At 47.6% G+C, this 57,671-nt stretch carries 56 protein-coding genes; 19 read left to right on the top strand and 37 right to left on the bottom strand.

Going from position 1 to position 57,671, the window contains the following annotated elements; genetic code table 11:
- Positions 1-190: 190 nt before the first annotated feature.
- Entirely contained in the window at positions 191-1,381 is a 1,191-nt protein-coding gene (tyrS, locus tag ACXAGQ_RS28140; protein WP_475258465.1) for a tyrosine--tRNA ligase, read from the top strand.
- 43 nt (positions 1,382-1,424) lie between these two features.
- On the opposite strand, the gene ACXAGQ_RS28135 is transcribed toward tyrS, so the two are convergent.
- Positions 1,425-2,120, bottom strand: a complete 696-nt coding sequence (locus ACXAGQ_RS28135; RefSeq protein ID WP_475258463.1) for an aspartate/glutamate racemase family protein — start codon at positions 2,118-2,120, stop codon at positions 1,425-1,427.
- 111 nt (positions 2,121-2,231) lie between these two features.
- On the opposite strand from ACXAGQ_RS28135, the gene ACXAGQ_RS28130 reads away from it, so the two are divergent.
- Positions 2,232-2,690 carry a GNAT family N-acetyltransferase gene (locus tag ACXAGQ_RS28130; RefSeq protein ID WP_475258462.1) on the top strand — a complete coding sequence of 153 codons (459 nt, stop codon included), beginning with the start codon at positions 2,232-2,234 and terminating at the stop codon, positions 2,688-2,690.
- On the opposite strand, the gene ACXAGQ_RS28125 is transcribed toward ACXAGQ_RS28130, so the two are convergent.
- Positions 2,678-3,085 (bottom strand): DoxX family protein, encoded by a 408-nt coding sequence (locus tag ACXAGQ_RS28125; protein WP_475258460.1) that lies wholly within the window; start codon positions 3,083-3,085, stop codon positions 2,678-2,680. The genes ACXAGQ_RS28130 and ACXAGQ_RS28125 overlap by 13 nt on opposite strands.
- Positions 3,086-3,151: 66 nt before the next feature.
- Between ACXAGQ_RS28125 and ACXAGQ_RS28120 the strand changes: the two genes are divergently transcribed.
- Both ACXAGQ_RS28120 and ACXAGQ_RS28115 read left to right on the top strand, forming a co-directional pair.
- Positions 3,152-4,036 (top strand): LysR family transcriptional regulator, encoded by an 885-nt coding sequence (locus ACXAGQ_RS28120; protein ID WP_475258458.1) that lies wholly within the window; start codon positions 3,152-3,154, stop codon positions 4,034-4,036.
- Between the two features lie 72 nt (positions 4,037-4,108).
- On the top strand, positions 4,109-4,453 hold the full coding sequence (locus tag ACXAGQ_RS28115; protein ID WP_475258456.1) for a DUF6559 family protein: 345 nt from the start codon (positions 4,109-4,111) through the stop codon (positions 4,451-4,453).
- Positions 4,454-4,601: 148 nt separating this feature from the next.
- On the opposite strand, the gene ACXAGQ_RS28110 is transcribed toward ACXAGQ_RS28115, so the two are convergent.
- Positions 4,602-5,186, bottom strand: a complete 585-nt coding sequence (locus ACXAGQ_RS28110; RefSeq protein ID WP_475258454.1) for a porin family protein — start codon at positions 5,184-5,186, stop codon at positions 4,602-4,604.
- Positions 5,187-5,428: 242 nt separating this feature from the next.
- Between ACXAGQ_RS28110 and ACXAGQ_RS28105 the strand changes: the two genes are divergently transcribed.
- From ACXAGQ_RS28105 to melB, 4 genes are all read left to right on the top strand, one after another.
- Positions 5,429-6,028 carry a cyclase family protein gene (locus tag ACXAGQ_RS28105; protein ID WP_475258453.1) on the top strand — a complete coding sequence of 200 codons (600 nt, stop codon included), beginning with the start codon at positions 5,429-5,431 and terminating at the stop codon, positions 6,026-6,028.
- 5 nt (positions 6,029-6,033) lie between these two features.
- Complete coding sequence (locus tag ACXAGQ_RS28100) at positions 6,034-6,624, top strand: hypothetical protein (RefSeq protein WP_475258451.1); 591 nt, start codon at positions 6,034-6,036, stop codon at positions 6,622-6,624.
- Positions 6,625-7,057: 433 nt separating this feature from the next.
- Positions 7,058-8,404, top strand: coding sequence for an alpha-galactosidase (melA, locus tag ACXAGQ_RS28095; protein WP_475258449.1), 1,347 nt, complete (start codon positions 7,058-7,060; stop codon positions 8,402-8,404).
- A gap of 228 nt (positions 8,405-8,632) precedes the next feature.
- Entirely contained in the window at positions 8,633-10,063 is a 1,431-nt protein-coding gene (gene melB / locus ACXAGQ_RS28090; protein ID WP_475258447.1) for a melibiose:sodium transporter MelB, read from the top strand.
- A 104-nt stretch (positions 10,064-10,167) separates the two neighbouring features.
- On the opposite strand, the gene ACXAGQ_RS28085 is transcribed toward melB, so the two are convergent.
- From ACXAGQ_RS28085 to ACXAGQ_RS28075, 3 genes are all read right to left on the bottom strand, one after another.
- On the bottom strand, positions 10,168-10,419 hold the full coding sequence (locus ACXAGQ_RS28085; protein WP_475258446.1) for an HPr family phosphocarrier protein: 252 nt from the start codon (positions 10,417-10,419) through the stop codon (positions 10,168-10,170).
- 152 nt (positions 10,420-10,571) lie between these two features.
- The gene (gene dbpA, locus ACXAGQ_RS28080) at positions 10,572-11,960 is read right to left on the bottom strand and encodes an ATP-dependent RNA helicase DbpA (protein ID WP_475258444.1); all 1,389 of its coding nucleotides are present in this window, start codon (positions 11,958-11,960) and stop codon (positions 10,572-10,574) included.
- 225 nt (positions 11,961-12,185) lie between these two features.
- Positions 12,186-12,599 (bottom strand): OsmC family protein, encoded by a 414-nt coding sequence (locus ACXAGQ_RS28075; protein ID WP_475244743.1) that lies wholly within the window; start codon positions 12,597-12,599, stop codon positions 12,186-12,188.
- Positions 12,600-12,705: 106 nt separating this feature from the next.
- On the opposite strand from ACXAGQ_RS28075, the gene ACXAGQ_RS28070 reads away from it, so the two are divergent.
- Positions 12,706-13,863, top strand: coding sequence for a DUF819 family protein (locus tag ACXAGQ_RS28070; RefSeq protein WP_475258442.1), 1,158 nt, complete (start codon positions 12,706-12,708; stop codon positions 13,861-13,863).
- Positions 13,864-13,928: 65 nt separating this feature from the next.
- Here the strand turns inward: ACXAGQ_RS28070 and ACXAGQ_RS28065 are convergent, their stop codons facing one another.
- The 18 genes from ACXAGQ_RS28065 to pstS form a co-directional block, all read right to left on the bottom strand.
- Positions 13,929-14,465: a hypothetical protein gene (locus ACXAGQ_RS28065; RefSeq protein WP_475258440.1), complete on the bottom strand. Its 537-nt coding sequence runs from the start codon at positions 14,463-14,465 to the stop codon at positions 13,929-13,931.
- Positions 14,466-14,567: 102 nt separating this feature from the next.
- Positions 14,568-15,191 (bottom strand): urease accessory protein UreG, encoded by a 624-nt coding sequence (gene ureG, locus ACXAGQ_RS28060; protein WP_475258438.1) that lies wholly within the window; start codon positions 15,189-15,191, stop codon positions 14,568-14,570.
- A gap of 38 nt (positions 15,192-15,229) precedes the next feature.
- Entirely contained in the window at positions 15,230-15,943 is a 714-nt protein-coding gene (locus ACXAGQ_RS28055; protein WP_475258436.1) for an urease accessory protein UreF, read from the bottom strand.
- A 1-nt stretch (position 15,944) separates the two neighbouring features.
- The gene (locus tag ACXAGQ_RS28050) at positions 15,945-16,541 is read right to left on the bottom strand and encodes a HupE/UreJ family protein (protein WP_475258434.1); all 597 of its coding nucleotides are present in this window, start codon (positions 16,539-16,541) and stop codon (positions 15,945-15,947) included.
- Between the two features lie 35 nt (positions 16,542-16,576).
- Complete coding sequence (ureE, locus tag ACXAGQ_RS28045) at positions 16,577-17,026, bottom strand: urease accessory protein UreE (RefSeq protein WP_317520746.1); 450 nt, start codon at positions 17,024-17,026, stop codon at positions 16,577-16,579.
- 78 nt (positions 17,027-17,104) lie between these two features.
- Entirely contained in the window at positions 17,105-18,808 is a 1,704-nt protein-coding gene (gene ureC / locus ACXAGQ_RS28040; protein ID WP_475258432.1) for an urease subunit alpha, read from the bottom strand.
- Positions 18,809-18,848: 40 nt separating this feature from the next.
- The gene (locus ACXAGQ_RS28035) at positions 18,849-19,187 is read right to left on the bottom strand and encodes an urease subunit beta (protein ID WP_475258430.1); all 339 of its coding nucleotides are present in this window, start codon (positions 19,185-19,187) and stop codon (positions 18,849-18,851) included.
- A gap of 43 nt (positions 19,188-19,230) precedes the next feature.
- Entirely contained in the window at positions 19,231-19,533 is a 303-nt protein-coding gene (ureA, locus tag ACXAGQ_RS28030; RefSeq protein ID WP_317520749.1) for an urease subunit gamma, read from the bottom strand.
- Positions 19,534-19,594: 61 nt separating this feature from the next.
- Complete coding sequence (locus ACXAGQ_RS28025; RefSeq protein ID WP_475258428.1) at positions 19,595-20,488, bottom strand: urease accessory protein UreD; 894 nt, start codon at positions 20,486-20,488, stop codon at positions 19,595-19,597.
- Positions 20,485-21,180 carry an urea ABC transporter ATP-binding subunit UrtE gene (gene urtE / locus ACXAGQ_RS28020; RefSeq protein ID WP_475258427.1) on the bottom strand — a complete coding sequence of 232 codons (696 nt, stop codon included), beginning with the start codon at positions 21,178-21,180 and terminating at the stop codon, positions 20,485-20,487. Before urtE ends, ACXAGQ_RS28025 begins: the two co-directional genes overlap by 4 nt.
- A gap of 1 nt (position 21,181) precedes the next feature.
- Positions 21,182-22,033, bottom strand: coding sequence for an urea ABC transporter ATP-binding protein UrtD (gene urtD, locus ACXAGQ_RS28015; protein ID WP_475258425.1), 852 nt, complete (start codon positions 22,031-22,033; stop codon positions 21,182-21,184).
- Positions 22,030-23,208, bottom strand: coding sequence for an urea ABC transporter permease subunit UrtC (urtC, locus tag ACXAGQ_RS28010; RefSeq protein ID WP_475258423.1), 1,179 nt, complete (start codon positions 23,206-23,208; stop codon positions 22,030-22,032). Before urtC ends, urtD begins: the two co-directional genes overlap by 4 nt.
- A 10-nt stretch (positions 23,209-23,218) precedes the next feature.
- Positions 23,219-24,844, bottom strand: a complete 1,626-nt coding sequence (gene urtB, locus ACXAGQ_RS28005) for an urea ABC transporter permease subunit UrtB (protein WP_475258421.1) — start codon at positions 24,842-24,844, stop codon at positions 23,219-23,221.
- Between the two features lie 125 nt (positions 24,845-24,969).
- Positions 24,970-26,253: an urea ABC transporter substrate-binding protein gene (gene urtA, locus ACXAGQ_RS28000; RefSeq protein WP_475258420.1), complete on the bottom strand. Its 1,284-nt coding sequence runs from the start codon at positions 26,251-26,253 to the stop codon at positions 24,970-24,972.
- Positions 26,254-26,671: 418 nt separating this feature from the next.
- Positions 26,672-27,475 carry a phosphate ABC transporter ATP-binding protein PstB gene (gene pstB, locus ACXAGQ_RS27995; RefSeq protein WP_475258481.1) on the bottom strand — a complete coding sequence of 268 codons (804 nt, stop codon included), beginning with the start codon at positions 27,473-27,475 and terminating at the stop codon, positions 26,672-26,674.
- 20 nt (positions 27,476-27,495) lie between these two features.
- Positions 27,496-28,332, bottom strand: a complete 837-nt coding sequence (gene pstA, locus ACXAGQ_RS27990) for a phosphate ABC transporter permease PstA (protein ID WP_475258480.1) — start codon at positions 28,330-28,332, stop codon at positions 27,496-27,498.
- A complete protein-coding gene (gene pstC / locus ACXAGQ_RS27985) occupies positions 28,323-29,252 on the bottom strand; it encodes a phosphate ABC transporter permease subunit PstC (RefSeq protein WP_475258418.1) in 930 nt (309 codons plus the stop codon). The genes pstA and pstC overlap by 10 nt, the downstream gene beginning before the upstream one ends.
- Before the next feature lie 55 nt (positions 29,253-29,307).
- A complete protein-coding gene (gene pstS, locus ACXAGQ_RS27980) occupies positions 29,308-30,354 on the bottom strand; it encodes a phosphate ABC transporter substrate-binding protein PstS (protein ID WP_475258417.1) in 1,047 nt (348 codons plus the stop codon).
- A gap of 1,046 nt (positions 30,355-31,400) precedes the next feature.
- Between pstS and ACXAGQ_RS27975 the strand changes: the two genes are divergently transcribed.
- On the top strand, positions 31,401-32,177 hold the full coding sequence (locus ACXAGQ_RS27975) for a sensor histidine kinase (protein WP_475258415.1): 777 nt from the start codon (positions 31,401-31,403) through the stop codon (positions 32,175-32,177).
- On the top strand, positions 32,174-32,806 hold the full coding sequence (locus tag ACXAGQ_RS27970; RefSeq protein ID WP_475258413.1) for a response regulator: 633 nt from the start codon (positions 32,174-32,176) through the stop codon (positions 32,804-32,806). The genes ACXAGQ_RS27975 and ACXAGQ_RS27970 overlap by 4 nt, the downstream gene beginning before the upstream one ends.
- Positions 32,807-32,886: 80 nt before the next feature.
- Here the strand turns inward: ACXAGQ_RS27970 and ACXAGQ_RS27965 are convergent, their stop codons facing one another.
- Complete coding sequence (locus tag ACXAGQ_RS27965; RefSeq protein WP_475258412.1) at positions 32,887-34,038, bottom strand: trans-sulfuration enzyme family protein; 1,152 nt, start codon at positions 34,036-34,038, stop codon at positions 32,887-32,889.
- Between the two features lie 146 nt (positions 34,039-34,184).
- Positions 34,185-34,826 (bottom strand): Crp/Fnr family transcriptional regulator, encoded by a 642-nt coding sequence (locus ACXAGQ_RS27960; RefSeq protein WP_475258410.1) that lies wholly within the window; start codon positions 34,824-34,826, stop codon positions 34,185-34,187.
- A 349-nt stretch (positions 34,827-35,175) separates the two neighbouring features.
- Between ACXAGQ_RS27960 and ACXAGQ_RS27955 the strand changes: the two genes are divergently transcribed.
- The 3 genes from ACXAGQ_RS27955 (at position 35,176) to ACXAGQ_RS27945 (ending at position 38,286) form a co-directional block, all read left to right on the top strand.
- Positions 35,176-35,937 carry a hypothetical protein gene (locus tag ACXAGQ_RS27955; protein WP_475258408.1) on the top strand — a complete coding sequence of 254 codons (762 nt, stop codon included), beginning with the start codon at positions 35,176-35,178 and terminating at the stop codon, positions 35,935-35,937.
- 185 nt (positions 35,938-36,122) lie between these two features.
- Positions 36,123-37,253, top strand: coding sequence for an OmpP1/FadL family transporter (locus ACXAGQ_RS27950; RefSeq protein ID WP_475258406.1), 1,131 nt, complete (start codon positions 36,123-36,125; stop codon positions 37,251-37,253).
- A gap of 226 nt (positions 37,254-37,479) precedes the next feature.
- Complete coding sequence (locus ACXAGQ_RS27945; protein WP_475258404.1) at positions 37,480-38,286, top strand: oligogalacturonate-specific porin KdgM family protein; 807 nt, start codon at positions 37,480-37,482, stop codon at positions 38,284-38,286.
- A gap of 81 nt (positions 38,287-38,367) precedes the next feature.
- On the opposite strand, the gene ACXAGQ_RS27940 is transcribed toward ACXAGQ_RS27945, so the two are convergent.
- Positions 38,368-39,006: a hypothetical protein gene (locus tag ACXAGQ_RS27940; protein WP_475258402.1), complete on the bottom strand. Its 639-nt coding sequence runs from the start codon at positions 39,004-39,006 to the stop codon at positions 38,368-38,370.
- A 403-nt stretch (positions 39,007-39,409) separates the two neighbouring features.
- Between ACXAGQ_RS27940 and ACXAGQ_RS27935 the strand changes: the two genes are divergently transcribed.
- Complete coding sequence (locus ACXAGQ_RS27935) at positions 39,410-39,694, top strand: hypothetical protein (RefSeq protein WP_475258401.1); 285 nt, start codon at positions 39,410-39,412, stop codon at positions 39,692-39,694.
- A 57-nt stretch (positions 39,695-39,751) separates the two neighbouring features.
- Here the strand turns inward: ACXAGQ_RS27935 and ACXAGQ_RS27930 are convergent, their stop codons facing one another.
- From ACXAGQ_RS27930 to ACXAGQ_RS27910, 5 genes are all read right to left on the bottom strand, one after another.
- A complete protein-coding gene (locus ACXAGQ_RS27930; protein ID WP_475258399.1) occupies positions 39,752-40,171 on the bottom strand; it encodes a GNAT family N-acetyltransferase in 420 nt (139 codons plus the stop codon).
- Between the two features lie 57 nt (positions 40,172-40,228).
- Entirely contained in the window at positions 40,229-40,834 is a 606-nt protein-coding gene (locus ACXAGQ_RS27925) for a glutathione S-transferase family protein (RefSeq protein WP_475258397.1), read from the bottom strand.
- A 93-nt stretch (positions 40,835-40,927) separates the two neighbouring features.
- Positions 40,928-41,863 (bottom strand): VirK/YbjX family protein, encoded by a 936-nt coding sequence (locus ACXAGQ_RS27920; protein ID WP_475258395.1) that lies wholly within the window; start codon positions 41,861-41,863, stop codon positions 40,928-40,930.
- 173 nt (positions 41,864-42,036) lie between these two features.
- The gene (locus ACXAGQ_RS27915; RefSeq protein WP_475258393.1) at positions 42,037-43,050 is read right to left on the bottom strand and encodes a Gfo/Idh/MocA family protein; all 1,014 of its coding nucleotides are present in this window, start codon (positions 43,048-43,050) and stop codon (positions 42,037-42,039) included.
- Positions 43,047-43,355 carry a putative quinol monooxygenase gene (locus tag ACXAGQ_RS27910; RefSeq protein ID WP_475258391.1) on the bottom strand — a complete coding sequence of 103 codons (309 nt, stop codon included), beginning with the start codon at positions 43,353-43,355 and terminating at the stop codon, positions 43,047-43,049. The genes ACXAGQ_RS27915 and ACXAGQ_RS27910 overlap by 4 nt, the downstream gene beginning before the upstream one ends.
- A 103-nt stretch (positions 43,356-43,458) precedes the next feature.
- On the opposite strand from ACXAGQ_RS27910, the gene ACXAGQ_RS27905 reads away from it, so the two are divergent.
- The 4 genes from ACXAGQ_RS27905 (at position 43,459) to ACXAGQ_RS27890 (ending at position 48,944) form a co-directional block, all read left to right on the top strand.
- Positions 43,459-44,337 (top strand): LysR substrate-binding domain-containing protein, encoded by an 879-nt coding sequence (locus tag ACXAGQ_RS27905; RefSeq protein ID WP_475258389.1) that lies wholly within the window; start codon positions 43,459-43,461, stop codon positions 44,335-44,337.
- Positions 44,338-44,493: 156 nt separating this feature from the next.
- Positions 44,494-45,300, top strand: coding sequence for a GGDEF domain-containing protein (locus ACXAGQ_RS27900; RefSeq protein ID WP_475258387.1), 807 nt, complete (start codon positions 44,494-44,496; stop codon positions 45,298-45,300).
- A gap of 378 nt (positions 45,301-45,678) precedes the next feature.
- Positions 45,679-47,631, top strand: a complete 1,953-nt coding sequence (locus ACXAGQ_RS27895) for a DUF1800 family protein (protein WP_475258385.1) — start codon at positions 45,679-45,681, stop codon at positions 47,629-47,631.
- A 5-nt stretch (positions 47,632-47,636) separates the two neighbouring features.
- Positions 47,637-48,944, top strand: a complete 1,308-nt coding sequence (locus ACXAGQ_RS27890; RefSeq protein WP_475258383.1) for a DUF1501 domain-containing protein — start codon at positions 47,637-47,639, stop codon at positions 48,942-48,944.
- An 84-nt stretch (positions 48,945-49,028) separates the two neighbouring features.
- Here the strand turns inward: ACXAGQ_RS27890 and ACXAGQ_RS27885 are convergent, their stop codons facing one another.
- The 5 genes from ACXAGQ_RS27885 to ACXAGQ_RS27865 form a co-directional block, all read right to left on the bottom strand.
- Complete coding sequence (locus tag ACXAGQ_RS27885; RefSeq protein WP_475258381.1) at positions 49,029-50,189, bottom strand: YibE/F family protein; 1,161 nt, start codon at positions 50,187-50,189, stop codon at positions 49,029-49,031.
- A gap of 62 nt (positions 50,190-50,251) precedes the next feature.
- Positions 50,252-52,495: a bifunctional metallophosphatase/5'-nucleotidase gene (locus ACXAGQ_RS27880; protein ID WP_475258379.1), complete on the bottom strand. Its 2,244-nt coding sequence runs from the start codon at positions 52,493-52,495 to the stop codon at positions 50,252-50,254.
- Positions 52,496-53,359: 864 nt separating this feature from the next.
- Complete coding sequence (locus tag ACXAGQ_RS27875; protein WP_475258377.1) at positions 53,360-54,115, bottom strand: SDR family NAD(P)-dependent oxidoreductase; 756 nt, start codon at positions 54,113-54,115, stop codon at positions 53,360-53,362.
- Between the two features lie 367 nt (positions 54,116-54,482).
- Positions 54,483-56,690, bottom strand: a complete 2,208-nt coding sequence (locus tag ACXAGQ_RS27870; protein WP_475258376.1) for a bifunctional metallophosphatase/5'-nucleotidase — start codon at positions 56,688-56,690, stop codon at positions 54,483-54,485.
- A 214-nt stretch (positions 56,691-56,904) separates the two neighbouring features.
- Positions 56,905-57,671 (bottom strand): LysR substrate-binding domain-containing protein (locus ACXAGQ_RS27865; protein ID WP_475258374.1); only part of this gene is annotated, 767 nt, incomplete at its 5' end.

Raw genomic sequence — 57,671 nt, 5'->3', positions numbered from 1 at the left:
ATCACCAGCCAACCTAGCTATCACGGGTCGTGATAGCTGCTAACTTTTCTCCCTGAAGAATTTTGCTACGCTGCTCTCAAAATGAAGCTGGATATTAGTCTATCTAGCCATGGATTAACACCTTCAACAAAATCAGAGTATCAGCATATATGATAGAAGAGCTCTGAACTAAAACATTACCGGAGCTGCTATGAATATTGACCAAGCCATTGCTCTCATCCACCGAGGCGCAGAGCAAATTACCCCAGAATCAGGGTTGATTGAAAAGTTAAAGAAAGGCCGGCCTTTGGTAGTCAAATTAGGGGCTGATCCCACCGCGCCAGATATCCACCTTGGCCATACTGTTATTCTGAACAAACTGAGGCAGTTTCAAGACTTGGGGCATAAGGTTGTTTTCTTGATCGGGGATTTTACCGGCAAAATTGGTGACCCAAGCGGAAAGAACACAACCCGGCCACCGTTGACGACAGAGCAGGTTCTCGCCAATGCAAAAACCTACCAGCAACAGGTGTTCAAGATCTTAGATCCGGGCAAAACCGAGATCGTTTTCAATTCGCACTGGCTATCCAAGCTGGGCGCGGAAGGTATGCTTAAGCTCACTGCCAACCAGACAGTAGCCCGAATGCTGGAGCGAGAGGACTTCAAAAAACGTTTTGCCAATCAACAGCCCATTGGTATCCATGAATTTATCTACCCGCTTTTACAAGGGTACGACTCAGTAGAGTTAAAGGCCGATATCGAACTAGGCGGCACGGATCAGACCTTTAACTTGCTGATGGGGCGTGAATTGCAAAAGCAGCACAACATGGAGCAGCAAGTCGTCATTACCATGCCGCTGCTGGTTGGCCTCGATGGGGTAAAGAAAATGTCCAAGTCTGCGGCTAATTACATTGGTATTACCGAATCACCAGAGGAGATGTTCGGCAAGCTGATGTCCATTTCAGACGATTTGATGTGGAATTACTTTGAGCTATTATCATTCCGTCATATGGACGAAATTGAGCGGTTCAAGCAGGAGCTTGGTTCAGGGCGTAACCCTAGAGAGGTCAAGGTGCTGCTAGCGAAAGAGATCGTCACCCGGTTCCATTCCGAGCCCGAGGCGGATAATGCAGAAGCCATGTTCAACCAGCGCTTTTCAGCAAAAATTATGCCTGACAACCTAAAGACGATGGAAGTGGAGCACGGTTTAAGCATCAGTCAGTTGCTCAAGCAATCAGGTTTAACAGCTTCAACCTCAGAGGCGATTCGTTTAATCAAGCAGGGTGCAGTGAAGATTAACGGGATTAAAATTGAAGACCCAGCCTTGATGCCTGCACTAGGTGAAGAAATTTACCAAGTCGGCAAACGACGCGCGGCCAAAATACGTGTCATCCCGCAATAGCATCTGATAGGTTTTCAAAAGGCCACCTTGCGGTGGCCTCAATTTACTCTGACACGGCGAGTTTCACCGCCACTTCAGCATGAATGTTGGTCGTGTCATATAACGGCACGTCGGTATCTTTCGATGAAATTAACAAGGTTATTTCCGTACAGCCCAAGATCACCGCGTCTGCCCCTTGTTCAGCCAACGCTTCAGTGATCCGAACATACTCGGCGCGGGATTCATCTTTGATAACTCCCTTGCACAATTCATCGTAAATCACCCGGTGAATGATCTCCCTATCAGGCAAGTCTGGCACAATCACCTCAATACCAAACTTCTCTGTAAGGCGATTGATGTAGAAATCTTGCTCCATCGTGAAGCGTGTACCGAGCAAGCCAACCTTTTTAATACCATCAGCCTGCAATTCTTTGGCTGTGGCATCAGCAAGGTGCAACAAGGGGATAGATACCGCCTGTTCAATTTCACTGGCGACTTTATGCATAGTGTTAGTGCAGATTAGTAAAAAGTCTGCCCCTGCTGCCTCGACAGATTTTGCTGCCTTTGACAAAATCTCAGCGGTAGCAGCCCAATCACCCGCATGCTGTAGCTTTTCAATTTCATCGAAGTTTACACTGTAAAGTGCCACCTTCGCTGAATGTAAGCCACCAAGCTCTCGCTTAACCCCTTCATTGATGGCTTTATAATAAATCGCTGTGGACTCCCAGCTCATTCCCCCAAGCAGGCCAATTGTTTTCATGTTTTGTCTATCCGTAATGATTTGCCAAACATCTTTTCACTATTAGCATTGATAGATATAGAAAAACAGATAAAGATAGAACTATTGACACAGCGACATGGAAAAGTGCGAGTGATACAACATGCCTGCTTCAGGGAGATTTCAGACATTATTGCCCTCACTGGGCGGTCGATCAGATCGTGTATTGACGAGCCTGCTGATGTTCAGGACGGGCTTATCGCCAGTTGCGCCGACAGTGTGATGTGGTGGCGGACGCATCCCGATCACTCAGTACATTATGTCTACCGTGTCGGTGACGCTGTAGTAGGCGCTATTCTGGTCAAAGAATATTGGAACCTGTCCAACTTGTTTGTCGACCCTGACTATCATCATCAGGGGATAGCCCGCCAACTGATCGCAAGAGCCCTCGAAGAATGTAAAACACGCTCACCTAAGCAAGCTGTACATCTCAACGCATCTCGATATGCCGTTAATTTCTATCAGAAACTCGGCTTTACCCCGAATGGCGAGCCGAGGGACTTGCCCGGCGGTTGTTATCCTTTTATTTATAAGTTCGATCAAAGCCCCTGAAGCAATAACACAACAGACAGCATAAAGGTCACCATTGCCGGCACCCCGTCGCGCCAGGTATCGAACCACAGGTGGCAGGCAATCGCTCCAAATGATACTGCAGCAAGAAGTGCCGCTCCAATCAAAGCGACTGACGTTGCTATTGAAGCCCCCACCAGCATCGGTGCCATGATCATCACTGCGGATATAAACTCTATGGCACCAACTGCAAACATCCACTTGCGGTTAAGGCCATATTTCGCAAAAAAAGCCAGCTGGGTCGTAAATATCATCTTCTGCCAACCGACCAATTTTATTGAGCTGGCAAACATAAAGAAGGCAGCAAGAAGAACAGTAATCGTAGTTTGAATCGTAGTCATGATATCGGCCTCGAAATGTAAATATAGGGTAATCATAAACATTCCAATGTACCTAGATATATAGCTACAATTAACTACCATCCATTCTCAAATAGAATAGATATGGACAAACTTGACTGTATCCGAACCTTTGTCAAAGTCGTGCAACTGGGCAGCTTCACCGCCGTTGCCAATGCGAACAACATAACCCAAGGCAGCGTAAGTAAAAAAGTCGCTTGGTTAGAACAGCTGTTGTCTCTTTCACTGCTGCACCGCACAAGCCGCCAGCTATCACTGACCGATGCGGGAGATGCCTATTATCAGCATGCCCTGCGCCTGCTGGAAGAGCACGACAACTTTGAAGCCACACTCAAGGGTGAACAACATAAGGCAACAGGAAATCTAGCCTTATCCATGCCAACACCTCTTGGCCTGCATCTTCTTGCCAAGCCTATTGCGGACTTCATGGCATTGCACCCAGAAGTTAATATCAACTTATCGCTCAATGATCAGCATATCGACCTTTACCGTGACAACATCGATATCGCTTTTCGCGCGTCTTTCCTTAAGGATTCCGGGCTCAAAGCGAAGCACATAATGGATAACACCATGGTCTATTGTGCCTCCCCCGGTTACCTAGCAGGAAAAGGCGCACCACGGTACGCTGGTGATCTGGCTGAGCACGATTACCTGAGTTATTCGCTGGCACACCCATCTAATATTCTGAACTTCAAGGATAAAAACGGTAAGTCAGAAAAAGTTACCGTAAGTGAGCATTTCCGGTCTGACAGCCCGGAAATGCTGTTGAAAATGGCGATCTTTGGACAAGGTATCACCGCCCTCCCCCACTGGATGGTTTCACCCTATGTGGCTGAAGGAGATCTCGTTGAGGTGCTAACTGGTTACCAACACAACATAATCCCACTGTATGCGGTGTACAAAGATACAAAATCCCAGCCTTTTCGCATCAGGGCTTTCATTGACTTCATTGCTGATACATTGCAATAAAAGGCTGCTAAAACCGTTGCTAAATGTTATTGAACACTGTATTAATACTATTTTGCACTCAGGAGATTAGCGATGTTTGCCATTAAGCAGTTTTTCAAACGGAGAGCTGTTCGCCAGTACATTAAAACACTCAGCCCTATGCTGGTGAAATCCTATGGCCCAAGAGAAGCCTATACCGATGGGCAGATCAATGCCGTGCTAAACGAATCTGGACTTAGCCATCGATACCAGCAATATGCTCACGCCCTCTTTGGCAACAGGTCTTCTGAACTCCATCAAGAGTTGGCGAATGGCTTATTCGGAAGCAATACTTTCGATGCAATGCAGATCATTGCTCTAGCCAAGCCATCAGGTTGGAAAGGAGGAGCCAATACCGATAACCTTTCAAATCACTATGGACAAAATAGTAGATATTAATTAGAGATAAGTTTGTTATTTGATAAAAGTGACCACTTAACTAAAATGGCCAAATGCCCAATATAATAGTCACCCAGATAATTTCAGCCCAATAATTAATACAGCCTTGTTATTTAAATTAATTTTGGGCCAAATGCAAAATAACATTTTAATTCCAGTCTCTTGGAAGGTGATAAACCAAGTTAAGGTTTATTGAGTCCCCTTTAAAATCAACTCCGGATACCCCAAAACTATCATCAAACATCCTCACCCATTCAACAGCAAATTCCAATGCATTGCCTTTGTTAAGCCCTATACCGACGCCATACAAAAAATCACTTTCCGTCTCAGATCCTGAAGCGATTTTTCCCTTGGTACTGCCAAAACCTGCTAATACATAGGGTTTGATATACCTGTCTATGGGCAACATCACCTTGCCAACAATATTGAAATGATTACTTACCTTTGCTGGCACCCCTAATAATTCATCATCAGAGATATTGCCATAACCGCGGAATTCAACTGCCAGATTAGTGTTAAACTGGTAACCGATGATAATCCCTAACAGGTCACTGTCAAAAGAATCACCACCACTATTAACATCGACGTCGACATCGACAAAACCGGCGCCGATCCCTAAATACATATGCGGTTCAACCTTGGTAAAGTGCCTGATTCCAATATCAGCATTCGCATTAACCGACACTAATACCAAGACAATCAGTAAACTAACTTTCTGAAAAAACCTCTCCATGCTTTATCATCCTTATTATAAATATGCATTTATATTTATATTATTAAGGATGCTTTTTTGCCAATTTCATTATCAGAAATGATTGCCCGCCATTAAAATATTATCCCGGTAAGGTCTAACTGGCTCGGTCTCCACCTGATGTCCTTATTTTGATATTTTTAGTTCCAATGTTTGTAATGGTCAATTACTGACTTCCCTACAATGGCTCCCGAGATTAACGGACAACTGACAGGAGCCTTTGAATGTCTCAACTATCTACTCCAAGTATCACAAGCAGCACACGCCAATCGATCAGCTTGTTGATCAACGAAGATCACCCTGCTTACCAGTGGGCAAAAAAACAATCTGACTCAGTGAGTGCTTTCGGCCACATTGGTACTCATATCGACTGTTACACCAAAGTGCCGGAAAACAACCACTACATCACAGACGCCTTATTGCTGGATTGTAAGCAGAGCATGCCTTGTATTGAGGATATCCAGGCGCTTGATATTGCAGGGAAGTCCCTAGTGCTATTTACTGCAAACCTAGAGAGCAACGGTTACGGCACGCCTGAATATGGCAAAGCCGATACCTCACTTGATAGTGATGTACTGGATGCCATTCTCGCCAAACGCCCAGCATTCATTGTAATTGATAGCTACGGTATCGGTGCGCATGGTGATGAGCATATTAGCTTCGACAAGCGTTGTGAGGAAAATGACTGTTTTGTGATTGAGAATGTAACCTTAAACCATGAAATAGCAGATAGGTTGACCCAGCTGGACATTGATTTTGATGTCACAAGCGCCTCAACAGGCAAACGCTGCAAAGTCACCGCCATCTTGAACTGTGCAGAGTAAAACTGATGAACACAGCTATAACACAAGCAGCAACGCCTGTTAGGCTTGTTGGTATGGAATGGCTCAATGCCCATACGATAAGCCTGAGGCTACAACCCGAGCAGCCTTATCACTTCCGTGCAGGACAATACCTGAACTTACCGCTTCCGAGCAGCCAAAAAACGATGCCGTTTTCCATTGCCAGCAAACCGCATCAGGGAGAGTACTCACAAAATGATGACTTCAATACTCTTGAGATCCAAATTGGTGGAGTATTATCCGGCTCTGAGCTGGCTTCGGATATTGTAGAGTTTCGCTCGAAATGGCTGAACCAGCAGCCATTTTATCTCTGCCAAGCCGCCGGTGAAGCGTATTTTCGAGAGACTGGAAGCTCAGTGACTGTCATTGCTGGCGGCTCAGGTTTCAGCTATGCCAAAAGCATTGTCTTGCAGGTGTTATCGCTACCCAAAGCAGGTAATATCACCTTGTATTGGGGAGCTAAAAACGTTGCCGATCTGTATGAGCACAATGCGATGGTCGCGCTCGCGAAACAACATCCACAGTTTCACTATGTTCCTGTTGTTGAAGGTCTTGCACAGGCAGCGGAGAAGCATTAATCGTTGATTCAACCCAGATACACCAAGGTAAACTGCTGGATATCTTTTTTGCCAACCACCCGTTAATTGCAAATCAAGATATCTATATCTGCGGTCGCTACCAGATGGTGCAGAAGGCTTACCACAACATTATGGAGCTCAGTCCTGAACTGGTAAATCGTGTTTACTCTGATGCACTTCCACCCGTTCACAAACGGTAGAAACACGGTAAAAACATATCCCCCTAGCAAAGAGGCTAGGCTTAGCCTTGCCTCTTTTGTTATCTAATTCCCTCCTTCACCCAATTTACTGATTCATTTTCACCTCAAGCAGAATTGTGAGGCCAAGACGAAAATCTTAGGAAACGGGACATAATTGCCCACTATAGGGAAGATAGCGGCTCGCATTTCGATGAAGATGTATCCATCAAAACCAAGCATACAAAGGAACAGCCATGCATCACCCAAAAATTACCTTCATCGGGGCCGGTTCTACTATTTTCGTCAAAAACATCCTTGGCGATGTTTTCCATAAACCAGCACTAAAAGGGGCTGACGTGGCCCTGATGGATATCGATCCTGTCCGCCTGGAAGAATCGCAAATTGTTGTCAGCAAACTGATGGAGTCTGCTGGTGCAACGGGCAACATCCATTGCTACACCGACCAGAAAGAAGCGTTGAAAGGCGCTGACTTCGTGGTTGTCGCCTTCCAAATCGGTGGTTATGAGCCATGTACGGTTATCGATTTCGATGTGTGCAAGAAGCACGGCTTGGAGCAGACTATCGCTGATACGTTGGGCCCTGGCGGTATCATGCGCTCGCTTCGTACCATTCCTCATCTATGGCAGATCTGTGAAGACATGACAGAGCTCTGCCCAGAAGCCACCATGCTGAACTACGTCAACCCAATGGCAATGAACACTTGGGCGATGTACGAGAAATATCCGCATATTAAGCAAGTTGGTTTATGCCACTCGGTACAAGGCACAGCAGAAGAGCTTGCTCGCGATTTGGACATCGACTACAGCGACCTACGCTATACCTGTGCAGGTATCAACCACATGGCCTATTACCTGACACTGGAGAAGAAAACCGAAAGCGGCGAGTACGTCAGCATCTATCCTGAGCTGCTAGAAGCTTACGAAATGGGACAGGCACCGAAGCCAAATATCCACGGTAACCCGCGTTGTGAAAACATTGTCCGCTACGAAATGTTCAAGAAACTGGGTTACTTCGTCACCGAGTCTTCCGAGCACTTCGCCGAGTACACACCTTATTTCATCAAGCCAAACCGCCCAGATTTGATTGAGCGCTACAAGGTTCCATTGGATGAGTATCCAAAACGCTGTGTTGAGCAAATCGCCAACTGGAAAAAAGACTTGGAAGCCTTCAAGCAAGCCGATCGTATCGAGCAGAAAGAGTCTCATGAGTACGCCAGTACCATCATGAATGCCATCTGGACCAATACCCCAAGCGTGATTTACGGCAACGTGAAGAACGAAGGGCTGATTGACAACCTGCCACAGGGCTGCTGTGTCGAAGTGGCTTGCTTGGTTGATGCCAATGGTATCCAGCCGACCGCAGTGGGCAAACTGCCAAGTCATTTAGCCGCCTTAATGCAGACCAACATCAATGTGCAAACCCTGCTGACAGAAGCCATCCTGACCGAAAACCGCGACCGCATTTACCATGCTGCGATGCTAGACCCTCACACTGCCGCCGTATTGGGCATCGAGGAAATCTATGCCTTGGTTGATGAGCTCATTGAATCGCAGCAAGACTGGTTGCCTAGTTGGATTTAATCCGTTAGTCCAACACCCTCATTAGAAATAACAAATCACCATCACGCCATTGATATGGCGTGATGGAAAAAGAACAAGAAGCACATTTACCCAACTGCAGAAAGAGGCTGTGCCCAATTCTGTGTGCAGGAGCTTGAAGCAGTTTGGACACATCCCTATCGTGAAACAAACAACAATTGCCTTTCCTACAAAAAGCAGTAAAACAGGGAAAAGGAAAAAGGAGCTTTTATGAGCGTCTCAATGAACACCAAGCTAAGCTACGGCTTTGGTGCATTCGGCAAGGACTTTGCCATCACCATCGTCTATATGTACCTCATGTTTTACTACACCGATGTGGCGGGGATATCGGCCGGTATTGTCGGTACCATATTCCTCGTCGCCCGTATCTGGGATGCGGTGAACGACCCTATTATGGGCTGGATAGTCAACAACACCCGCAGCCGCTGGGGTAAATTCAAACCATGGATTTTAATCGGCACTATAGCCAACTCTGTCGTGCTTTACCTGCTATTCAACGCCCACTATTTTGAAGGCCCTTGGCTTATTGCCTATGCCGCGGTCACTTACATTCTTTGGGGCATGACATATACCTTAATGGATATCCCGTTCTGGTCGTTGGTACCCACCCTCACACTGGATAAACGTGAGCGCGAAGAACTTGTTCCCTACCCTCGCTTTTTTGCCAGCTTAGCCTGGGTTGTTACCGCAGCCATTGCCATGCCATTTATCAACTACGTTGGTGGTGAAGACAAAGGCTACGGCTTCCAGATCTTTACCATCCTGCTGATTGCCTGCTTTGCAGTTTCAACCTATATCACACTGCGTAACGTCAAAGAGCGCTACTCTACCGCACAGCTTGAAGACCAGCCGGTACAAGAAAGGATCTCTCTCAAAGAAATGGTTGGCCTTATCTACAAAAACAGCCAGCTAAGCAGTGTACTATGCATGGCGCTGGCCTATAACCTAGCAACCAATATCATCACCGCCTTTGCCGTGTACTACTTCACCTATGTTGTCGGCAACGAAGCGTTGTTCCCTTACTACATGGCGTATGCGGGTATCGCTAACCTGATCACCCTTGTCCTGTTCCCGAAACTTGCCGGTATGTTCTCGCGCCGGGTGCTTTGGGCATGTGCTTCTGGCTTCCCAATCCTAGGCAGCTTGGTACTGATTTACGTTGGCATGTATGACCCACAGAGCATCATCTTGATTTCTACTGCGGGTGTTTTCCTGCAGATTGGTACCGCGCTGTTCTGGGTGCTTAACGTCATTATGGTCGCCGATACCGTGGATTACGGCGAGTACAAACTGGGCGTGCGCTGCGAGAGTATCGCCTACTCGGTACAAACCTTGGTAGTTAAAGCAGGCTCAGCCTTTGCGGCCTTCTTCATTGGTATTGCCCTGACCGCAGTCAACTACGTACCGAACGTCGAGCAGAACGCTGATACTGTCTTTGGCATGCAGTGCATCATGATTGGCTTGCCTAGCTTCTTCTTTGCCATTGCGCTGTATATCTACTTCCGCTACTACAAACTGAACGGCACACTGCTCAACGATGTCCAGCACAAGTTGATGCAGAAGTACGGAGATGAAGAGCCCGAAGCAGGCGATTCCCCGCTAACGCCAGAGCCACAGTTGGCACAAGAAGCCGCTAAGTAACCTTAAAAGACGGAAAAAACAAAGCCCGCTCATCATGAAATGAGCGGGCTTTTTGCCTTATATTGAACGATAAAATAGGCTGAGCAATATAATGTATGGAATGATTAACCCGTTACATTCTCGATAAAAGTGGCTAGCTCATCCACTGCTTGCTGGTTGGTTGATTGCACTGTTACTTCGGTGCCTTGCACCAGCGCCAGTGTTTGTAACTTGAACAAGTTCTTAGCAGTGGCCGCTTTGCCGTTGGAAACAAGCTCTATTTCTTCAGTATATTTTTTCGCCGCTTTAACAAACTGGGCGGCAGGCCGAGTATGAAGGCCATTCTCTGCGGTAATAAGCGCTTTCTTCTTGTACATAATCAAACTCCTTGGGTATCTGTTTGATTTTGTACCGCTTTAAAGAAATAGATTCTGAGATATCCGCTCAAGATGAATACAAAAAAGCCATGGTGATTCCCAAAATGGGATCCCACCATGGCTCCAGGATGCAATAACGGTAATTGAATGACTTATCGTTTGATAGCACGCACGCGGAAAGTACGGCCTTTCATCTTGCCTTTCTCAAGTTTCTTGAGGGCAACACGTGCCACATCGCTCTTAACGGCAACATAAGCCACCATATCAAAGACATTGATCTTACCCACTTGATCGCCTCGAATGCCATTGTCACCGGTCAGTGCACCAAGGATGTCACCCGGACGTACTTTCTGTTTCTTACCACCCAAAATCTGCAGCGTGGTCATCGCTGGGCGGAACGTCGGCTGGTTAAGCAAAGACTCAGATGGCAGCTCAGAGCCAACAATGTCCTTTTCTAGGTAGTCTTCAAGCAGCGCGACCTTGTAGTGCTCTTTATCGCTGAAGAACGAACAAGCTACGCCCTTGCTGCCTGCACGGCCAGTACGGCCAATTCGGTGAACGTGTACTTCAGTATCGCGCGCAAGGTGGTAGTTGATTACGCAATCCAGCGCTTCGATATCCAAACCACGGGCAGCGACATCGGTAGCCACCAGCACCGAGGTACTCTTGTTGGCAAAACGAACCAATGTTTGGTCACGCTCACGCTGCTCCAAGTCACCGTGCAGTGCCATCGCACTGAAGCCGTACATATCCAGGTCATCAGCAACTTCTTGTGCTTCGCGCTTGGTGTTGCAGAACACCACTGAAGACTCAGGCTTGTGTAGAGACAGCAACAAACGCAATGCCGTCATACGATCTTCATTGCTCTCTACATGGTAGAAGTGCTGGTCGATAGTGTTGTCATCATGGGTAGATTCTACCTTCACCATCACCGGCTTGTGCATGATCTCGCGAGCGATCGATTCAATCTGCTTCGGGTATGTCGCACTGAACAGCAGGGTTTGGCGATCAGCCGGCGCAGCATCAACAACCGCATCCAACGCATCTTGGAAGCCCATTTCCAGCATGCGGTCTGCTTCATCGAGTACCAACAGGTTCAGATCATCAAGAGACAGGAAGCCTTTACGTATGTGCTCTTCCACACGACCTGGCGTACCGACGATGATATGGGCACCGTGTTCTAGCGAACCAATTTGCGGACCAAAAGGCATACCGCCACACAACGTCAGCACCTTGATGTTATGGATAGAACGCGCCAGCTTACGGATTTCCTTGGCAACCTGGTCGGCCAGTTCACGTGTCGGGCACAGCACCAACGACTGGATGCGGAATCGCTTTACGTTAAGGTGGTCGAGCAAGCCCAAACCAAACGCCGCGGTTTTACCCGAGCCCGTTTTACCCTGAGCAATAACGTCTTTGCCCGATAGAATATGCGGCAGGCTCTGGCTCTGGATAGGCGTCATAGATTCATAGCCAAGGGTCGCTAGATTAGCTTCTAACTCAGGCTTTAGGTTAAGGGTTGAAAACGCGTTGTTGCTCACGGGCATAGTCCTGTCATTACCTGCAAAATCAACATCGCTTTGCAGGTTCAAAAAACACTGGCAACACCGGCGAAAATCACTGTCTGTCTCACCCCGTTACCACAAGGGGTGCGACACTAACAGCCTTAAGGGTAAAAAGATAGATCTCAACGATTAAACTCGCCTGTTTTTCGCCATTCTTAGCCCATCACGGATATTCAGCCCCCAACACTATAAAAGCACCCTCTATAACACCTTGTATTCCCAGCTCAGCTCTGCACCAGACCGAGCAATCATGATAGACACTGAGCAATGGGTTTCAAACGTCATCTCGATGGCTTTCTCTATCGCTTTCTCCGTTAGCTCACTGCCCGAGATTTCAAATTCAAAGTGCAGTTTAGTAAACACTTTAGGCGGCGTCGGGGCTTGCTCGGCGCTTACAACAACACGGCAACTATCAAGTGGCTGACGTTGTTTAGCCATAATGCTGGTCACATCAATCGACGCGCAGCTTGCCGCCGCACTTAGCATCAACTCCATCGGAGTTTGAGCGCTATCAGTCCCGCCAAACTGAGTCGGGGCATCGGTAATTACCGCATGGCCTTGCTCCACTGTGCTAACGAAACACTTTCCATGAACCCAGCGCGTTTCAATCTTCATTTCTATATTTCCCTATTGAATTAACAATGATATAAATAAATTAAATTTTGTCTTACAAATACCAATTATGCCCTATTAATTCAATACTCTATGTCAAAGGAAGATTATGATCACAGAAGGATTCGATTTTATTGCCGTAATGTTCGGCTTATGCGGTTTACTTGTCTGGTTAGAACAAAGATACCCCAGCCAGTTATTCAAATGGTTTCCCAGTATTGTACTGGTGATGTTTGGCTCAATGGCCCTTTACACATTTGGTATGTGGGAGATGACCCCAGAGGTGAAAGTAGCCCGGGCCACCGTACGGGACAATGCCATTCCCGCCATGCTGTTTCTGATGTCGCTCAGCTTTAACTTAAGTGTGATTCGCAAGCTCGGAGCGCGTTTAATTATTCTTTTCCTCGCTTCAACTGCCACTATCATGGCTGGATTTATTATCGTGCATGGCATGATGGGCGGCTTCCTGAGCGATGAGACTCCACTAACTTTCGGTGTCATGTCAGCAGGTTGGACGGGTGGCACTCAAAACTTCGTGGCTGTGAAAGAAGCGCTGTCAGTGAGTGACTCAGCCATGGCCTATACCCTACTGATGGGAGCGCTATGCTATACCGTCTGGCTGATCATGATTGTTGCTCTGAAGCCAATGAAAGAACGCTTCAACGGGGTGTTAAAAGCAAACGACAACGGGCTAGATGAAATCCTGTCAAAACTCGGTTCACTCGAGAAGAAAGAAAAGCCTGATCTTCAGGCCATCCTTTTAATGCTAGGTGTTGCTTTAGTTATCTCTTCGATAAGCCGTCACCTCGGCCAAGCAATTGCCTCTATGGGTCTTTTGAACCCAATGATTTGGGCAATTATCATCTCCTCATTGCTGGGTATCCTTGCCGCACCGACTGCTCTTGGCAAAATGGCCGGAGCCAATGAAGTCTCCGGGGTAATGCTGTATGTCGTAGTTGCCTTGATCGGGGCTGAAGTGAACCTGAGTGCCATAGGCCAAGCGCCGATGTACATCATGTCCGGTTTCATGATCCTTGCTGTTCACGGTATCTTGATGCTCATTATCGGACGAATAATGAAGATGAACCTACACCTTATAGGGCTGGCCTCTATCGCCAATATCGGCAGCGCACCTTCTGCCGCCGTAGTCGCAGCCGCTTATGATAAAAACCTCGTACCTGTTGCGGTGATCATGGCGCTAATTGGCTCAATGCTAGGCTCTTTCGTCGGTTTGACGGTGAGTGAAGTGATTGTGTTGATGAGCTGATAAGTAAAACAGTTATAAGGGGTCTGAAGTTCGAGTATTTCAGGCCCCTTTTTATAAAAGAGCTATTATGCCCCAGTACGGCTATGCCATTGTTGGAAAATGGCTTTATCTTCACGGCATTCCTGCAAGGTGAGGGTCTTGATTTGGTGATCAGATGTTCCACCTCGACCTCGTTGGGTTGTGAGACCTGATGACAAACATAGTCCTTTTTGTGCAGCAGGACGAATCAAACCTTCCCCACTAAATTCAATCCGCTGAAGCTCATTTCCATCACATTTTGCTAGGTTAAGTGTTGCACCTATAGACAGTTCAGAAAATTCCGCACAAACATCAAACGCCGGTATATAGAATTGATTATCGTTAAACTTTGTCGAATCGAAAGCTTGATCAATACCGAGTTCACCTCGGTAACTATAACAAGTATGAGATTGAAGCCCTTTATCAACGTCTGCATTTTCTCCACTGCCAACCATATCCAAACAATAGCCACTTAAAAATCCATCAAGGTTATCTTTCAATGCAATCTCTACATCCTTTGCCATCAGAGTTGAAGGTACAGCAATTGCCGCAACAGTTAATGCCAAGACTAAACGCTTCATCATCTATCCTTTCTATTGATGGAAATTACCGTTTAAGTATGCGTTAAATTTATTAAAAAAAAGGATCTGATATCTATCAGATCCTCCCTATTACCTCCTTAAATACTACGCCTTCGGCGTCAGCATTCCTTCGGTAATAATAAAATCAATAATGGTATCCAGCCCCTTGCTCTCTTTGAGGTTGGTAAAGACATAAGGACGGGTTGGTCGCATCCGCTTGGTATCTTCTTCCATCACTTCAAGGGAAGCGCCAACGTAAGGGGCAAGGTCAATCTTGTTGATCACCAACAGATCCGAGCGGGTAATGCCGGGACCACCTTTACGCGGGATCTTTTCACCTTCTGCGACATCAATGACATAGATGGTGAGATCGGCCAGCTCCGGGCTAAACGTCGCACTCAGGTTGTCACCGCCGCTTTCGACAAAGACCACATCCAAGCTCTGGTGCCGCTTTGCTAACTCTTCGACTGCTGCCAAGTTCATTGAGGCATCTTCACGAATAGCCGTATGTGGGCACCCCCCAGTTTCAACACCCATGATCCGGTCGGGTTCAAGCGCCTCGGCACGGGTCAGGATCTTGGCATCTTCTTGGGTGTAGATGTCATTCGTCACAACCGCGATATTCAACTTGTCGCGAATCGCTTTACACAACACCTCAAGTAACGCAGTTTTACCTGACCCTACCGGGCCACCAATTCCGACACGAAGCGGCTGCTTATATGTTTCCATAACAATCCTTATTTTCTCTTTATTTCTAGCCCTTCGGCTTATGAACGGAACAAACGGGTATATTGTGTTTCATGTAGGCTGCTGGCCAATGACACTAGAGGGGTAAAGCTCCCCATCATGGTCTCATCAACCTGTGAGGAGATTAATTCCATTTCAGGGAACAAGTGCGTCAGTTCCACCAATGCCCGCTGCCCATCAGTCTGGCCCAGTGGAACAAGCTTCACCCCAGCCATCACCAAGTTTTCTGCCCAGCTCCAAAGGAAGCCCTGCTTCATCGCTTGCGGGCTTATCCCCCATTGGAGGCCGGCAACACACAGCCCGACGAGTTGGTTAGGGTCAGCGTTGCTTCCCAAGTACTCGTCCACCGGGATATCCAGCTGCTTGAGCAGTACATTGAGTGCTTTTCCCCGCTGGGTCTCTTCTGCCCGTAACTCTTTGGTCTCGCGGCTTGAGCAAAGCTGGTTATTCAGCGCTTCAATCCTTGGCAGATCGCGCCCTTCAATCGCTTGGTAAAACCTATCGATCAACGGCAGTTCGAGTGTTGCCACGCTATAACGCAGCTGGTTCTCCAGCCAAAGCACCATGGTCGCTCTGTCTTTAACCCAGCCCGCTTCAACCGCCCACTCCAGCCCTTGCGAATAGGTGAAGCTACCGATAGGCAATGAGGGGCTAATTAGTTGAAACAAGCGGTAGGTTGCAAACTGGCTGTCACCTCGGTTAGCTTCGCTTGTCCCCATCGCCTCGGCCGCCATATCAAGCCACCAGCAAATAAACGAGGCTGGCAGAAGCCACGCCTGCAGAGATCCAGCGACTGGAAGCAAAAGCGGCGAGTCGGTTGCCCAGCAGCATTAATGCTGAGGCCGAAATCGCCATCGCAACCGCAAACATGGAGACATTTCCTGTTGCCTCAACACCATGGGCGTAACCATGACAAAAGATAAGGGCAACACAGACTGCCACTGCCATACTTTTTACCGGCTTACTGGCCGTAAATACCTGCCATAGGGCGGCGCTGACCACCAATAACGAAGCAGCAATTGCGCCCTCAATACCGTTTAGCTCGCCAAAATTTAACCCTGCTGCTACACCACTTACCATGGCAATGAGCGCAGCCGCCAGCAAGCTCAGCTGGCTGCTTGTTTTCTTAACCGCGAAGAAGGCCAATGCGCCAAACGCAAGCAGCATGATGAGGTGATCAACACCGGTGATCGGGTGTACAAGCCCGCTAAAAAAGGAAGAATGCTCATGGCCAGGGTGAGCATGCGCGGTAACTGGAAGAGCCATCGCTGCGACAGCGACTAGGGAGAGCATTGGAGAGAGCTTCGGAGAGAAAAATTTAGATGGTTTCATTGTCATATCCTTGTACTAAAACGAGAGCTTTGTTTCTAGTGATGATGGTGCCCGCCAGAGCGCCCGCCGTAAGCGCCGCCTTCCGGTTCAATCGGTGCGTTTTCAACGGTTACCTGGGCACCCAACCCGACGACCATCTCGTCTAACACATGGTCGTGCTGGTAACGCACCCAATCGGCTTCTACCTGGAGCGGCACATGGCGGTTACCCAGGTGGTAGGCAACGCGCATCAGCAAATGGCGATCAGCGCAATACACCGTCGATACCTGCTCGCTGGCGGCCTTGATTTCAACAACCTCGCCACAGCGGCTTTTGAGCTGTTCACCACCTCGCAAAATGTGGCCTCTTGGCAGAAACAAGCCCGCATCACGTCCGTCATCCAGAACGACCTTCAAACGGCTTTTGATCCGGCTATCTATCGGAAGGCTCAAATACGCATCGGGCTGCGATGTTGCCTTTTCTGTCACTTCAACCAACTCAATCATTTACATTTCCTTTGCTTTTATTAAAAAGCTTTTATTGAAACAGCTTTTATTTGAATCTTTTTACTTTAAATCCATGAATCAAAACAAAAAGTAGCGCTGGCCCATTGGCAGCACCTCTGCCGGCTCACACACCAAAAGCTCACCATCAGCACGAACCAGATAGGTCTGGGAATCCACCTCAATACGGGGCTGCCAATCATTAAGCTTCATATCAGCCTTGCTGATCGTCCGGCAGTTTTTGGCAACACCGATTTGGCTACCTAGCTGGAGCTCTTCAGCAATCCCGGCCTCTTTGGCCGCTGCCGAGACAAACAACATCGAGGTATTCATGGCCGCTTTGCCGTAACTGCCAAACATGGCGCGGTAGTGGACTGGCTGCGGGGTAGGAATAGACGCATTGGGATCCCCCATCGGGGCCATGGCTATCATGCCGCCTTTGACAACGACGCTCGGCTTCACCCCAAAGAAGGCGGGCTTCCACAACACCAGATCTGCCAGCTTGCCGACTTCAATAGAGCCAATCTCATGCCCCATACCATGGGTGATGGCTGGGTTGATGGTGTACTTAGCGATATAGCGCTTAAGGCGGAAGTTATCGCTGAAGCTGGAATCTTCAGCCAAGCTGCCGCGCTGAACCTTCATCTTGTGGGCTGTCTGCCATGTACGGGTGATCACTTCACCCACCCTTCCCATGGCCTGGGAATCCGAAGCGATCATTGAGAACGCGCCCAGATCGTGAAGGATATCTTCGGCGGCAATGGTTTCCCGCCGAATGCGCGACTCAGCAAAAGCGACATCTTCGGCAATAGCCGGGGACAGGTGATGGCACACCATCAACATATCCAAATGCTCATCAACCGTATTCACCGTGTAAGGACGGGTCGGGTTGGTCGATGACGGTAAGACGTTTGACTCCCCGGCAGCACGGATAATATCCGGCGCGTGGCCGCCACCTGCTCCTTCGGTGTGATAAGTGTGGATCACCCGGTCGCCAATCGCCGCCAAGGTAGACTCGACGAAGCCTGACTCATTGAGGGTATCGGTATGAATAGCGACCTGAACATCCATCTCATCGGCAACCGATAGGCAGGTATCAATCGACGCAGGTGTCGTCCCCCAATCTTCATGGAGCTTGAGCCCCACCGCCCCCGCGGCAACTTGCTCTCGCAATGCCTCTGGTTGGCTGGCATTGCCCTTGCCCAGCAGGCCAAAGTTCATTGGGAAGCCATCCAAAGCCTGAAGCATTTGCGCCATATTCCAAGGCCCCGGGGTACAAGTGGTCGCATTGGTACCTGTCGCAGGACCTGTCCCGCCACCAATCATGGTGGTGACCCCAGAAGCTAATGCTTCTTCGATTTGCTGCGGGCAGATAAAGTGGATATGGGAATCGATCCCCCCTGCGGTGAGAATGGCACCCTCACCTGCCAGCACTTCAGTGCCAGGACCAATAATGATATCTACCCCTGGCTGAATATCAGGGTTCCCGGCTTTGCCTATCCCGCTGATCCGGCCATTTTTCACTGCCACATCTGCTTTCACGATGCCCCAGTAATCAAGCACGATGGCATTGGTGATCACCAAGTCTGGCGTTTCGGCACTTGGCCGCTGGCTCTGCCCCATTCCATCGCGGATCACCTTGCCGCCGCCAAACTTCACTTCATCCCCATAAACCGTGAAGTCTTTTTCGACCTCCAGCCACAACTCGGTATCGGCAAGACGCACCCGATCACCCACTGTTGGGCCAAACATTTCGGCATAAGCCTGACGTGAAATGTTTGCCATAACTCTTCCTTGTATCATTCTTAGAGACGATGCTGACAGGCTAAACTTGACCCATCACTTTGCCTTGGAAACCGTAAACTTCGCGCTTACCCGCATACTCAACCAACTCCACCGTCCGGGATTGCCCCGGCTCGAAACGCGTTGCCGTACCAGCAGGTATATTTAGCCGAAACCCTTTGCAGGCTTGCCGATCAAACTTAAGGGCGTCGTTTACTTCAAAGAAATGGTAATGTGAACCAATCTGAATTGGCCTATCACCGAGGTTCTCAACCGCAACTGTGATGGTTGCCCTGCCAGTGTTAAGCTCGATCTCGCCGCTTGCCGTTTCGATTTGCCCAGGTACAAAAGCGGAGGTATTAAACGCACTGCTCCCTGCCATTTTGACTCCTTGTTGATCTGCGTTTTCTGCGTAAAATGAGCCGCTATACAATCGGCTCGTGAACCGTCACTAGCTTGGTGCCATCGGGAAACGTCGCCTCAACCTGAACATCTGGGATCATCGCAGCCACCCCTTCCATCACATCATCAACCGACAACAGGGTACGGCCATAGTCCATCAACTGAGCGACGGTTTTACCTTCCCGCGCCCCTTCCAAGATGGCACTACTGATAAAAGCGATGGATTCAGGGTAATTGAGCTTAAGCCCTCTCTCCTTGCGCTGCTTGGCCAACATACCGGCACAAAAAATCAGTAGCTTGTCCTTCTCCCTTGGCGTCAACTCCATGTTTTTCTCCCAGCGGTACTGTGTATAGGTTCTGTGAAAAAGGTACTGTCTAAAAATGTCGCTAAGTGGCCCAAATCCGGGGCGGGCTAGGTGGCGTTCCTGTCACCTCCGCCCTTGCTTGCTGCCACACCTGGGTGAAGCAAGACAAGATATCCTCGCTCCAATTTCCCAGAGCCCTGACAACAACCAGCCCCTCTATTTGGGTCGCTGCCACTAGCAACTTATCGCGACCTAATTGCTCCTGAATATCAGATAGCAAAGCCTGTACCAATTGATAGAAGTCCTGCCCCATTTCGGTTAAGTACAGAGTCCCCATCATGGGGAAATTCCTCATCCCCATATTAATCAACACCTTATCGCCTCCAGACATGTTCAAGCCTTCAGTGAGCACCCGGCGTTCATCAAGGTAAACCTCTGTTTTACCGACGAGTTTTCCACTATCGAAGCACTCATTTAGTGCAGGCCGACCAAAACAGTGCAGCTCCCAGCCCACAAATTGTGCGCCGCTCTCAAGGTGGATAGCGGTATTGAGCTGGGCATGGGCGTCTGGAAAGAAAATATTCTCTTGTGGCAGCCACTCTAGCCTGCCGCCAGCTTGAACGGTTAGGTGCTGGGTTTGCTTCGCAAAACGGCTCTCTGAGCGATAAAACTTGGTTGCCCCAGGTGTGGTAACCAACACCTTGGCTCCTGCGCCGACATTGACGCGGATATCAAGGGTATCGCCACCTGCGACTCCCCCCGGGGGGTGAAGCAGGTAGCTATGGCAGATCTCGCCTTCCGGGTATAGAGCCTGCTGCACCGTTAGCGGGCCTTTCTGCTCCCGGTGCTTGAGTACGGTTTTGTCGCCCCTGTCGCGGTAGCACAAGCTCAGCTCAGCCAGCCAACCATGGCGGGTATGCTGGGCAATTTGGTTGGCTGTCGGTTGGGGAAAAGCAGGTGAAATAAGCGCCGTCATACAGTCAGGTACTCCTTGACCAAGCTGTCATTGAGATCGGCCATTTGCCCGCTGGCAACATGACGCCCCCTATCAAGAATGCAGAATTGATCGCCTACCCGGCGGGCAAACGGCAGCTTCTGCTCAACCAGCAACACGGTCAGCCCCATTTTTTCATTCAGCATCCTGATAATATCGCCTATCTCCTGCACGATATTCGGCTGGATCCCCTCTGTCGGCTCATCCAAGATCAACAGCTTTGGATTAACCACCAACGCCCGCCCTATCGCCAATTGCTGCTGCTGCCCCCCCGATAAGTCGCCTCCTCGGCGGTGGAGCATCTCCTTGAGAACAGGGAACAGGTCAAAAATAAAATCAGGGATCTTGCGGTCACCCCGGTCGCGGATAGGCAACCCGATTTCCAAGTTCTCCTGCACCGTCAGCATCGGGAAAATTTGCCTCCCCTGCGGGACATAGCCAATCCCCCAGCGCGGGCGGGATTCCGCTGGCTCGGGAAGTATGGATTGGCCATTAAACGTAATGTCACCACTTTTCGCGCCCACTAGCCCCATAATGCATTGAAGCAAGGTGGTCTTCCCCACCCCGTTCCGGCCCATCAAGACCGTGCATTTACCCTCGGGGATCTGCATATCCACATCCCACAATGTATGGCTCTCGCCGTAGTACTGATTGAGTGATTTGATTTCTAACATGCTATTCCCCCAGGTATACCCGCTTCACTTCAGGATGGTTTTGTACTTGATCCATTGTGCCTTCAGCCAACACATGGCCCTGATGGAGCACCGTCACCTCACTGGCAATCGAGCGGACAAAATCCATATCGTGCTCAACCACAACCACCGAGTGCTTGCCTGCCAGCGAATTAAGCAACTCTGAGGTTTTATCCATTTCCTGGTGGGTCATCCCTGCCACGGGTTCATCGACCAGCAGCAGCTTAGGGTTTTGCATTAGCAGCATGCCGATCTCCAGCCACTGTTTTTGGCCATGGGACAAGTTACCCGCCAGCAGGGCGGCATTGTCAGCCAGGTTGATGAGTGCCAGTACTGACTCAAGCTTGTCCTTCTGCTCGCCGGTCAATTTAGCCCTAAATGTCCCCCAAACGCTCCGTACACCAGACATCGCCAGTTCAAGGTTCTGCCAAACAGTGAGGCATTCAATCACCGTCGGTTTTTGAAACTTCCGCCCTACACCAGCATTGGCGATCTGCGATTCATTCATTGTCAGCAAGTTGATATTGGAGCCCAGCCAGACTTGCCCTGAATCTGGCTTGGTCTTTCCGGTGATAATATCCATCATGGTGGTTTTACCGGCTCCGTTGGGGCCGATAATGCAGCGCAACTCCCCTTCGCGAATGTACAAGTTAAGGTCGTTAATCGCCTTGAATCCATCAAAGCTTTTGTTCACCCCTTCGACATAGAGCAATATGTTGTGCTTGGTATCGATTAAGGGATGCTCTTCAGGGATCAAGAACGAAAAGACCTCATCGCGCTTCGTCATTTCATGGGCAAAGGTCTGTAGTTTTTTTGCCGTTTCCAATACTGTCATGACGCCACCTCACTGCCATTGCAAGCTTGCTGGGGTTTCGCTGATGTTGGAGAGCCTCCCCCTTTTGGTTTAAAGCTAAACCGGTTAATGCCATCAGAAATAAACCCAATCACCCCTCTCGGGAAATACATGGTAGAAAGCACAAACAAGCCGCCGAGGGCAAAGAGCCACACTTCCGGGAATTCGACCGTAAACCAGCTTTTGGCATAATTGATTATCAAGGCGCCGACAATGGCTCCGAACAGCGTTGCCCGCCCGCCAAGTGCCACCCACACCACGATTTCGATAGAGTTCAGTGGCGCAAACTCACCTGGATTTATGATGCCCACTTGCGGTACATACAAAGCCCCGGCTATCCCAGCTATTACTGCAGACAACACGAAGACCCATAACTTGATGCCGTCGACGTCATAGCCCATAAAACGTGTGCGCGATTCGGTATCTCGGATAGCCATCGCGACACGGCCCAACCGGCTGCTGACCACCGTGCGGCACACGATATAGCTAACCGCCAGTGCCAGGCCGGTACAGACAAATAATGCGATTTTGGTTGTATCCTGCTGCAGGCTGAAACCGAGGATATCCTTGAAGTCCGTCAGGCCGTTGTTACCGCCAAATCCCATTTCATTGCGGAAGAAAGCCAGCATAAGGGCATAGGTCAGGGCCTGGGTCATGATCGACAAATACACTCCGGAGACCCTTGAGCGAAAAGCCAGGTAACCAAAAATATAGGCCAGCAGGCCAGGAACCAGCACCACCATCAGGCAAGCAAGCCAGAATTGATCAAAGCCGTACCAGAACCACGGAAGCTCTGACCAATTGAGGAACACCATAAAGTCCGGCAAAACAGGGTCGCCATACACGCCCCGGTCACCAATTTGGCGCATCAGGTACATCCCCATGGCATAGCCACCAAGGGCAAAAAAGGCACCATGCCCAAGGCTGAGGATGCCAAGGTATCCCCACACCAAATCTACCGCGAGCGCGAGCATGGCATAGCTGAGGTATTTGCCCATCAGCGAAATCGTAAAGGTTTCGATATGTAGCGGGTGGCCAGCCGGCAATAATAGGTTGGCCATCGGCACCAGAATAACGGCAGCGAGCAGAAGCGTGAGGACGACTTTGCCGCCCCGATCCCGCCCCAAAGCCGAAAGAATAATTGATTTAGACTGCATCAAGCGCTCCTTAGCTTTCTGCCGCACGGCCACGTTGCGGGAATAGCCCGCGAGGACGTTTCTGGATAAACAGGATGATGAACACCAGCATCAAAATCTTCGCCAGCACTGCCCCTGCCCAAGGTTCCAATAGCTTGTTGAAAAGCCCCAGCCCCAAGCCAGCGACCAAGGTACCCCAAAGGTTGCCGACCCCGCCAAACACCACCACCATAAAGGAATCGATGATGTAGGCTTGGCCCATGTTCGGCCCGACATTCGTCAGCTGTGACAATGCCACCCCGGCAACACCGGCTACGCCAGAGCCCAACCCAAATGTCAGGGCATCGACGCGCTCGGAGCGGATCCCCATTGCTCTAGCCATCGCCCTGTTTTGGGACACTGCCCGGACTTGCAGGCCAAGAGGGGTTTTCTTCAACACCACCACCATGGCGATAAACACCAAGGCGCAGAAAACAATGATGTAAAGGCGGTTATAGGTCAGCGACAGCATGGGGTTCAGCTCCCAGGCACCCGCCATCCAGTCCGGCGTACTCACAGAGCGATTTAGGGGAGAAAAGATAGATCTTACTGCTTGCTGGAGGATCAAACTGATCCCGAATGTCGCCAATAAGGTTTCCAGTGGCCGGCCATAGAGGTGCCTGATCACACTGCGCTCAATCGCAATGCCTACCAGCCCAGAAATAATGAAAGCCATTGGAATAGACAGTATTAACGCAACACCAATCTGTTGGGGGAAAAGCTGCTGCATCACATAGGTGGTGTAGGCGCCGATCATGATCAGCTCACCGTGTGCCATGTTGATGACCCCCATCACCCCAAAAGTGATGGCAAGGCCAATCCCGGCGAGTACCAGTACCGACCCTAAGCTGAGGCCAAAGAAAACCGTTTCCACCCCGGAGTAAAAGCGCTGGCTCTGGTGGTACTTATCCAGCCCTTTTTCGACCGCAGCCGAGAGCTCCGGATCAAGTGACAGAGGCTGAAGCCTGTTCAGGGTTTGCAGCACTATGGCTTGCTTGTATTCAGACAGTGTCTCTACCGCAGCTACACGTGCTTGGGTTGATTCACTGTTATCCAACGCCTCGCTGACGGCTAATGCAAGTTGCAACCTGTCTTGGACTTGGGGATCTTGCTCAACACTTAGCTGGGCCTCGATCCTTTCAAGGATCTCATCATCGGTTTGCCCCAGCAGCCCGTTCGCAGCTTGCAGGCGGACGGCGGGATCAGGCGAGTTCAGCCCCAGTGATGCCAACTGCATCCTGATCATGCTGCGCAACTTGTTATTGACCCGTACTTTGCCAAAATCTCGCGAGCGAGAAACGGTCAGCTGCTCGGCGTCCCAAATACTGTCGGCCTGTTTGCCGTTTCTTCCGGCAATAATATAAAGCTTTTGAAAAGCTTCACTTTTCTTGTCTTTGTAATAAAACAAATCCCCTTCCAACCATGCGCGCAAAATCGGCTTCGCCTTTTCTGTTGGCTGGTTGGCTACGAGCCACTCAATGGCGATTTCCTTGTCTTTATTATTTTTCCCAAGCAATACCCGATCAAAATCATCCGTTGAACTGACCGAAGCAAACGCGATGGGTGTACATAACAAGAAAACAATGAGTGCTTTAACGAGCTTCATTAAAGGTGTCATTTCTTGTGTCCTTACTGGCAATTAACAACTTCCAAGGTGGGCAAAAACCCACAGAACATAGCGCTTCAGCCATACACTGAAGCGCTATCAATAAAGGGCAAACGGCCCTTAATTTTTACGAGGGGTTAATTCGAGCCTGAACACTTTTTGGTTTCAGTGTTGAAGGCACCACAAGAGAATGGCTTAGACCAGCTAGAAAATAGCTTGGCAGACTCAGGAAGATACTTAGACCATGCATCACCGGCGACTAGCCCAGTCGTTTCCCAAACGACATCAAACTGACCGTCATCCTGGATTTCACCAATCAGCACAGGTTTTGTGATGTGGTGGTTTGGCAGCATCGTCGAGTAACCGCCAGACAAGTTCGGTACTGCAATACCAATCATTGCATCTTGAACCGCTTCCGAATCAGTCGTTCCGGCATTCTTCACCGCCTGTACCCACATATTGAAGCCGATATAGTGTGCTTCCATCGGATCATTGGTCACCCGCTCTTCACTTTTGATAAACGACTGCCAACCATCAATGAACTCTTCATTCTGCTCAGTATCAACACTCATGAAGTAGTTCCAGGCCGCAAGGTGGCCGACCAACGGCGATGTATCCATACCAGATAGCTCTTCTTCGCCCACGGAGAACGCGACAACAGGGATATCTTCAGAGGAGACGCCTTGGGCACCTAGCTCTTTGTAAAAGGGAACGTTCGCGTCACCGTTGATAGTAGAAACAACCGCTGTTTTCTTACCCGCAGAGCCAAACTTCTTGATGTCAGACACTATCGACTGCCAATCAGAGTGACCAAAAGGGGTATAGCTGATCATGATATCCTCTTCAGCAACACCCTTGGCTTTTAGGTAGGACTCCAGAATCTTATTGGTTGTGCGTGGGTAGACATAGTCGGTACCCGCCAGGACCCAGCGCTCGACGTCCAGCTCATCCATCAGGTATTCAACAGCAGGGATCGCCTGCTGGTTAGGCGCAGCACCGGTATAGAAGACATTCTTGGATGACTCTTCACCCTCATATTGCACCGGGTAGAACAGGATACTATTTAGCTCTTCAAACACCGGCAGCATTGATTTACGGGAGACCGACGTCCAGCCACCGAATACCACATCGACTTTTTCCTTTTCGATAAGCTCCCGGGCTTTTTCAGCAAACAGAGGCCAGTTCGAAGCAGGATCCACGACCACCGCCTCCAGCTTCTTACCTAATAGGCCGCCTTTTTTATTCTGCTCATCAACTAGCATCAATACTGTATCTTTCAGCGTAGTCTCACTGATCGCCATGGTGCCCGACAGCGAATGGAGAACCCCGACCTTGATCGTCTCTTCAGCCGATGCTGCCGCTGAGAGCAAAGATAAACTCAGACCAAGTGTAGCTAGATTCAGTTTGGACATCGTGGACATACTTAACATCTCCGTTTGTAATAAATATTCATTTATGTCCAATCAAAATCGATGCCAAAACAACCCGCCCCACAAAGAAGCCAGTAAAGCACTGATTATATTGATTTAATATTTCAAACCAAAAGTTAAAACCTTCTTTACCGATTATTCCTTTAGCGCATATTGGTGCAATAAATCTACACTTGCCCCAAAACAGTGACTCGTTACTCTGTACTGTTTCAAACCAGGGCAAATTAGGAAATTTATCGGCCTTTTCGAAGCATTTAAGAGAAAATATCCGCACAAGTAGACTTTCATACCTGTTTGTAAGGATTTATAGACAAAAGACAACTAAAACCGCTAACAAAAAAGCCCCAACCGTGAGCAGCGGTTGGGGCTTAGCTTTTAAGAATAGCTTTAGGCTGACTTATTATTGTGTTTAACCGAAATCACCAGAAATATAACGGCGGGTACGGTCTTCTTTCGGCGCGTTGAAGATTTGATCGGTTTTGCCGAACTCAACTAACTTACCCAGATACATAAAGCCGGTGTAATCAGAGATACGCATCGCCTGCTGCATGTTGTGGGTCACAATCACAATAGTGTACTTCTCACGAAGCTCGGTGATTAGCTCCTCGATCGCGGCCGTGGCTATTGGATCTAGTGCCGAGGTTGGTTCATCCATCAGGATCACTTCTGGCTGCAGTGCGATAGTACGGGCAATACACAAACGCTGCTGCTGACCGCCTGACAAGCCGCTGGCATCAGCATGCATCTTGTCTTTGACCTCTTCCCAGAGGTGAGCACGGCGCAGGGCTTTCTCGATGCGGGCATCCATTTCCTCTTTGCTCAGGCCGCCTTTCATCTTCAGTCCGAACTTCATGTTGTCGTAAATCGACATCGGGAAAGGGGTCGGTTTTTGGAAAACCATGCCAACTTTCGAACGTAGTTCATTAAGATCCACATTACCCAGGATATCTTCGCCATCGAGCAAGATCTCCCCTTCTGCACGCTGCGAGCCGTATAGATCGTAAATACGGTTCATGGTACGTAGCAGGGTTGATTTACCACAACCAGAAGGGCCGATCAGCGCCGTCACCCGGTTATTGAAAACCGGTAGGTTGACGCTTTTCAGTGCCGCCTCATCGGAAGCGTTATAAAAGAAGCTAAGGTCACGCACATCCATTCGGTGTTCCAGCGCTACATCCGCACTGGCAACCGTGTTACCAACAGGTGCTATCATGGTGTTAATCGCTGTCGCTGTCATGCTTTTCTCGCTTTAATCAATTTTGGTAATGCGGTCGCTGTAATGTTGACCAACAAGATGAAACCGGTGATGAGCAAGGCGCCAGCCCATGCTAGCTCCTGCCATGAGGCAAATGGGCTCATCGCGTACTGATATATGGTGACAGGTAGGTTTGCCATTGGCTTGCCAAGGTCTGTCGTCATGAAATTACTGTTAAGTGCGGTAAACAGCAGCGGCGCTGTTTCACCTGAAATACGGGCAATTGACAGGAGAATGGCTGTCACGATACCCGGACCCGCCGCACGGTAGCCAAGCTGGGTGATCACGCGCCACTTCGGCACGCCCAAACCACTGCCCGCTTCTTTGAGCGTTGGCGGAACCAGACGCAGCATCTCTTCGGTGGAAGACACTATCACCGGCAGAGCCAAAATAGCCAAGGCAATCGCGCCTGCCCAGCCTGAATAAGAGCCCATAGGCACCACAATCAAGCCGTAAACAAACAGGCCGACGAGAATCGAAGGCGCACTCACCAGCATGCCGTTCAAGAACCGCAGTGTTTCTGCCAGCTTGTTACCTTTCTCTGCCTCTGAAAGCCAAGTACCTGCCAATACCCCCAGCGGAGCAGCAATCAAAATACCCAGAGTCGTCAACACCAAACTACCGTAAATGGCATTTTTCAGGCCACCCTGACTACCCGGCCCCGGCGTCAATTCGGTAAATACCGCCATGTTCAGGCCGGAGAACCCTTTTGATACCAAGGTGTACAAGATACTGGCGAGTACGACGATCCCCAGCATTGAGGAGGCAATACAGAACAGCTTGAATAACAAGTTCTTCAGCTTTCTCATTTCGATGCCCTCATCAGGTAACGCGCTGTGCCCATCACCACCACAGTGATCGCAAACAGCACCAGGCCAAGACCAATCAGTGATGAAATATGCATTGGGTTAGTCGCTTCATTGAACTGCTGGGCAATGGTCGAGGAAATCGAGCTTGCCGGCATGAACAAAGAGGTTTCGATACGGTTGGCACCACCGATCACAAAGGCTACCGCCATGGTTTCACCAAGAGCACGACCCAACCCCAAAATGCCAGCACTGACCACTGCACTTTTGATTTTTGGCAGCAATACACGCGTGATCACTTCATAAGGCGTCGCACCGACACCGTAAGCCGCTTCGCGCAGAACATTCGGAATCGATTGCAAGGCGTCACGGGTCAATGCCGTCACAATAGGGAGGATCATGAACGACAAGATAATACCGGCGGTCAGCAAGCCAATTCCGATTGGGGGCCCATCAAACCAAGGGCCAATCAACGGCAAGCCGACAAGGTGCATCGCGGCCCACATCTGGAAGCCTTCCGAAAACCATGGCGCGAACACAAACAAGCCCCACATACCGTAAATAATACTCGGAACCGCAGCGAGCAATTCGATAGCCTTGCTGACTGGCAGAGCGACCCAGCGCGGCGCTAGCTCAGCGAGGAAGATTGCCGTTCCGATTGCGACGGGGATCGCGATAACGATAGCAATAAGTGAGGTGACCAAGGTGCCATAGACAGCAGAAGCGGCTCCAAAGTCACTATTTACCGGATCCCAAACATTGCGGAAAACAAAGCCTGGACCAAATTCAGAAAACGCCTTCCAGCCACCGTCAATCAAGGAAAGAACGATACCTACCAAGGTGAAAAATATAATTGCCGCACTGAACAGGCTGATTCGGCTGAAGATTGAATCTCCATCCAGTTTTGGCTTAGCGATAGTCAATAGCATAATAAGTACAGCCGCTGCCCACCAAAATGGGCAGCGGAAAATTAGTGTAAGATAATTACTTGATGAAAGAAGCGCCGTTAGACGTAAAGCCTTGCGACCATTCGCTGTTTACCATTTCCACTACAGACTCAGGCATTGGGATGTAATCCAATCCTTCAGCCATTTCGCCACCGTTCTCGTAGCTCCACTGGAAGAAGTCAACAATGGCTTGTGCTTTCTCAGCATCGACCTGATCTTTATGCATAAGGATGAAAGTTGCTGCTGTCATCGGCCAAGATTCAGCACCAGGCTGGTTATTTAGAAGCAGGCGGAAACCTGGCGCGTTTTCCCAATCAGCATTGGCTGCTGCAGCCTGGAACGTATCCATGGTTGGCTGGATGAAGTTGCCTTCAGCACTGGCCATCTGGGTGTGAGTCATGTTGTTCTGCTTGGCGAATGCGTATTCAACATAGCCAATTGCGCCACGGGTACGACCAACGAAATTAGCAACGCCTGCGTTACCGTTACCACCGATAGTGGTTGCTTCACGAGGCCATGTAATATCAGAGTTTGCACCGATGTTCTCTGCCCACTCTTTGCTAACCAGAGATAGGTAATCGGTGAAGTTGAAGGTTGTACCAGAACCGTCAGAGCGGTGAACCACGTAAATCGCTTGGCTAGGTAGCTTTACACCTTCGTTCAGCTCAGCAATACGCTCGTCGTCCCACTGCTTGATTTTACCCATGTAAATATCAGCCAGCACTTCACCCGTCAGCTTAAGCTCACCGGGTTCAATACCCGGTACATTGATAACCGGAACGATAGCACCCATTACCATAGGGAACTGAAGCATCGCTTCTTCGTTTAGCTGATCGATAGTAAGAGGCGCATCCGTTGCACCGAAATCAACGGTTTTCGCCGTGATCTGGCGGATACCACCGCCTGAACCGATTGCCTGGTAGTTAATCTGCACGCCGGTTTCAGCACGGTATTCCTCAGCCCACTTCGCATAGATTGGGTGTGGGAACGTGGCACCTGCACCGTTGATAGTCACATTTGCTGCAGCACCAAATGACGCAGCCACCAGTGCAGAAGAAACCAAAGCGGTTTTGATTAGTTTCACAATCTTATCTCCGATTATATTGTGAGGTTACGAATGAGTTATCTCGAAATAACTTGCATCTAAATTAATGGATATCGAGTTAAGTGCAGGGCTAGGGATGATTCCCTAGCTCCTGCAAGGTCGTTCATTCAACAAGTTTTGTTTACAACATCTTTTTAAAAATTGGCTAAATTAAAACTATGGTGTTCATTCAAAGTCCTACTGGCACAACTTTTTAAGGATTATGGTCATCAAACTTGTGGGATGGAGATTAGGTTTAGAATATTTCACTTTTATTACTTTTGCTTTCATCAAGCCAAAAACAAAAAAGATTTATCATTGCCAAAAAATTCTGTGAAGTAAAATTCACAGAATTATATGCACTCAATTTTTTGTGACACAAGGTACCGTCTTAATTTTGCATCATTGCTTGCGACAGTTATCTCGCTTAAGATTAACGGATGGAGAATTTATCTGTTTTCATCATCTACCTCACCTATGGCTTAGCTTTCTTTGCCATAGCCTTTTCCATAACATTCAGAAACTTAAAGCTAAGCCGATTACATATCGCCACCGCACTACCTACCTTGGCAGTGTTTGGATTCATCCATGGTTTGCACGAATGGTCTGAGCTATATCTCATCCTTTATGAAAATGCGCTGAGCAAAGTCATTAGGTTAGAAGCCTTTAAAGTGGTCAAGCTTTGGATCTCATTTCTCGCACTAGGGGCTTTTGCCTGGAAGATGCTAGATGTTATTCAATGGCAATATAGACAATATGCAAAAAGAGTCATTATTGGCATTCTTGTTATATTTTCTTTGTTTTTAACTTATAGATATCATTCGCAGCCAACCAATATCTTTCTATTTAACAGCTCCAATCAAATTAGGTGGATATTCGGCTTTGGTGCCGGTTTATTATCGGGTTACTGTTTATTTATTTATGGCCAACAACTTAATAAAAACCAGACTGATTCAGGTTTATGGTTCCAATTAACTGGCTGTGCCATAGTAGCCTACGGAATTGCTGCTGGATTGTTATTAACCTCTTATGGGATTTGGGTACCTATGGTGCGTACCCTGTGCGCAATCGCTATCTCAATCACCTTGTGGCGAGCACTGGTGGTCTTCGATTTAGAACGCCACCGCCAAATCAAAGCCCAACTTCAACAATCCCTGCAGCATGATAAATTCAAGGAACTCGGTGAACTGACTTCGGCGATCGCCCATGAAATCAAAACCCCGCTCAGCAGTGCCATTGTCAGCTGTGATTTATTGGAACGCCAACTGCCTGAAGAAAATGAAAATGCCCACCGCCAACTCAACCGGATCCGCAGCGGAATGGAAAAGGCGGCCAATATCAGCCATGAAGTCCTCAACTACGCCCACCAGCGTACGCCGAGTTATAGCAGTATCCATCTTGCCAATTTGGTCAATGATACGCTCGACATGATGTCTCACCGATTAGCTAACTTTTCAGTCGCCATGAGTGTTCCGAGCAAACTCACTCTTGATGCGGACAACACCCAGCTACAAGAGCTGTTCATTAACCTGCTGAACAATGCTATCGATGCATGCGGCGAAAATGGCATTATCACTATCAATGCCAACCAGTTGGGTGATCAGGTTTTGATCCGGGTAACAGACAATGGCCCGGGGATGAAAGACGATATCCTCGCTGCTGCAACAAAACCGTTTTACACCACCAAGCCTGCCGGAAAAGGCACCGGCTTGGGTTTATCCATCTGCAAACAAATCACCGGCCAGCATCAAGGTCAATTATCATTGAAAAATACCGGCAATGGTTTGTGTGTTGAAATCGAGCTACCTAAGGAGCAACTGTGAACCTATCCCTACTACTGGCCGAAGATGACGACGATCTACGTGAAGTGTTGGTAGAGGCATTAACCCTCGAAGGCTTCGACGTCAGTGCCTGTGAAAGTGCCGAACGGGCTTTGGAGCTAGCCAGCGAACAACGATTTGATCTGGCCCTGTTTGATGTGGTGATGAGCGGTTTAACCGGTATCGAAGCCATGACGACAGTCCGCCGCCAACAGCCGCATATCGGGATTATTATCACCACCGCTTTTGCCACGGTCGATGTAGCGGTAGATGCGATGAAAAAAGGCGCCGATGAGTTCCTGACCAAGCCGTTTAACCTTGCCGCGCTGTCAGTCACCCTCAAGCGTGTCCACGCCCAGCGTTCACCTAAGTCTCCGATTGAAGAGCGTACCAATGATCAGGTGTTCTCGGCGCTGGCTAATCCTATCCGCCGAGCGGTTATGCAGCAACTCAGCCTACATCAGCAGTTAAAATTCATGGACTTGTGCCGTTTGGTCGGGATTGAAGATCACACCAAGTTCAACTTCCACTTACGTCATTTGGTCAACAGCGGCTTGGTGAAAAAGAGCGAAGGCCGAGTCTATGCCCTGACGCCGAAAGGGCGAGAAATACACAGCAGTATGTTGAGATAGAGCTAAGGCTAGAAAAAATACCCTTCCGGTCATACCAGGAAGGGTATTTTTTGAATTTCACTTCAAGGTAATAATCAGGGTTATTTGCTCAGCGCTTGCTCGAGATCCGCAATCAAGTCATCAGCATGCTCGATGCCGACTGACAAGCGAAGGGTCTGATAGTAAATCCCCATCTTTTCCCGTTCGGCTTCCGGTACACCAGCATGGGACATCGTAGCAGCATGGTTGATCATGCTCTCTACCCCACCTAATGACTCCGCCAACATGAAGTACTGCAGCTTACCGACAAACTGTTTCACGGCCTCTTCATCGCCTTTCAAACGGACTGACACCACCGCACCGCCTGTGCGCATCTGCTTTTGGCATAACGCGTGCTGAGGGTGAGTTTCAAGGCCAGGGTAATACACTTGCTCTATCGCATCGTGTTGTTCCAACCACTGCGCGGCCTTGAGGGCATTGCTGCATTGCCTTTCCATCCGGATATCCAAGGTTTTCAAGCCTCGTAATGCCAGATAAGAGTCAAACGGAGAGGCTATCGCCCCAACCGTGGTTTTGCAGCGGTCGAGTTGCTGTGCCAGCTCTTCATCCGCAGTGATCAGCGCCCCACCGATCAGATCCGAATGCCCGCCAATATATTTGCTGGTAGAGAGCATCACGATATCTGCCCCTAGCGATAAAGGCTGCTGGTTCCACGCTGTCGAGAAGGTATTGTCGACAATCGAAACCAGTTCACGCTGCTTGGCCAGTTGGCAAACCGCTTCAATATCCACCAGCTCTAGCAGTGGGTTGGTTGGAGTTTCAATCCAGATAAATTGGGTATTAGCCTGGATACAGGCTTCAACTGCAGCCAGATCATTAAGATCGACATAGCTGAACGTCATGCCTGAAGTACGGCTGCGTAGCGTCTCGAACAATCGATGGGTACCGCCGTAGACACTCGACATGACAATCGCATGGGAATCCGCAGGGAAAAGCTCTAGAGCCAAAGCTGTCGCCGCCATTCCCGATGCCGTCGCCGTGGCATAAACACCGCCTTCTAGCTCGGCCAAAGCGCTTTCATAAGCACTTCTTGTCGGGTTATCGCAGCGGGAATAGTTAAAATCGCCGAACTCACCAATGTTTGGCTGAACAAACGTACTGGCGGTCGTTATGGCAGGAAAGATTGGATTGGTTTGCTGGACGACTTGCTCGCCACTGTGGATGACTTGAGTGGCAAACTTTTTGCTTTTCATCTGAATTCCTTGTCTCACTGGGAGTATAGGCCTCAGTGTAGCAAGCTATGGCTGATAGTTTGTTGAATATAGCTTGTTGAATATAGTTCGTTGAATATAGTTTGTTGAATATTGTCGAGGATATGAAAGAGTAAACAGCCGGCACTTCAAGCAACTTGCAAGATCACTTGGGAAAAACGGTAGCCCAGTCCATCTTTGTGCAGTACCCCTTTGCTAATCAGCCCTTTAATTTCTTTGCCCACGGTATTTCGAGACATATTCAACAAAGAAGCCAAGGCGATAATGTTCATCGGTATGGTGCCATCATCAGCGACCTCGCTAATCGCCAGCAGAGCTTGTTCTACTTTATACTGAGCATTCTTCTCACCCCTGAGGTGAAATAGGGTATGTGAAAACCGCTGCTTTTTAGCCAATGAGATATTGAGCATTTTGGAAAAGTTGATGTTATTTTCAACTAGTTGGTTAACAGCATGGAATGGCAGTATAACAACCATAGAATCCGTGACAGCTTTGACATCGGTATGGCTGCCACCACCCAAGAAATATTGAACCTCATTGAGCATAATCCCTGGGGTGATCAGGTTATAGAATAAACAATGACTCTCTTTATTGGTTGGAAATATGCCGAACACACCGCTTAAGGGAATTGCGATAAAGTCAGCCATCTTATCTTGGTAGTACAGGAAGCTCCCTTTCGGAATATGTTTGAGTTTCCCTCTCTTAAGAAGTTGCAGGGCTAACTCATCATCAATGCTGTACTTGTTTTTCAAATGACAGAAAGCATCCATCTGAAACTCCATAATGGAAAGTAACACTCTCAAAATTGCGGGATGAGTCTAATGAAAACCACAAAGACTAAATATCACTTACCGCTTATATCTTCTATAAGAAGAGCATATGCAATTGCATTAACGACAGATACGATGGCGGATTTCAGCCCTTATCGATTGGTGATGTGGGTCTGACGCATACCGTCGGTGATAAACCATATGCAAGGGAACAGGCTCAGTTTTAAAAAACACAATTGATTACAAATTCTGCCATCAATGCAATAGCACATGCACTGGCAGTGCAAGTCCATTTTTAGCGCGATGGTAAATTCCTTTACTCATTGTCGCTCCAATAAAGAAAACTATTATGAACAAATTTATTATTACTGCAGCTGTGCTATCTGCAGTTAGCTTTACAGCCAGTGCCAATAACGATGACGAAGTTCAGGATATGTCTGATCCCCTTGCAGTATTCACCCAAGTCGGTGCCGGATATACCGATAAAGGCCTGAACCTGAAGCTTGGCCAGACCTATGACACAGGGAACCCTACCACCGCAGGAATGAACGTGCTTGAGTTGAAAGGAGCACTGGGTGATACCCTAGGCTGGCGCGATAATGCCAACGACAGCATAGACAGCATTCGTTTCCGTAACTTTGGGGTTGACCTGACTAATGGCCAAGGCCGTCAAGTCGATGTCAATTACGACTTCAACACGGAAGCGGGCTCTATCTCCTACAGTTTCATCCAAGCCCTGCCCGCACTCGGCCCTGTTCAGTTCTTCCCTCTGGGTGGTGTTGGCGCAGCATTTGGCAACAATAGTGATTTTACCGAAGTCAGTGGCTACTCCGTACCGGGCACCTTCGCAGTAGTTGGTACTTACGGTAAGCTCACCATCAATGACAAGATCTGGCTGAACTATAACCCAATGTGGATGACGACACTTTCCGGGTCTGATAGCTACAAAGACAATGCCTATGGCCCTGGCAATTCCAATGTGCTTGCCCATGAATTTGCCGCATCGTACCAGTTCAACCCTCGGTTCAATGTCCGTTATTTTGCCAACTGGACTGAATACTCAGACTTCAAAGATGGTGACCACCGCATTGAGTTCAACTACCAACTCTAATGTTAGCTCGGTCATTACAAGTATTTTAACGCCACCCCTCGGTGGCGTTTTTAATTTTGAAAACTTGATCTAGATATTATTTTTATTCGTTGCTCTTCTATTTGTTTTTCTGTTGCACTGTCAGTGCAATCCATACATTGCGCTTTGGATAAAATCTCGCCATTAAATTGGTTACGAGTTTTATCATGAAAAAAAGTGTTCTCGCCTTCACCATTGCTTCCCTGTTTTCAGCCAGTGCAACAGCCGGAGGTATCCTACTCCATGAAGTGGCTACCTTCGATAGCGTTTCTTCAGCCGGTGTGGCCAACCCAACCAACCGCAATGATGCCAGTGCAGCCATCACCAGTCCTGCAGGTTTGACGGCAGTCGAAGAGTCCAGCTTTTCCATTGGTTTGCAATACCTTGATGCTTATTCAGAGCACAATGGTCAGGGCGCAATGGGGGGCGACTTGCATGCATCAGGAGAAAACAAGTCAGTCGTACCGAGTCTTGCCTACGCCACCCGACTAAACGATAAATGGGTATTAGGTGCCTCGCTACATGCTGATGGCGGCTTGGGCATGGATTACACCAACGGCCTGTCTGGCTTCAACCTTTATGACGCCATGGCTCAGGAAGCGGTGAACATTCACCTTGCAGCGGGATATCAGGTTAACAACCGCCTCTCACTCGGCGGTGCCGTTGTGGTGCAGCACCTGATGACCTCGGTCGATGCCTCTATCGGCGATATAAAAATTGAAGGTGAAACCAGCTCCACCGCAGCAAGCTTCATTTTATCGGGTATGTACGATCTCACCGGCAATACCTACCTCGCAGCTAACTACAAACACCGTGTAGATCATACTGATGAGAACATTGAGCTGAAATCCGGCGATAGAGCAATCACACTTGCCAATGATGTCATCTGGCCTTCAAGACTGGATCTGGGTATTCATCATCAAATCAATGATCAATTGGCCATCAAGGCCATGACCGGTGTGGAATTTTGGTCCGACTTTGACCCAGAAGGCGATCTCAAGGATGTTTACAGCATAGGTACCGCAGTTAGCTATTCCCAAAACAGTTGGGAGTACCAAGCGGGTGTTCGCTATGATTCCACCTTGCAAAAAAGCAACGATGTTAACCCTGAGCTAGCCGTGGGCAAAAACTGGGCGCTGGGCCTGGGTGCCGAGAAAACCCGATCGAATGGGCACCGTATTGGTCTTGCCTATGAGTATCGTGATTTAGGCGAGCATGATGTCAGTTACTCTAACGGCTTTACCGGCAAGGTTGATGATCAACGCATGCACATCCTTAGCCTAAGCTACGCCTATTAGTCAGCCCCCGTTTTCATCTGTATCAGCCGAGGTATCTTACCTCGGCTTTTGATTTATTACTGATTATTCCAATAATTTAAAACACCATTCAATTACTTTCAAAACACCTTTTTCCTTAATCTGTCCTCGCTGACAAAACAGGGGATAACCTGATTGGTCACGCTGTTAACGGATAACAAAACCTGACGATGGATTGTATTTTTCTAATACATAAAAGGTTTTAATAATGAAAAAGTTAGTTTTAGCCGCAGTTGTTTCTTCTCTTTTTTCTGCCACTGCAATGGCAAACACCAGCTACAACATTCAGCACGGCAATGATGATGAGAGCAAGTTCTCTGTCTACAATAACATTGGCTTGGGCTTCAGTGGTGGCGTTGAAATCGTCACAGAAGGTAACCTGAAGCGTCATAAAGAGTCCAACATGCGTATCGATTACAACTTCGATGTCACTGATGCTTGGTATATCCAGCCACAATTCGAACTTACCGTGCCATCGGGGTCTCGCAGCCGCTCAAGCTTTGAGGCTGAGCAAAATGGAAATAAACTTCGTGCAGCTCTGCGATTGAGCAATACCGCGAAGTTTGGTCTGAAAACGGGATACCAGTTTGACAATGGCCTTTATACCGCCGCCCGATACCGCTACGAAATGACAGATGCGAAAGTTAACGTCAAGGGAACGGCTTCCAACAAAGACAGACACAATTTAGGTATAAAAGAAGATAACAATATCCACCGTATGGATATTACTTTGGGCTATGTTTTGGCAGACACCATGGATCTATCCGCCAACTACATCCACAAGCGTGGCGATTCTAAATTTAATGCTGACTACACGACTGTAAACTTTAAAGATAAAGATCAGAGAAAAATTGAAGGTAATCAGAACGAAGTTGAGTTGAAAGCGAAGTTTATCGGCTTCGACAGCATCCACCCATATGCCATGTACACCTATAAGGGGGATATCGATTTTAAAGGAGAAAAAAACGTAAAAGTAGACAACGTATTCTCTGTCGGCGTGAACTTTAACTTCTAAGCCCTTTCTTCCTGTCCTTACATAAACAAATAGGCAGCCATTGGCTGCCTATTTGTTATCTCTACAATGTCTCGTGAATCTTCATGCTTCTTTATGCTCAGCCCACTCTCGCCACTCAGGAATATCCCTCGGGTTGCCATAAGCTCGCACAAAACGGGGAAAAGACTGAGGAACGGCAATGCCAAACCTGTCTTTAAACACCGAGTTAAGCTTCCAGTGGGTAGAATAACCTTCCTGCATCAAATCAAACGCCTTGTGGGCATTCTTCCAAAAAGTTGGATTGGCTTGCCCTTTAAGGCTCATCCAAGGGTAAGAGACTTTCAACTCCTGCTCGCCATATACTGCATTACCCAGCATATGTAACAACTTAGACAAGGTATCGGCACCAAAATCTTTGATCGATAACTCTTTGATAGCCTCTATATCATAGCCAACCTTATTGGCGACACGGTTGATAATAAAGTCCAAATCGAGCAGGGCACACATATCAAAACTAATGTCGTCTATCCGCTCCAATATCGCGCCGCGGTATTTTTCCTTGGAGAATTGCTTGTTGCGCAGTGCCCGGCGATAAGCAATAGCATTAGCGTTTTTATCAGACACATGACGCTGAAGTTCAGGGTATTCATCGAGTGCGCTAGGGTTACTCGATAAAATAGCCAGCAATTTATCTTGCTCGACCATGATCTGCCCCAACTGCTGTTTTGCTTTATTGTCCATCACCTCGCCTTACTCGATTAAACTCACTACAGTGTATTGTGCGTAGAATACCCACCAAATAATTCAACATCAAACCTTATCCAACCATTTCACCCCCTGTTGGATATCAGGTGAAATACCTAATATCAGACAATTGATAGAGAGCTGAGCGATTAACTCAATGATAGTTAAAGTAATACTTCTGATGCGCTTATATTTAGCAAAAAAGTACGGTTAAACCATCAACAAAATGTGGTCATACCTACTAGTTTTTCGTGCCAGCTGCTTGGTAAAATCCATGCCAGCCCTATGGGCACTGGAATGCGTTAAGGAATAATCTAATTAAAACAGTAACCTTAACAAGCAAGCAACACAAAACCGTTGTTTGCCTTACCTAGCAGCAACGTCAAAGGACAAATGAGTAATGAACAAATGCGAATCCATTTTCAACATTGTTGATAAAATAAAGAAATCACACTGGAAAAACGACACCTCAAATGCAATAGCCAATGATGTCGAAAAACTGATCATCGATCTCGAACCCTACAAGGACGAAGACAAAACCGTCTCGCACCTTAGCTTTCTATTGAAAGACTTACTCGAAGTCCTGTCTATCGATTACATCTCTGCTGAAGATCAGCGTTCTGCTTCTATCTTGCTGATAGATGAGATTACGCATACGAGTGATTGTTGCTGTGCTCATCATTAATGCCGAATTATCGATAAAAAAGCATAATCAGCTCAGATCCCTGAGCTGATTTGTTGCTCAGCACTGGCAAACAAAGTGATGGCTCGCTATCACAAAGTCTTCCTTTAGGTAGAACTTGTGTGCACCATAGCGATGCACACCGGAGTCCAAGTGGATCTGCTCTATCTGATTGATGTGGGCATAATCTTTAAACCACCCCATCAAATATTTACCTGCACCGGTTGAGCGCTGCGCTTCGTCAGTCACTAAGTCATCAATGTACAAATAGTGACCCCAGCCCAATTTATGCCCTGTGACAAAGCCAGCGACACACAAAATGGTGCTGCCATCTCGGACATAGACTAACTGATAACCGCTTTTGCGCTGTTGGTTCATCAGGTCAATCAATTGTGCCAAATCATATTTTGGCCGAAGTTGCTGCATAATCGGCGCAACTTCAACTACTTCTTCATTTGTTGTTGCCAAAATGACTTCCATGCTTCCCCACACCTGTTCCACTAAAACTAAAAAAGTGCGATATATCCTACTTGGCGATTATGACAACATACCGACATAACGGGGATGTGCCTGGATTTTTTCAATCCATGCGCGGATATGCGGGTATTGTTGCAAGGAAAAGCCGCCTTCATGGGCTACGTGGGTATACGCGTAGAGTGAGATATCGGCAATGCTAATGCTGGAACCAACCAAGTAAGCCGACTGAGACAGTTGCTGCTCCATCATTTGCAGGGCCTTGTGCCCTCCCTCCTGCAAAGCCTGGTATTCATCTTTTCTCTCCTCTGGCAGGCCGAGGTATTTCTCTATAAATCTTGCCACGGCAATGTATGGCTCATGGCTATACTGCTCGAAGAACATCCACTCCATCACTTTGGCTTTTTCATAGCTATCTTGCGGAAGGAAGGAGGTTTCTGCGGCGAAATAACCCAATATTGCATTGGACTCAGCCAAAGTTCGGCCATCTTCAAGCTGAACGGTGGGAATTTTACCGTTGGGGTTAATCAGCAAGAAGGCTGGTGTTTTAGACTCCCCAGCCAAAATATCTACATGCTGCCATTCATGCTGAATATCCAGCATCGTCAACAGCAGCTTCACCTTAAAACAATTGCCTGATTGGAGATCTCCATAAACCCGTAGTGTCATCGCCCTATCCTTTTGGCTATTTATCATACAACTACAAGTTAAAGAATAACTTTCCTAGGCACAACCCTATTCATATGGTGATCAGCAAGTTATTTACTTTTTCATCAGCGATTGAATGTTCGCAGCGACATCGAGACTCACCTCATCCAGCCATTGGTAGCGTTTGGTATACAAGCGGCGCTTGGTTTTCTTCAGGCTAGATGGATCTTTGCGCGGCGGTTTTAGTGGCAATTGATAAAAATAGCCACTTTCTCGATTTGCACCGTACTCTTGCCACAAATCATCATAATCGAAGGTTACCGCTTTACGTTTCGAACCCACATAACGCAATGCCTGATAGACATGACCTTTGTTCGATACGCCACGTACTTCGTCCATTCCTAACGTATTCGCGACAATCAACGCCAACTCAACCATCAGGGCTTTGGTGCGTAAGCCGTGCAGCGAACGAGTGAGGGTTTTGATCACCTGGTGGCGATCAGCGATACCTTCCCGAGGGCCTTGCAGCGCCCCAACATATAGGATCTTCGTCTCCCCGGTGGCGATATGACAGGTCATCGAATAGATGTTTCGGTCACTGCTATCAACAAGATAAAGTCCCAGTGAACCCTCGCGGCTCATTCCCTGGCAAAGCTGAACTTTATACTCCATGCCTTGGTTGTCAGTAAACTCAAGGATCGTCGCCCCCTCGGGGGAGAGTACAGTCTGCGCATGACGGCCAAAAATGTCCTTGATGAACAGATAATGCTCCCGAAGTCGGGCAATCTTCTCTCTGCGTGTCCAATTGACACACAGGTAGGGCTTGAGCGGCTTTTCGATAATTTTCGGATTTTTTTGCAATACCGGCGACAGCTCTGGGTGAGCAAATACTTCCGTCATCGCTTTTATCGCATCGGCATTCAATGCCCCCCACAGGCAGAAGCGGGCATTTTTCTTGATCTTCCTAAAACCTCGGCTATTTGGATAAACCGTATTAGCGAGTTGAGGAAGACGACGCAGGTAATCAAAGTGATTGATAGAAGAAGGCACAGCAAAACCACACAAAATGATAAAATTTCAAACAGTGTACAATTGAAGGGTGCGATTTTCTGTCGAGAGAAACAATGACAATGTATGGATTTGTATGCCCGGAGCAAGGATTCGTAGAATGAGCAAGCCCGGGCTTTTATTTCGCTTGATGAAGCACAGAAAAGATCAAGTAATTATACTGTTGCTGCAGCTTCCCAATCTGTCAGCAACTTCATGATCTGCCTTGAGTCTTCCGCCCTGGCCGCAGGGCGAATTAGTTGCTGTTCACGGCTTTCCAGAGCTTTCAGCACCGCCCTAACCTGATACAAGAAACCGTCACCATCAGCATGTACATCAATCACTTCTGGTGTCTGTTCATATTGGGTCACCGTGAATTGATTCTTCACCCCTGGCAGCCAAGGGTTACTCGTTACCTGCAGACTGCCACTGGAGCCCAACACAGTAAACTCGGCATGCAAGCCGAAGTCTTCGGCAGTATGGAGCTGGGCCATAACACCGTTGGCAAACTTGAAGTTGGCTTGTGCTTCACAAATATTGCCATCTGCCCCCCGGCGTCCCATCGCAGACAGAGTATATTTCCCAATCGCCTCGTTACCGCAGCATTGCTGGATGACTAGGTGCAGCAATGACACTGGATAGCACCCCAGATTATAGAGCGCTCCCTTGCTGTCTGGGTTAACAAATTGCGAAATAGCGGCGGTATATTGGCCCTGAATTGAACGAAGCTCACCGATTTGCCCCGACTTGATCACTTCAAGGATCTTGGCGGTATATGGGTGGTTCAAATACATCAACCCTTCGGCGAAAAAGACCTGATGCTTTGCGACCGCAGCAAGGGCTGCATCTGTTTTTTCCATATCGACCGACAAAGACTTTTCGCACAATATCGCCTTGCCTGCCTGCGCAGCCTTAATCACATACTCGTGGTGGAGGTGGTTCGGTAATGCGATGTAGACAATATCTACTTCAGGATCGGCAATCAAAGCATCATAACTGTCATGCTGCACTGCAATGTCATATTGCTTTGCCAGTGCTTCCCGAGGCTCTGGGCTGCGCCCTGCTACCGCATAAATTTGGCTTTGGCCTTCCTGGCGAATTGCCTCGGCCATAACGCCAGAAATAAAGCTGGTACCCAGAATACCCCACCGCTTAACCTGCTTTTTCGCCTGGCTTGCTAACTCGCTCATTGCTTTTCTCCTGCTTCCATCAGGCTGGCTTCAAATGCTTGTTCCAATTGGGTATAGCCCAGCGCAATAAAGTCTTGGGTATGTTTAGCTTGAAAGTGGGCGTCAAAGGCCGCTTGATCATCATAGCGTTCCCAGAAGATAAAGCGACGAGCATCTTTTGTGTCCTGCATCGCTACTGCCATAGAGCACCCCGGCTCACTGTTCATATCTCGGCAAAACTGCTCTACCGCCGCTTTGGCTTCTTCCAGAAGAACTCCCTCACTGACACTCAGCGCAGCTGTAATAAATAACCCTTGTTCAAACATTGTACCAACCCGTTACTACTCAATATGGCCATCAATGTAATTGACATCGATAACTTGATAAATAACGATCCATTCCGTTATTTATCAACTTATAGTTTGCAATATGGATAAACTGAAAAGCATGCAGGTTTTTGTTGATGTGGTAGAGCGAGGAAGCTTGGCAAAAGCCGCGGCTCACTTCAATGTCACTTCAACCATGGTAGGTAAACATATCAAGGCGTTAGAGCAAGCCTTGGGGACAAAACTGTTAAACCGTACCACACGCAGGCAGTCTTTAACGGAAGCTGGCGAAATCTACTTCCAAGAATGCCAGCGTATCCTGGACGATATAAAAGAAGCTGAAGAGAACCTGCAAACCTTAACCAACACCCCTATGGGTACTATCCGGATCAATGCGCCTGTTACTTACGGCAATACTGTTGTCGCGCCGCTGGTCGCACAGTTTATACAGCAACACCCTCACATCAATGTTGTACTGATCCTCGACAATAACCGCATAGACCCATTGCACGATCACTTTGATTTAGTGTTCAGGATCGGCGAGCTGGAAGATTCCACCTTAATCGCAAGACACATTGGTGACTATCAGCTGTTATTTTGCGCTTCCCCTGCCTATTTCGAGCAATACGGCTTTCCACGCCAGGCAAGGGATCTCGCCAATCATCATTGCCTCGGTTTCAACTACGGGGATATCCAACCGCAGCAACGCGAACAGGAATCACAATACTTCAACCGTCAGCAATCTCGATTAAGCAGTAACAGTGGAGATGTGCTAAAAGCCGCGGCGTTGCAAAATGCGGGGATTATCCTGCAACCCGCACTATTGCTAACAGACGATGTAAGCAAAGGGAGACTGATAGAATGCCTGGCAGAATCTCGCCCCACAGCAAAACCCATCCATTTACTGTACCGTGATAAATCACAGCCACTGAAAGTCAAAACATTCATCGACTTCTTCTTCGATCAACCCGGTCAATTTTAACGGCATTCAGTGATCCCTTTAGCGTATTGAGAAATCAGGCGCTGCGATTTTTTACTTCGTGCCATTTTTTTGACGAACATCATGCAAAACTCATCCTCATAGAGTATAAATGCACTAACAGGCATATTAACTATATGAAGGAAAAGGTGGTTTTCAATGGTTAAGGCCGTATCGGCAGTCGTCTGCACCGGGTTGGTTTTTCTTATGCTCATCATGAAACTTGATGAGTCACTTTTCTTGTCTAAAGCCGAGTTTGCCATCGAGTACCTGATCTTACTTTCTATAATTTCCATCTCGGTGTGTGCTTATCCTGTTTTCAAAAAGGAAAAAATAGCTCTTGTTGGAATGATGTTTATGGGGGTAGAAAATATCTATCACATGATCGAGCAAACCGCTCCATTGCAAAAAGTAATCGATGCAATCCCTTCTCCTATAGCAATTTTTCTTGATGACGGAAGTATTCTGATTGGTATTGGCTTACTCGCCCTTGCCGCAAAGCATATCATCACAAAATATGAGTGCGACCAAAGTGTTGACGAACTGACAGGCGTGTTTAATCGAAAAGCGCTTGGAAACATTTCACTCAAAAGGTTTGATCTGATCTTCTTTGATCTGGATAACTTTAAAAAACTCAATGATGAACACGGCCATAAATTTGGTGACAGTGTGCTTGTATTATTTAGCCAAGGATTAAAGCAACATACCCAGAGAAATGAAATGATCATCCGCTTTGGCGGCGATGAATTCATTGCCATTCTCCAACCGAGCAGGGCAAAAAAATTCCTAACAGATATTGAAGCTACGTTGTCTGCACTCAATATTTCTTATAGTTACGGTATTGCTCTAAATAGCGACCGAAGAAACTTACGTGACGCGATAAACCGCTCCGACAAAGAGCTATATCGGATGAAGCGCCTTAAACACTCGCCAGTTGAATCATATACAGTATCTATACCTAAATAACTTCAAGTTGCAATGTTTAGCGCACCTTGAGGTTACTTAGGTATATAGGGATCAGGTGCCAAAAAATCATCAGAACGTCAAATAAACAACAATCAAATAGTTGTTGCCCCTTCTTATTTCAATTAATTAAAATATACTTTTATCAATTTCAAATCATCTTTGGCTTAAGCTCACAAAATTAGAAATAAAAATATTTCCAAAGAAAATTACCTGCCCAACTTTATATACATATCGTGTTTGTTTGCTACCATTTATTTATCAAATAAAACACACATCAAGGAGAGCCCACAAAGGGAATTAATTTAAATCAACCACTTACTGCAGTTTTTCACATTAAATTAAACAACACTTCTAATTACTATATTTGGAGTCAACACGATGTTTTTCAAAAACCTTGTTTTTTTGAAAAAAGCTATCGTAGTACTGTTTTTTCAAGTTATTGCATCCTATGCACACGCAGTTGATTTGATTGATAATGGTAGCGTTCAAAAAGCAATAAATTACACCTACTTTCCATACACTGTTGAAGTGACTGTTCTAAACAACAATACCCCTACTGAAACCTTTGAGTGCCAAATCACCAAACGTAGCCACAACCGAACTGCCCAATGGCCTTACCGTATAGGCCAGTGTATCAACAACACCAGTAAAGAGGTCGTGGTAGGGCAGCTACAAACAGATGGCTCGATTGTTCCCATCAAATCTAAAACTGACAATGTTCTCTGGGCAGCGTCTGCCGACTATAGCCTAAGCTTCGAGCGCATCGAGACGCCACTTGTTTTGGATTTCCACAATGCCTCACGTTTACTTGAACGCGGTACGTTTGGCCCAACGTTAGCTGATATCAACGCGACCGTCGGGCTCACCCCGGAGCAATGGGTAGAAGCACAGCTGGCAATAACACCGTCATACCACCTTGATGAATACCTGCGTATCCAAGAAATCCGGGGGGCAGCGAATGGCAGCACTCAAGAACACCGCAATTACCGCAGCAATGCATGGTGGGGAATCGCTCTCAATGGTGAAGACCAATTGCGCCAGCGGGTCGCCTTTGCACTCAGCCAATTAGTCGTAGTCTCACAAAACGATGCCGGGCTGTCTGGTGATGATAGGGCAAAAGGGTTAGCCGTCTATTACGATATTCTGGTCGAACACGCCTTTGGCAATTACAAAGATTTAATCCGCGATGTTACCTATTCCCCCGCGATGGGGCGCTTTCTAACCATGGCTGGCAACCTGCCGCCAGACCCGGAAAAGAACCAATATCCCGACGAAAACTATGCCCGCGAGTTGCTCCAGTTGTTCTCACTTGGTGAATGGAAGGTAAGCTATCAGGGTGTCATCAAAAAAGATAAGGAAACTCAGCAACCTATTCCTGCTTATACTGAAGAGGACGTATTGGAGCTAGCGAGGTTATTTACCGGCTGGGATGAAGACAATGGCTTGCTCAGCCCTATGGTGATCAATGCCGGTAACCATGATACAGAGCCCAAGCGCATTCTAGGCCGTAGCTTCCCTGGCAATGAAACAGCCGAGGAAGAGTTAGAAAGATTACTCGATATTCTAGTCACCAGGCGTGAAACCGCTGTGTTTGTTAGTACCCATCTTATTAAGCAACTTGTGACCTCTAACCCTAACAAACACTATGTCGAGCGCGTTGCCCGTACTTTCAACAATACCCAAGGCGATCTCGCTGCTGTTGTGACCGCCATACTCACCGATCCCCAACCTTACGAATCTAACCCTCTCACCGTCTCGAAAGCCCGTGAGCCGATTGTCACCATGACCGCGCTATACCGGGCGTTTAACAGCCAAATGGGCGACAACTATCCTCACCACCGGGATACCTCACTGGGCTACGGTTACGATGCGCAATACTCGCCAGAAGGACACCGTTTTTCGCAGGGACCATTATCGGCTCCGTCTGTATTCAACTTCTTCCCAGCCTACTTCACCCCGAGCGGCCCGCTGGAGGACAACGGACTAATCGGCCCAGAGTTCGCCCTCTACACATCGGCGGAGATTCCGAATCTGTCTAACCTAATATTCCGCAAGCTGAAGGACGATAAAACCTTAACCGGTGATGTCGCAGGGCTAGCGGATAACCGGTTAATCCTCGATTACTCCGCATTTACTGGCCTGTGGACAACTGATGACAAAGCCAACTTCCTCACATTGCTGGCTGATACATTGTTCGATGGCTCGCTCAGCCCGCAACTGGAACAACGGCTTGGCGATGTTTATGACGATATGCCGAAAAGTAACCATGACAATATGTACAAGGTGTTCTGGATGGCTGCCATGTCCCCCGAGTTCCAGGTTCAGGAGTAATGATGATGAAATTATCGAGACGTCGATTTTTGCAACACAGCGCCCTGATGACAGGGGCGACAGCAATGCCTATGGCATTTTCCCTTTCAAACAAAGCCTATGCAGCTGAAGATTACAAAGCCTTGGTGTGTGTATTCCTCCGCGGCGGCAATGATTCGTTCAATATGATGATGGCGGGTGATGAAGAGCTTTATGGTAAATATGCTGCCCGCCGCCCCAATATTGCCATTGATAAAGCCAGTTTGCTCATGACTGGAAAAAGTGACGACAACGGTGTGCCTATTGGCCTGCACCCCAATATGCCTGGCGTCCAATCACTGTTTCAAGATGGGCTAGCTGCCGGGCTTATCAATATTGGTACACTGGTAGGCCCATCAGGTTCAGGCGCGCCTTATCCGACAGGCTTGTTCAACCATGCCAAGCAACAATACGCCTGGGAGAGCAGCTGGCATAGCAGTGCCTATGCCGCCTATGGTTGGGGCGGTTTGCTGATGGATATCCTAGCTCAAGGGGGCGCGATACCAGAGCTGGTATCACTTGGCGGCAACAGTTGGCTCAGCGGCATGAATGTCAGCGACCTGCGAACCAACACCCAAGGCTCTGTAGCTGCCGTTAATGCCTTTAGCGCTTCGGGGACACTGGAAAGGGAATATAACGAAATGGTCGAAGAAGTATATATGTCCCCCTTCCACCAGCAATACCTCAAGCAGCATGGTGATTTCCTTGCGCCTTACAATAATTTCCGCTCGCTCATCGACTCAACAGATCTCGATCCGGCCATCAGCCGAAACAGCTCTATTGGTTCGCAGCTGTCAGCCGTGAAGCGGATCATTGATGCCTCGGTAGCTTCTGGCAGTGTCGGCCGGCAGGTCTTTATTGTCAATCAAGGCGGTTACGATACCCATTCAAACCAAGTGCCGCGCCACCAGTCACTGTACAGCCAGTTAGATACCGCACTGACCGAATTCACCCTTGCACTAGGTACGCTGCAACCCAATGTCACCAGCTTTACCATGTCGGACTTTGGCCGAACCATGCACAACAACGCCAATGACGGTACCGACCATGGTTGGGGCAGTAACCAATTGGTCATTGGTGGCAGTGTATCCAGTGGTTGCTATGGCGCTTACCCAGATTTTAGTGTCGGTAGCCCCGATGACAACGGCAGGGGACGCTTAATCCCAACCCTCGCCCATGAGCAAATGGCCGCTACATTAGCGAGTTGGTTTGGCGTCAGTGAAGGGGGGATTCAAACTATCTTCCCGACCACATCCACTAACTTTGGCAATATGGATTTAGGGTTCATGGTTTAAATACCGATCCTGTTCCCACAAAAAAGCCACGATGCATTAAACACGCATCGTGGCTTTTTCATCGGTATCGCTAAGTGGTGGTACCTACTCTTTGACCGGCTCGGTTGCAGATGAGGCTGTTGATTCAGCGTTTCGCTGATACACAGCACTGGCAATCAGTACGGTTAGCGGCACTGTCATGATCAAGCCGATACTGCCCGCCAAGCCGTGGATCATCGCCAGAGACAGTGCGGGGATATTCATAAACTGCATCACCGGCATCTGGAAGCCCCACACCATCATAATGGTGGTCAGTGCACTGCCGACGAAAGCCAGTACCAAGGTGTTGGTCATGGTTCCCAGGATATCGCGGCCGATCCGGATTGTTGCCAGCAGGCGGTCTTTTTCAGATTGCTCTGGCGACATCTCCCGCAGTTCGTGATAAGAAGACGCCATGGAGATAGCCACATCCATCACCGCACCCAGCGCCGATACCATAATGGCGACAAACAGCAGCCAGCGTACTTGTATTTGCGCCTCACCACCGAGATAGAGAATGTCTTCCCCTTTCTCAAGGTATAGGCCATTAAGCTGTGCCCTCTCGCCAAAAAACTGAGCCATCAGGCCAGCCATTACTACCCCAGCCAGTGTACCTAGCATGGACACTAGTGACTTCTTGTTCCAGCCAGCGACCAACAGGAAGTTGACCACAATTTTCACCGCCATCAGGCCAATAGTGATAAGGATCGGGTTCCAACCAGCAAACAAAGCTGGCACTAACACCCCAATCAGCAAAGCACCGGTGAAATACAAGGAAATCACAGAGTTTACGCCTTGCAGGCCGGCAAACAATACGGTTAACACCACAATGATCCCGACCATCCAGTACACTGCCGAGGAGCGGTCATGGTTGTAAGGCCAGTAAATTGTGCGGTTACCCTGCTCTCTCACCAAAAGGATAAACCTATCACCCTCTGCCACATATACATTGTGTAATCGGCTAAGTTGGTTTTCGACTTCGACCTGCTTGCCAGCCTCTTCACCTTCGAGCAATTCCACCAGCAACCGTTGACGTCCTGTCTTAACTGAAGGCACTAAAGGATCTGACTGAGTACTCTCAGCTAAAACATCGATCACACTCGCGCGGACAAATTCTTGGTTGCTATAGGCTTTAGGTCTGAATGACTCACTCACAGTTGGTGAGTACCACAAGATAGCCGTTGAAATTAAAAAGACGACAAAAGGAAATAATAATCGTTTTAACATCGTAATTTTCCAAAACAAGAAGGCGCCGAAGCGCCTTCTTAATTACATATCAATTATTTAAATTACTTAGGCTGGTTGCTGTAAGTACAGCCTTCGTATGGTTTACTTGCATTCGGGTTCACGAACCAAGTACCTTCATTTTTTGCATTTACCGACACATTGATAGCATCACGAGCACTAGGGCCTGAACGCATCACACAGATTTCTTTGTTCTGCAGACGTTTCCAAAGTGCTTCACCCTCAGCACCATCTTCACGCGCCAGCAAGATTGCACCTTTATCTTCTTGTGCAATGTTACCGTTTGCATCAGATGGACCGTACTGCTTGATGTACCAGTTTACATTCTCAAACTCAGCGCGGTTAAGTTCACCATTTTTAGCCACATAGTCGGTCAGCATATCGCGCACTGCATAAATTTGCTCAGCTGAAGACTCCCAAATAACATCTTCGTCTGTAATCCAACCAACTTCTTTCATTGGTGAACCAAAGCGGTAGTCATTGATAGCCAGCACATAAGTCTCTGTTTCATCAAATTGCGTACCACGGATCTCAGTGATATCGACACGCTCATTAGCAGGCTTGCTCAGGTCTACAACATATTGAATGTTGCCATCAAAAATATCGTAATTGAAAGAAGGAACAGTTTCATCAAATGAAACGGTGATATCGCCCTCTTGGTACTGGTTGAAGTAGCTGTAAGACCACTCCATGTACTTTTTCAGGTTTTTACCGGTAATGCGCACTGCAACTAACTGGTTGTCGTACATGTACAAGTTAGCACTATCTTTCTTACGGTATGTCTCACCATCAAATAGGTTCGAGGCATCCGAGAACAACGCTGCGGCTGATACGTCAACTGTGATTTGCTCTTTAATTGCCGCACTACCTTTTTCTTCCACGTTCATGATCTGAATTTGGTTAATCAAATCAGTCAGAGGCATATCCGAAACTTTTGCACTATGGATAGTGGAGTATAGACGTTGACCTTCGTTATTTAGTACCTGCTCTTCTAGTACCGCTTCATCTGCTTTACCGTTTTCGGTATTAGTAAAGTTACCAATCACTTTACCAATTTCGATATTGGCGTCATAAATTGAAGCATCGTGAACAAAGCGCATTTCATTCTGAACACCAGCATCTTCTTCAATATCTACAACCGTGCGGTTTGCTAGTGTTGTATCAACAATCTGCCATTGGCCATTCTGATCTTTTTCAAGCTCAATGTCTGCTTTTGCCAGAGCCCAACCCCAGTTACCCGGCTCGATAACTTTAACTTTGCTTGCTCGAGTTTCAGAATTGTAGACCCCAGATATAGACTTATCTTCGACTAGGTTATCACCACCTAGTGAGATATCATCCATACCTTGTTCAAAGTCTTCATTGAAACCAATTTGCTCAATAAACTTAGCATGTTCGTGACCCATGAAGATCACATCAAACTTGTCTGCCATTAGAGAAGCAATCTCATTAACACCACGAGCATGTGACTCACTACGACCGTGGTGAAGAGCACCAATTACAACATCAGGTTTATGTTCATCAATTACCTGATTTACTGTGCTTTCAAGTGCCTTAAACTCTTCTTTAAAGCGAAGGTTTTTAAAGTTTTCAGGGTTAGATGCATTCCAAACAGGAACATTCGAAGGAGTTAGACCAATGATGGCAACTTTTGCACCATTGTAATCAAAAATTTGATACCCACGAAGGAAAGGAGTTTCTTTACCTTCATTTTGAGTTACCGCACAGTCAGTAGCTGCATTCGACCAAACGATATTGGAAGAAATAACCGCACCATCAAAGCCTTCAAGGCTACGCCATAGGAAGTCACGATCGAAATCAAACTCATGGTTACCCGGTACCCAAACATCGTATTCCATGAAATTCATGGTTTCTACTACTGGGTGAACAGGTAGGTCGTTGAACAACTCGGCAGAGTTACCTTGAACTGTATCGCCAAGGTCAATCATCAAGAAGTTTTCGTTCTGCGCTCGCTCTTCATGAAGAAGAGTAGCAATCTTACTAAAGCCAGCGTTGTTATCAACACCATCCAATGCGTAATCATACGCAAAGATACGGCCGTGCATATCACCGGTTGCACCGATAGTAATCGTCTGGCGTTGTAGGTTCTCATTGTCACCTTTAACGATTACTGGCTGTGTCGGTTCGTAAGTACGACATTCTGCAATTGGTGGACGAACAGTAGGACGTTCTACTTCATCTACTGGCGTGCTCTTGCTATTACATCCTGCTAGGGCGGTAACAATCGCTGCACTCAGCGTTGCTACTTTAATTGTACTCTTAGTCATGTTTAGGCAATCTAAAAAATGGAAATAGAAAATGGAAATAGAAAATGGAAATAGAAAATGGAAACGCGAGCAAATATACGCCCAAGCAATAGAATAAAAACTCAAAAAGCACCCAGAAGGTTTCTAAATGTAAATTTAGTAAGTTCGATAAATGAGTCGTTAATTGTAAACCGTTGCATGCTGCGCAAACGTTAAACCTCAACAACCAGACAACACACAATCGCTCAATAAACGAACAAGCAAACGTTTCCCCATGTGATATTGATCCCAAAAGCATTAAGCAACGTGAACTTCCAAAAACACCCAGAAGTGACATGTGTCACAAAAAAAACAGAGGCAAATCTTATGCCACTAACTTCAATCGTTAAATATGTGGTGTCTTACAAAATGAAAGAAGATGACCACTTCCTAACCATAAAGTAGGCATTCCCCTCATTTTCAGCCGCTCTATACCGCCAAACAACAATGTTCACACACCTAATGTAAGCCTGTGTAAGGATATGATTTGCAGGTGTGTTCAATAACTACGATTGAAATCCCAAGTGTCAGTACTCAAAACAGAAAGGATATGGGATATACCAGCTATCAGAAGAAATGAGACAGCAGGACAGCAGGACAGCAGGACAGCAGGACAGCAGGACAGCAGGACAGCAGGACAGCAGGACAGCAGGACAGCAGGACAGCAGGACAGCAGGACAGCAGGAAGAGTGATCCACATTCTTATGTATCGCAATAGCAAACAGCAATAAATCAGCACCGAACAGCGTAATTTAGGCACAAAAAAACGGTAGATACTTTGCAGTACCTACCGTCTTTATTGGTTCTCATAACAAAGCTAAAAGCTAACTTTGTTCAGGCATAGGATTAGATACCTAGAGCCTGACCACCACCGATTTGCAGCGTTTCAGCAGTGATGAATGAAGCATCTTTGCTTACTAGGAAAGAAATAGCTGAAGCCACTTCTTCTGGCTGGCCTAGGCGGCCCAGCATGATGCTGTTAGCCCAAGAAGCAAATACTTCTGGCTTAGTTTCTTTAATCTGAGCGTGGAACGGCGTATCGATAGTACCTGGAGATACAGCGTTAACACGGATGTTAGCTGGTGCTAGTTCTTTCGCAAGAGCACGAGTTAGCGTGTGAACTGCAGCTTTAGATGTACCGTAGATACCTGCACCTGGGCCACCTGCGTTCCAAGCAGCGTTAGATGTGAAGTTGATGATTGACGCATTGTCAGACTTCTTCAGGAACGGGATTGCAGCACGAGAAACAAAGAAAGCACTGTCTAGGTTAAGTGCCATTACTTTGCGGAAGAACTCAGTTTCCATGCCTTCGATTGGGCTACGACCACCTAGGCCACCAGCATTGTTAACAACAACATCGATCTTACCGTATTTTTCACCGATAGCATTGATGTTTTCAGTTACAGCATTCTCGTCAGTTACGTCAAAACCACGGTATTCCGCTTCGATGCCAGCTTCTACTAGCTCAGCTACACAGCTTGCGCCTTTAGCGTCTTCGATACCGTTAAGAATCACAGTGTAGCCGTCTTGACCAAGGCGCTTAGCAACTTGGAAACCGATACCACCTGTAGCACCAGAGATAAATGCAACTTTGTTAGACATATCAATGTTCTCTTTAAGTTAGTTAATGGCTATGCCGAAGCTCTGAGGAAAAGTACGCTTCGACATCTAGCAATCAATAATATTGTATTACAATAACACCTTTTATGAAAAAATCAAACGGTGAGTAAAGATCAAAAGTGATCTTCGTCTGGTTCAATACCAACCTGGATAAGTAATTGGCCTATATATTGCGCAGGACAAAATGTTGTTATCAAGGCAGAGATTGCAGGAGCTAGTGGCTCTAACTTCAAAATCTCTAACGCAGAGAACAACATTTTTAACCAGCAAGATTGTTCAAATACTTATTTAGGTTGGTATAAATAAAAAAAGGCGCCGAAGCGCCTTTACATTGATTACTCAAAGCATTTTATTTTGGCTGATTGCTGTACGCACAGCCTTCGTATAACTCGTCTAGCGTTGCTTCTGCAGAGTAGTTCGGGTTGGCAAACCAAGTGCTTTCATCGGCAAGGTTCACTGACATGTTGATAGAGTCACGTGCACCTGGGCCAGAGCGCATCACACAAATTTCTTTGTTTTGCAGCTTCTGCCAAAGCTCTGCACCCGCACCTTCACGCAATGACAAGATGTCGCCTTTCTCCGCCACTTCACCAGCAGCATTAGATGGGCCGTATTGCTTGATGTACCAGTTAACATTCTCGAACTTGCTGCGCTCCAGCACACCTTCGTTCTCTACGTACTCAGTGATCATGTCACGTACAGCATAAACAGGCTCATTCGAAGAATCCCAAATCACCTGCTCGCTGGTGATCCATTCTTGACCAAGCAGGGTGCCTAGGCGGTAATCATTAATCGCTAGTACATAATCAGCGTTTGGATTGAACTCACCACCACGGATTTCGGCAATATCGACACGCTCGCCAACCGCTTTACTCAGATCTACGGTGTACTGGACAGAACCATCGAAAATGTCGTAGTTGTAGGCAGGAATAGCAGGATCAAACGAAACGGTAATATCGTTCTCTTGGTAAGTATTGAAGTAACCGTATGACCACTCCATGTACTCTTTCAGTTGCTCACCTTTAATGTTAACGGCAACCAACTGGTTGTCGTACATGTATAGGTTGGCACTGTCTTTCTTGCGGTATTCCTGGCCATCAAACAAGTTTGAACCGTCCGAGAATAGCGCTGCGGCAGATACATCAACTTTAATGCTGTTGCCTTTGGCGTCAGAGCCTTTCTGCTCGATGTTCATGATTTGGATCTGGTTGATCAAATCAGTGATCGGCATGTCAGCAAGTTTACCGGTATGGATAGAGCTGTAAAGACGAAGGCCTTCGCTGTTCAGTACCTGCTCTTCCAAAACTGCCTCATCGGCAAAGCCGCCAGCAGAGTTGGTGAAGTTACCTTTCACCTTACCGATCATGATGTTGGCATCTTCAACCGAGGAATCATGGATATGCTGCATCTGCTCTTGCAGGTGCTTGTCTTCCTGTACGTTCTCTACCTTGCGGTTAGATAGCGTGGTATCGACGATCTGCCACTTGCCTTGCTGATCTTTCTCTAGCTCGATTTCAGCTTTCGCCAGCGCCCAACCCCAGTTACCCGGTTCGATGATTTTCACTTTCTCGTGACGGTTTTCGGCGTTGTACACACCTGATTTCGTCTTGTCTTCCTGCTCGCTGTTACCATCGACAGAAATCTCAGGCATTTCTGCAGTGATATCAGCGCCTTTCTCCACCTGCTCGATAAAGCGGGCGTGTTCGTGGCCCATAAAGATCACATCGAACTTGTCTGCAAGTTCCGAAGCAATCTCGTGAACGCCACGGCCGTGCTCTTTACGACCATGGTGAAGCGCACCGATTACGACATCAGGCTGATATTGGTCAATCACGGTATTAACCGTTTCTGTTACCGCTTCCAGCTCATCTTTGAAATCCAAGTTGCGGAAGTTTTCTGGGTTAGAAGCGTTCCATACTTTCACGTAAGACGGCGTCAGGCCGATAACAGCAACTTTTGCACCGTTGTAATCGAAGATCTGGTAACCGCGCAGGAACGGCACTTCTTCCTCGTTGGCTTTACAGTCAACTGAGTTCTTGTCCCAAATTACGTTGGAAGAAATCACTGAACCATTGAAGTTCTCAAGGCTACGCTCAAGGAAGGCGCGCTCGAAGTCGAACTCGTGGTTGCCCGGCACCCAAACGTCATAGTTCAGGGTATTCATGGTTTCCACCACAGGATGAACCGGATCATTGTTGAACAGTTCTGCCGAGTTGCCCTGAACGGTATCGCCTAGGTCAATCAGCAAGAAATTGTCATTGCTGGCACGCTCGTCACGCAGCAGGGTAGCAATTTTCGAGAAACCGGCATTTCTATCGACGCCGTCTAATGCGTAGTCAAAAGCAAAAATACGGCCGTGCATATCACCGGTCGCACCAATGGTGATCGTCTGGCTTGTTAATTGGTTATTCTCGCCTTTTACGATTACCGAAGGAGTCGGTTCAAAGGTTTTACACTCAGCGATGGTAATAGGTGCAGAGTCGTTGGCCAAAGTGGCAGTAGATGCAAGTAGGATTGCAGCACTCAGTGTTGCAAGTTTAAAGGTTTTATTTTTCATCTCACAGAGCCTAATGTCTTGGAAAATACAGGCAATATAGGGAGAAAAACTAGAATAAATACTTAAAAAGCAACCAATCCGTTTCTAAATGTAAATTTAGTAACTTGGATAAATGTCGCGTTAAATGTAAACCGTTGCATGATATCCAGTTGTTAACTTGCAACATGTTCAATACAGCGAAGTGAATACATCTTGGACAAGCAATAAATAACAGTTATTGCAATTTAACGCCCTCACCAAATAAGTTGTTTAATTCACTATACAGCCATTCAGTAAATGAGGAATGGCGATCACGAAGGTGGCAAAAAAATGCGGCCTGACGACGAAAAGTATCTTGATACAATGCATCAGGCAAAGGATAGGTTTGAAAGGCATCACTTAGTAGCGGCCTATTTTTTTCAGACATCACTCCTACAGAGTCACTCTGCCTAATAAGCTCAAGCAGCATGCTCATGTCACTCGATCGTACATTGACGTTTTTCTCGAGCTTATATTTTTTAATCAGCATCTCGACTTTTGATGCTTCGATATAGCCAGGAATCACACTGACGCATAGCGGGTATTTTAGTACCTGCTGTAAATCATTGATGATTAGCGGATGCCCTTTTCGGGTCACCAACATAAACCTGTCATCAGGTAACGGCTTTTGCACCACATTTTTATTGGTTTCCATCGGTAAATAGCTCACGCCCCAATAAGCCCGGTGATTGGCAAGTTCATGCAAGCTCATCGGGGACCAAGGCTGACAATTTACGGTGAGGGCGGGCGCAAGACGTGCCAACTTAGCTAACAAGGGGGCGGCAATAGGAGCCATCAATGTAGGGGGGAAAAACAAGGTAACCTCACCGCTCATATGCTCGAGTTGCCATTGGCTGTCTTGTGTATAGAGCCCGTCTAGCTGGTCGAGTATCAATGGTATCTTCTCGACTAAATCTATGCACTTAGGGGTGGGTTCAAATCGGTTTCCATCGCGAACAAATA

This window comes from Photobacterium sp. ABD4_091, from assembly GCF_056160145.1.
The sequence above is the reverse complement of the archived record's forward strand: the minus strand, read 5'-3'. Positions and strand labels throughout refer to the sequence as shown.

Excerpts from the sequence above, each read along its gene's own strand:
- tyrS (WP_475258465.1), top strand. The coding sequence starts at position 191 with ATGAATATTGACCAAGCCATTGCTCTCATCCACCGAGGCGCAGAGCAA.
- ACXAGQ_RS28135 (WP_475258463.1), bottom strand. The coding sequence starts at position 2,120 with ATGAAAACAATTGGCCTGCTTGGGGGAATGAGCTGGGAGTCCACAGCG.
- ACXAGQ_RS28125 (WP_475258460.1), bottom strand. The coding sequence starts at position 3,085 with ATGATTACCCTATATTTACATTTCGAGGCCGATATCATGACTACGATT.
- ACXAGQ_RS28120 (WP_475258458.1), top strand. The coding sequence starts at position 3,152 with ATGGACAAACTTGACTGTATCCGAACCTTTGTCAAAGTCGTGCAACTG.
- ACXAGQ_RS28115 (WP_475258456.1), top strand. The coding sequence starts at position 4,109 with ATGTTTGCCATTAAGCAGTTTTTCAAACGGAGAGCTGTTCGCCAGTAC.
- ACXAGQ_RS28110 (WP_475258454.1), bottom strand. The coding sequence starts at position 5,186 with ATGGAGAGGTTTTTTCAGAAAGTTAGTTTACTGATTGTCTTGGTATTA.
- ACXAGQ_RS28105 (WP_475258453.1), top strand. The coding sequence starts at position 5,429 with ATGTCTCAACTATCTACTCCAAGTATCACAAGCAGCACACGCCAATCG.
- ACXAGQ_RS28100 (WP_475258451.1), top strand. The coding sequence starts at position 6,034 with ATGAACACAGCTATAACACAAGCAGCAACGCCTGTTAGGCTTGTTGGT.
- melA (WP_475258449.1), top strand. The coding sequence starts at position 7,058 with ATGCATCACCCAAAAATTACCTTCATCGGGGCCGGTTCTACTATTTTC.
- melB (WP_475258447.1), top strand. The coding sequence starts at position 8,633 with ATGAGCGTCTCAATGAACACCAAGCTAAGCTACGGCTTTGGTGCATTC.
- ACXAGQ_RS28085 (WP_475258446.1), bottom strand. The coding sequence starts at position 10,419 with ATGTACAAGAAGAAAGCGCTTATTACCGCAGAGAATGGCCTTCATACT.
- ACXAGQ_RS28075 (WP_475244743.1), bottom strand. The coding sequence starts at position 12,599 with ATGAAGATTGAAACGCGCTGGGTTCATGGAAAGTGTTTCGTTAGCACA.
- ACXAGQ_RS28070 (WP_475258442.1), top strand. The coding sequence starts at position 12,706 with ATGATCACAGAAGGATTCGATTTTATTGCCGTAATGTTCGGCTTATGC.
- ACXAGQ_RS28065 (WP_475258440.1), bottom strand. The coding sequence starts at position 14,465 with ATGATGAAGCGTTTAGTCTTGGCATTAACTGTTGCGGCAATTGCTGTA.
- ureG (WP_475258438.1), bottom strand. The coding sequence starts at position 15,191 with ATGGAAACATATAAGCAGCCGCTTCGTGTCGGAATTGGTGGCCCGGTA.
- ACXAGQ_RS28055 (WP_475258436.1), bottom strand. The coding sequence starts at position 15,943 with ATGGCGGCCGAGGCGATGGGGACAAGCGAAGCTAACCGAGGTGACAGC.
- ACXAGQ_RS28050 (WP_475258434.1), bottom strand. The coding sequence starts at position 16,541 with ATGAAACCATCTAAATTTTTCTCTCCGAAGCTCTCTCCAATGCTCTCC.
- ureE (WP_317520746.1), bottom strand. The coding sequence starts at position 17,026 with ATGATTGAGTTGGTTGAAGTGACAGAAAAGGCAACATCGCAGCCCGAT.
- ureC (WP_475258432.1), bottom strand. The coding sequence starts at position 18,808 with ATGGCAAACATTTCACGTCAGGCTTATGCCGAAATGTTTGGCCCAACA.
- ACXAGQ_RS28035 (WP_475258430.1), bottom strand. The coding sequence starts at position 19,187 with ATGGCAGGGAGCAGTGCGTTTAATACCTCCGCTTTTGTACCTGGGCAA.
- ureA (WP_317520749.1), bottom strand. The coding sequence starts at position 19,533 with ATGGAGTTGACGCCAAGGGAGAAGGACAAGCTACTGATTTTTTGTGCC.
- ACXAGQ_RS28025 (WP_475258428.1), bottom strand. The coding sequence starts at position 20,488 with ATGACGGCGCTTATTTCACCTGCTTTTCCCCAACCGACAGCCAACCAA.
- urtE (WP_475258427.1), bottom strand. The coding sequence starts at position 21,180 with ATGTTAGAAATCAAATCACTCAATCAGTACTACGGCGAGAGCCATACA.
- urtD (WP_475258425.1), bottom strand. The coding sequence starts at position 22,033 with ATGACAGTATTGGAAACGGCAAAAAAACTACAGACCTTTGCCCATGAA.
- urtC (WP_475258423.1), bottom strand. The coding sequence starts at position 23,208 with ATGCAGTCTAAATCAATTATTCTTTCGGCTTTGGGGCGGGATCGGGGC.
- urtB (WP_475258421.1), bottom strand. The coding sequence starts at position 24,844 with ATGACACCTTTAATGAAGCTCGTTAAAGCACTCATTGTTTTCTTGTTA.
- urtA (WP_475258420.1), bottom strand. The coding sequence starts at position 26,253 with ATGTCCACGATGTCCAAACTGAATCTAGCTACACTTGGTCTGAGTTTA.
- pstB (WP_475258481.1), bottom strand. The coding sequence starts at position 27,475 with ATGATAGCACCTGTTGGTAACACGGTTGCCAGTGCGGATGTAGCGCTG.
- pstC (WP_475258418.1), bottom strand. The coding sequence starts at position 29,252 with ATGCTATTGACTATCGCTAAGCCAAAACTGGATGGAGATTCAATCTTC.
- ACXAGQ_RS27975 (WP_475258415.1), top strand. The coding sequence starts at position 31,401 with ATGGTGCGTACCCTGTGCGCAATCGCTATCTCAATCACCTTGTGGCGA.
- ACXAGQ_RS27965 (WP_475258412.1), bottom strand. The coding sequence starts at position 34,038 with ATGAAAAGCAAAAAGTTTGCCACTCAAGTCATCCACAGTGGCGAGCAA.
- ACXAGQ_RS27960 (WP_475258410.1), bottom strand. The coding sequence starts at position 34,826 with ATGGATGCTTTCTGTCATTTGAAAAACAAGTACAGCATTGATGATGAG.
- ACXAGQ_RS27955 (WP_475258408.1), top strand. The coding sequence starts at position 35,176 with ATGAACAAATTTATTATTACTGCAGCTGTGCTATCTGCAGTTAGCTTT.
- ACXAGQ_RS27950 (WP_475258406.1), top strand. The coding sequence starts at position 36,123 with ATGAAAAAAAGTGTTCTCGCCTTCACCATTGCTTCCCTGTTTTCAGCC.
- ACXAGQ_RS27945 (WP_475258404.1), top strand. The coding sequence starts at position 37,480 with ATGAAAAAGTTAGTTTTAGCCGCAGTTGTTTCTTCTCTTTTTTCTGCC.
- ACXAGQ_RS27940 (WP_475258402.1), bottom strand. The coding sequence starts at position 39,006 with ATGGACAATAAAGCAAAACAGCAGTTGGGGCAGATCATGGTCGAGCAA.
- ACXAGQ_RS27935 (WP_475258401.1), top strand. The coding sequence starts at position 39,410 with ATGAACAAATGCGAATCCATTTTCAACATTGTTGATAAAATAAAGAAA.
- ACXAGQ_RS27930 (WP_475258399.1), bottom strand. The coding sequence starts at position 40,171 with ATGGAAGTCATTTTGGCAACAACAAATGAAGAAGTAGTTGAAGTTGCG.
- ACXAGQ_RS27925 (WP_475258397.1), bottom strand. The coding sequence starts at position 40,834 with ATGACACTACGGGTTTATGGAGATCTCCAATCAGGCAATTGTTTTAAG.
- ACXAGQ_RS27915 (WP_475258393.1), bottom strand. The coding sequence starts at position 43,050 with ATGAGCGAGTTAGCAAGCCAGGCGAAAAAGCAGGTTAAGCGGTGGGGT.
- ACXAGQ_RS27910 (WP_475258391.1), bottom strand. The coding sequence starts at position 43,355 with ATGTTTGAACAAGGGTTATTTATTACAGCTGCGCTGAGTGTCAGTGAG.
- ACXAGQ_RS27905 (WP_475258389.1), top strand. The coding sequence starts at position 43,459 with ATGGATAAACTGAAAAGCATGCAGGTTTTTGTTGATGTGGTAGAGCGA.
- ACXAGQ_RS27900 (WP_475258387.1), top strand. The coding sequence starts at position 44,494 with ATGGTTAAGGCCGTATCGGCAGTCGTCTGCACCGGGTTGGTTTTTCTT.
- ACXAGQ_RS27895 (WP_475258385.1), top strand. The coding sequence starts at position 45,679 with ATGTTTTTCAAAAACCTTGTTTTTTTGAAAAAAGCTATCGTAGTACTG.
- ACXAGQ_RS27890 (WP_475258383.1), top strand. The coding sequence starts at position 47,637 with ATGAAATTATCGAGACGTCGATTTTTGCAACACAGCGCCCTGATGACA.
- ACXAGQ_RS27885 (WP_475258381.1), bottom strand. The coding sequence starts at position 50,189 with ATGTTAAAACGATTATTATTTCCTTTTGTCGTCTTTTTAATTTCAACG.
- ACXAGQ_RS27880 (WP_475258379.1), bottom strand. The coding sequence starts at position 52,495 with ATGACTAAGAGTACAATTAAAGTAGCAACGCTGAGTGCAGCGATTGTT.
- ACXAGQ_RS27875 (WP_475258377.1), bottom strand. The coding sequence starts at position 54,115 with ATGTCTAACAAAGTTGCATTTATCTCTGGTGCTACAGGTGGTATCGGT.
- ACXAGQ_RS27870 (WP_475258376.1), bottom strand. The coding sequence starts at position 56,690 with ATGAAAAATAAAACCTTTAAACTTGCAACACTGAGTGCTGCAATCCTA.